Annotated in this window: 48 protein-coding genes and 1 tRNA gene (1 of these 49 running past the window's edge); 26 read left to right on the top strand and 23 right to left on the bottom strand. The window is 35.1% G+C overall.

Annotated features, from left to right (window positions below; translation table 11 throughout):
* From FFS26_RS06920 to FFS26_RS06900, 5 genes are all read left to right on the top strand, one after another.
* Nucleotides 1–1,992, top strand: the 3' portion of a protein-coding gene (locus FFS26_RS06920; RefSeq protein ID WP_228449402.1) for a TonB-dependent receptor. It extends 231 nt beyond the left edge of the window; only the last 1,992 of its 2,223 coding nucleotides appear in the window; its start codon lies beyond the left edge, outside the window; the stop codon is at nucleotides 1,990–1,992.
* 10 nt (nucleotides 1,993–2,002) lie between these two features.
* Complete coding sequence (locus FFS26_RS06915; RefSeq protein ID WP_137904640.1) at nucleotides 2,003–4,294, top strand: glycoside hydrolase family 3 protein; 2,292 nt, start codon at nucleotides 2,003–2,005, stop codon at nucleotides 4,292–4,294.
* A gap of 220 nt (nucleotides 4,295–4,514) precedes the next feature.
* Nucleotides 4,515–5,681, top strand: coding sequence for an esterase (locus FFS26_RS06910; RefSeq protein WP_171006255.1), 1,167 nt, complete (start codon nucleotides 4,515–4,517; stop codon nucleotides 5,679–5,681).
* Between the two features lie 11 nt (nucleotides 5,682–5,692).
* Nucleotides 5,693–6,571, top strand: a complete 879-nt coding sequence (locus FFS26_RS06905; protein ID WP_137904639.1) for an alpha/beta hydrolase — start codon at nucleotides 5,693–5,695, stop codon at nucleotides 6,569–6,571.
* Between the two features lie 132 nt (nucleotides 6,572–6,703).
* Nucleotides 6,704–9,166, top strand: coding sequence for a glycoside hydrolase family 3 N-terminal domain-containing protein (locus tag FFS26_RS06900; RefSeq protein ID WP_137904638.1), 2,463 nt, complete (start codon nucleotides 6,704–6,706; stop codon nucleotides 9,164–9,166).
* Nucleotides 9,167–9,823: 657 nt separating this feature from the next.
* On the opposite strand, the gene FFS26_RS06895 is transcribed toward FFS26_RS06900, so the two are convergent.
* The 7 genes from FFS26_RS06895 to FFS26_RS06865 form a co-directional block, all read right to left on the bottom strand.
* Nucleotides 9,824–10,156: a helix-turn-helix domain-containing protein gene (locus FFS26_RS06895; RefSeq protein WP_137904637.1), complete on the bottom strand. Its 333-nt coding sequence runs from the start codon at nucleotides 10,154–10,156 to the stop codon at nucleotides 9,824–9,826.
* Between the two features lie 37 nt (nucleotides 10,157–10,193).
* The gene (locus FFS26_RS06890) at nucleotides 10,194–10,967 is read right to left on the bottom strand and encodes a hypothetical protein (RefSeq protein WP_137904636.1); all 774 of its coding nucleotides are present in this window, start codon (nucleotides 10,965–10,967) and stop codon (nucleotides 10,194–10,196) included.
* A gap of 16 nt (nucleotides 10,968–10,983) precedes the next feature.
* Nucleotides 10,984–11,832, bottom strand: coding sequence for a hypothetical protein (locus FFS26_RS06885; protein ID WP_137904635.1), 849 nt, complete (start codon nucleotides 11,830–11,832; stop codon nucleotides 10,984–10,986).
* Nucleotides 11,833–11,849: 17 nt separating this feature from the next.
* Nucleotides 11,850–12,602 (bottom strand): hypothetical protein, encoded by a 753-nt coding sequence (locus FFS26_RS06880; protein ID WP_137904634.1) that lies wholly within the window; start codon nucleotides 12,600–12,602, stop codon nucleotides 11,850–11,852.
* A 462-nt stretch (nucleotides 12,603–13,064) separates the two neighbouring features.
* Nucleotides 13,065–14,576, bottom strand: a complete 1,512-nt coding sequence (locus FFS26_RS06875; protein WP_137904633.1) for a helix-turn-helix transcriptional regulator — start codon at nucleotides 14,574–14,576, stop codon at nucleotides 13,065–13,067.
* Between the two features lie 57 nt (nucleotides 14,577–14,633).
* Nucleotides 14,634–16,133, bottom strand: a complete 1,500-nt coding sequence (locus FFS26_RS06870; protein ID WP_137904632.1) for a tetratricopeptide repeat protein — start codon at nucleotides 16,131–16,133, stop codon at nucleotides 14,634–14,636.
* Between the two features lie 247 nt (nucleotides 16,134–16,380).
* The gene (locus FFS26_RS06865) at nucleotides 16,381–16,818 is read right to left on the bottom strand and encodes a transposase (protein ID WP_137904631.1); all 438 of its coding nucleotides are present in this window, start codon (nucleotides 16,816–16,818) and stop codon (nucleotides 16,381–16,383) included.
* A 373-nt stretch (nucleotides 16,819–17,191) separates the two neighbouring features.
* Here FFS26_RS06865 and FFS26_RS06860 point away from each other — a divergent pair, with 373 nt between their 5' ends.
* Together FFS26_RS06860 and FFS26_RS06855 are read left to right on the top strand one after the other, a co-directional pair.
* On the top strand, nucleotides 17,192–17,818 hold the full coding sequence (locus FFS26_RS06860) for a LysE family translocator (RefSeq protein ID WP_137904630.1): 627 nt from the start codon (nucleotides 17,192–17,194) through the stop codon (nucleotides 17,816–17,818).
* Nucleotides 17,819–17,942: 124 nt separating this feature from the next.
* Entirely contained in the window at nucleotides 17,943–19,085 is a 1,143-nt protein-coding gene (locus FFS26_RS06855; RefSeq protein ID WP_137904629.1) for a glycosyltransferase, read from the top strand.
* A gap of 470 nt (nucleotides 19,086–19,555) precedes the next feature.
* On the opposite strand, the gene FFS26_RS06850 is transcribed toward FFS26_RS06855, so the two are convergent.
* The 3 genes from FFS26_RS06850 to FFS26_RS06840 all read right to left on the bottom strand — a co-directional run bounded on the left by FFS26_RS06850 (nucleotide 19,556) and on the right by FFS26_RS06840 (nucleotide 22,852).
* Nucleotides 19,556–20,602 carry a serine hydrolase domain-containing protein gene (locus FFS26_RS06850; RefSeq protein ID WP_137904628.1) on the bottom strand — a complete coding sequence of 349 codons (1,047 nt, stop codon included), beginning with the start codon at nucleotides 20,600–20,602 and terminating at the stop codon, nucleotides 19,556–19,558.
* Nucleotides 20,603–20,633: 31 nt separating this feature from the next.
* On the bottom strand, nucleotides 20,634–21,569 hold the full coding sequence (locus FFS26_RS06845; RefSeq protein ID WP_137904627.1) for an alpha/beta fold hydrolase: 936 nt from the start codon (nucleotides 21,567–21,569) through the stop codon (nucleotides 20,634–20,636).
* Between the two features lie 158 nt (nucleotides 21,570–21,727).
* On the bottom strand, nucleotides 21,728–22,852 hold the full coding sequence (locus tag FFS26_RS06840; protein WP_137904626.1) for a helix-turn-helix domain-containing protein: 1,125 nt from the start codon (nucleotides 22,850–22,852) through the stop codon (nucleotides 21,728–21,730).
* Between the two features lie 569 nt (nucleotides 22,853–23,421).
* Between FFS26_RS06840 and FFS26_RS06835 the strand changes: the two genes are divergently transcribed.
* The 9 genes from FFS26_RS06835 to FFS26_RS06795 all read left to right on the top strand — a co-directional run bounded on the left by FFS26_RS06835 (nucleotide 23,422) and on the right by FFS26_RS06795 (nucleotide 31,737).
* Nucleotides 23,422–24,465: an SDR family oxidoreductase gene (locus FFS26_RS06835; protein ID WP_137904625.1), complete on the top strand. Its 1,044-nt coding sequence runs from the start codon at nucleotides 23,422–23,424 to the stop codon at nucleotides 24,463–24,465.
* Between the two features lie 86 nt (nucleotides 24,466–24,551).
* Nucleotides 24,552–25,355, top strand: a complete 804-nt coding sequence (locus FFS26_RS06830; protein ID WP_137904624.1) for a helix-turn-helix domain-containing protein — start codon at nucleotides 24,552–24,554, stop codon at nucleotides 25,353–25,355.
* Between the two features lie 267 nt (nucleotides 25,356–25,622).
* Complete coding sequence (locus FFS26_RS06825; RefSeq protein ID WP_137904623.1) at nucleotides 25,623–26,453, top strand: helix-turn-helix domain-containing protein; 831 nt, start codon at nucleotides 25,623–25,625, stop codon at nucleotides 26,451–26,453.
* Nucleotides 26,454–26,474: 21 nt separating this feature from the next.
* On the top strand, nucleotides 26,475–27,368 hold the full coding sequence (locus FFS26_RS06820; RefSeq protein WP_137904622.1) for a helix-turn-helix domain-containing protein: 894 nt from the start codon (nucleotides 26,475–26,477) through the stop codon (nucleotides 27,366–27,368).
* A gap of 246 nt (nucleotides 27,369–27,614) precedes the next feature.
* On the top strand, nucleotides 27,615–28,214 hold the full coding sequence (locus tag FFS26_RS06815) for a hypothetical protein (RefSeq protein ID WP_228449401.1): 600 nt from the start codon (nucleotides 27,615–27,617) through the stop codon (nucleotides 28,212–28,214).
* Nucleotides 28,215–28,304: 90 nt separating this feature from the next.
* Nucleotides 28,305–29,336, top strand: a complete 1,032-nt coding sequence (gene mgrA / locus FFS26_RS06810; RefSeq protein WP_089690502.1) for an L-glyceraldehyde 3-phosphate reductase — start codon at nucleotides 28,305–28,307, stop codon at nucleotides 29,334–29,336.
* 272 nt (nucleotides 29,337–29,608) lie between these two features.
* Entirely contained in the window at nucleotides 29,609–30,490 is an 882-nt protein-coding gene (locus FFS26_RS06805; protein ID WP_137904621.1) for an NAD-dependent epimerase/dehydratase family protein, read from the top strand.
* Nucleotides 30,491–30,611: 121 nt separating this feature from the next.
* Nucleotides 30,612–30,755: a twin-arginine translocation signal domain-containing protein gene (locus tag FFS26_RS06800; RefSeq protein ID WP_137904620.1), complete on the top strand. Its 144-nt coding sequence runs from the start codon at nucleotides 30,612–30,614 to the stop codon at nucleotides 30,753–30,755.
* A 19-nt stretch (nucleotides 30,756–30,774) separates the two neighbouring features.
* A complete protein-coding gene (locus FFS26_RS06795) occupies nucleotides 30,775–31,737 on the top strand; it encodes an aldo/keto reductase (RefSeq protein ID WP_137904619.1) in 963 nt (320 codons plus the stop codon).
* A gap of 990 nt (nucleotides 31,738–32,727) precedes the next feature.
* Here FFS26_RS06795 and FFS26_RS06790 read toward each other — a convergent pair.
* The 5 genes from FFS26_RS06790 to FFS26_RS06770 all read right to left on the bottom strand — a co-directional run bounded on the left by FFS26_RS06790 (nucleotide 32,728) and on the right by FFS26_RS06770 (nucleotide 34,760).
* Entirely contained in the window at nucleotides 32,728–32,991 is a 264-nt protein-coding gene (locus FFS26_RS06790; protein WP_137904618.1) for a heme oxygenase, read from the bottom strand.
* A 43-nt stretch (nucleotides 32,992–33,034) separates the two neighbouring features.
* A complete protein-coding gene (locus tag FFS26_RS06785) occupies nucleotides 33,035–33,832 on the bottom strand; it encodes a hypothetical protein (protein WP_137904617.1) in 798 nt (265 codons plus the stop codon).
* A gap of 7 nt (nucleotides 33,833–33,839) precedes the next feature.
* Nucleotides 33,840–34,070 carry a hypothetical protein gene (locus FFS26_RS06780; protein ID WP_076550606.1) on the bottom strand — a complete coding sequence of 77 codons (231 nt, stop codon included), beginning with the start codon at nucleotides 34,068–34,070 and terminating at the stop codon, nucleotides 33,840–33,842.
* A complete protein-coding gene (locus FFS26_RS06775) occupies nucleotides 34,063–34,401 on the bottom strand; it encodes a cupin domain-containing protein (RefSeq protein WP_171006254.1) in 339 nt (112 codons plus the stop codon). The genes FFS26_RS06780 and FFS26_RS06775 overlap by 8 nt, the downstream gene beginning before the upstream one ends.
* A 140-nt stretch (nucleotides 34,402–34,541) precedes the next feature.
* Nucleotides 34,542–34,760 carry a hypothetical protein gene (locus tag FFS26_RS06770; protein WP_047430084.1) on the bottom strand — a complete coding sequence of 73 codons (219 nt, stop codon included), beginning with the start codon at nucleotides 34,758–34,760 and terminating at the stop codon, nucleotides 34,542–34,544.
* A 466-nt stretch (nucleotides 34,761–35,226) separates the two neighbouring features.
* Here FFS26_RS06770 and FFS26_RS06765 point away from each other — a divergent pair, with 466 nt between their 5' ends.
* Together FFS26_RS06765 and FFS26_RS06760 are read left to right on the top strand one after the other, a co-directional pair.
* Nucleotides 35,227–36,324 (top strand): calcium:proton antiporter, encoded by a 1,098-nt coding sequence (locus tag FFS26_RS06765; protein ID WP_047430088.1) that lies wholly within the window; start codon nucleotides 35,227–35,229, stop codon nucleotides 36,322–36,324.
* Nucleotides 36,325–36,869: 545 nt separating this feature from the next.
* On the top strand, nucleotides 36,870–37,109 hold the full coding sequence (locus FFS26_RS06760; protein ID WP_047430091.1) for a hypothetical protein: 240 nt from the start codon (nucleotides 36,870–36,872) through the stop codon (nucleotides 37,107–37,109).
* A gap of 1,047 nt (nucleotides 37,110–38,156) precedes the next feature.
* Here FFS26_RS06760 and FFS26_RS06755 read toward each other — a convergent pair.
* The 3 genes from FFS26_RS06755 to FFS26_RS22890 are packed head-to-tail and all read right to left on the bottom strand — an operon-like array spanning nucleotide 38,157 to nucleotide 41,629.
* Nucleotides 38,157–40,424 (bottom strand): glycosyltransferase, encoded by a 2,268-nt coding sequence (locus FFS26_RS06755; protein WP_137904615.1) that lies wholly within the window; start codon nucleotides 40,422–40,424, stop codon nucleotides 38,157–38,159.
* A 44-nt stretch (nucleotides 40,425–40,468) separates the two neighbouring features.
* Complete coding sequence (locus FFS26_RS06750; protein ID WP_047430094.1) at nucleotides 40,469–41,497, bottom strand: pesticidal protein Cry7Aa; 1,029 nt, start codon at nucleotides 41,495–41,497, stop codon at nucleotides 40,469–40,471.
* Nucleotides 41,498–41,629: a hypothetical protein gene (locus FFS26_RS22890; protein ID WP_262484585.1), complete on the bottom strand. Its 132-nt coding sequence runs from the start codon at nucleotides 41,627–41,629 to the stop codon at nucleotides 41,498–41,500.
* A gap of 166 nt (nucleotides 41,630–41,795) precedes the next feature.
* Between FFS26_RS22890 and FFS26_RS06745 the strand changes: the two genes are divergently transcribed.
* The 3 genes from FFS26_RS06745 to FFS26_RS06735 all read left to right on the top strand — a co-directional run bounded on the left by FFS26_RS06745 (nucleotide 41,796) and on the right by FFS26_RS06735 (nucleotide 43,673).
* Nucleotides 41,796–42,356 (top strand): helix-turn-helix domain-containing protein, encoded by a 561-nt coding sequence (locus FFS26_RS06745; protein ID WP_225718514.1) that lies wholly within the window; start codon nucleotides 41,796–41,798, stop codon nucleotides 42,354–42,356.
* 500 nt (nucleotides 42,357–42,856) lie between these two features.
* The gene (locus FFS26_RS06740) at nucleotides 42,857–43,126 is read left to right on the top strand and encodes a hypothetical protein (protein ID WP_052187039.1); all 270 of its coding nucleotides are present in this window, start codon (nucleotides 42,857–42,859) and stop codon (nucleotides 43,124–43,126) included.
* A 52-nt stretch (nucleotides 43,127–43,178) separates the two neighbouring features.
* Complete coding sequence (locus tag FFS26_RS06735) at nucleotides 43,179–43,673, top strand: CinA family protein (RefSeq protein WP_047387970.1); 495 nt, start codon at nucleotides 43,179–43,181, stop codon at nucleotides 43,671–43,673.
* Nucleotides 43,674–43,915: 242 nt separating this feature from the next.
* On the opposite strand, the gene FFS26_RS06730 is transcribed toward FFS26_RS06735, so the two are convergent.
* Nucleotides 43,916–43,989 (bottom strand) — tRNA-Arg (locus FFS26_RS06730).
* 59 nt (nucleotides 43,990–44,048) lie between these two features.
* Here FFS26_RS06730 and FFS26_RS06725 point away from each other — a divergent pair.
* The 3 genes from FFS26_RS06725 to FFS26_RS06715 are packed head-to-tail and all read left to right on the top strand — an operon-like array spanning nucleotide 44,049 to nucleotide 47,827.
* A complete protein-coding gene (locus FFS26_RS06725) occupies nucleotides 44,049–45,095 on the top strand; it encodes an ABC transporter substrate-binding protein (protein WP_171006253.1) in 1,047 nt (348 codons plus the stop codon).
* Nucleotides 45,096–45,138: 43 nt separating this feature from the next.
* A complete protein-coding gene (mtgA, locus tag FFS26_RS06720; protein ID WP_110010517.1) occupies nucleotides 45,139–45,783 on the top strand; it encodes a monofunctional biosynthetic peptidoglycan transglycosylase in 645 nt (214 codons plus the stop codon).
* A gap of 13 nt (nucleotides 45,784–45,796) precedes the next feature.
* Nucleotides 45,797–47,827 carry a recombinase gene (locus FFS26_RS06715; RefSeq protein ID WP_137904614.1) on the top strand — a complete coding sequence of 677 codons (2,031 nt, stop codon included), beginning with the start codon at nucleotides 45,797–45,799 and terminating at the stop codon, nucleotides 47,825–47,827.
* Nucleotides 47,828–48,117: 290 nt separating this feature from the next.
* Here FFS26_RS06715 and FFS26_RS06710 read toward each other — a convergent pair whose 3' ends face one another.
* The 4 genes from FFS26_RS06710 to FFS26_RS06695 form a co-directional block, all read right to left on the bottom strand.
* Nucleotides 48,118–48,411 (bottom strand): hypothetical protein, encoded by a 294-nt coding sequence (locus FFS26_RS06710; RefSeq protein WP_137904613.1) that lies wholly within the window; start codon nucleotides 48,409–48,411, stop codon nucleotides 48,118–48,120.
* A gap of 116 nt (nucleotides 48,412–48,527) precedes the next feature.
* Nucleotides 48,528–48,791 carry a four helix bundle protein gene (locus FFS26_RS06705; RefSeq protein WP_228449400.1) on the bottom strand — a complete coding sequence of 88 codons (264 nt, stop codon included), beginning with the start codon at nucleotides 48,789–48,791 and terminating at the stop codon, nucleotides 48,528–48,530.
* Between the two features lie 137 nt (nucleotides 48,792–48,928).
* A complete protein-coding gene (gene recF / locus FFS26_RS06700) occupies nucleotides 48,929–50,008 on the bottom strand; it encodes a DNA replication/repair protein RecF (RefSeq protein ID WP_110010520.1) in 1,080 nt (359 codons plus the stop codon).
* Nucleotides 50,009–50,011: 3 nt separating this feature from the next.
* A complete protein-coding gene (locus FFS26_RS06695) occupies nucleotides 50,012–50,767 on the bottom strand; it encodes a hypothetical protein (protein ID WP_137904612.1) in 756 nt (251 codons plus the stop codon).
* 18 nt (nucleotides 50,768–50,785) lie between these two features.
* Between FFS26_RS06695 and FFS26_RS06690 the strand changes: the two genes are divergently transcribed.
* A complete protein-coding gene (locus tag FFS26_RS06690) occupies nucleotides 50,786–56,710 on the top strand; it encodes an alpha-2-macroglobulin family protein (protein ID WP_137904611.1) in 5,925 nt (1,974 codons plus the stop codon).
* 146 nt (nucleotides 56,711–56,856) lie between these two features.
* On the top strand, nucleotides 56,857–57,345 hold the full coding sequence (eco, locus tag FFS26_RS06685; RefSeq protein WP_137904610.1) for a serine protease inhibitor ecotin: 489 nt from the start codon (nucleotides 56,857–56,859) through the stop codon (nucleotides 57,343–57,345).
* Nucleotides 57,346–57,671 lie beyond the last annotated feature (326 nt).

Here is a 57,671-nt window from a genome sequence, read left to right as displayed (position 1 = left end):
CCGGTTGTTTATTTTTTCTGGCCCGAGCTCCCCAACAAAACATGGAGACAAAGTGTTGGGCTGGAAAGAACAGGGCTCTTAAAAATGGATCAGTTAGCCAATACAATGGGTGATCTTGGTTTTGCTGTCAATTCATATGCACAGACAGGAACTAAAGACCTTAAAATCAAAGGCAAATTTACCACAAGCAATTTTGGCTGGTTACAGGCCGATGCCAATGTTTCGGGTCCTGTTTCCAAAGATGGCTGGACCTATACTGCAGGTGCATTTTTGAATTATGATCCCAGTACCTTTAAATTAGGTTTTGCAAGAAATGTTGATGAAACAAAAATTTTCAGAGCAGGAGTAACTAAGTATTTTAACAATAATAAAGGACAGATTACCGCACTTTACAAATATGCAGACTCATATAATGTGGGTAATTATGCCGTATTCCAATATGGGGAAAACGGTAAAGTGACGGAGCTGAACGATTTCAGAATAGGTAGAGACTCTTACGTGGTTAATGACGGGAAGATAAAGATGAAAGATATCCTGTCCGGTAAAGAGTACTGGGCCTCCATGAACGGAAATGACAACAGGTCGAAATCCCATAATATCGACGTCTTTGGTAATTATCTTCTTGATAATGGCTGGAACTTTAAATTTTCAGCCCGGGCGCATTTTGCCAAAGTGAAAATTTCCACTATTATTCCTTTGAGTATCTTCCAGACAAATGCAGCAGGTGGTTATACCCTGGCATCCAATGGACAGCCTTACTCCGGAGCTGTTGGTACCCAGCTGGCTATGCACACGCCAGAAACGCCGGTAACAAGTCTTTCAGGACGTTTTTCATTAAACAAACAGCTGGGAGCTCATAATCTGACCATAGGGCTTTTGGAACAGTACTATAAGGTGGACGATTTCACATCCAACCGTTCGTTCTTCTTTCAAACTGTGGGCGCACAGCCTCAAAGGCTGATTGGACCAGCTACAGATCGTGACGGATTCTACAACTACAATGTGGGCGGCGAATTCCACAGCGGTACAGAAAACAAAATCTCACTATATGCAACTGATGAATGGAAAGTGTCTGATAACTTTAACCTTAGTTACGGCCTGCATTTAAGGCATCATATGGTTGATGGCACGTTCTCTTTGACTCCGAGAACACCGGGCTTTACTTTTGGGCCAAATGATTTTAAAAATATCAGCGAAAATTGGTTCCATATAGCCGGAAGCCTTAATGCTACCTATAATATTACCAAAAACTTCGGAGTTTTAGCTAACTTCTTATACACCGAAGAAAACAGAAGATTGGAAAGTTATTCTCAGGCTTTTGAACCCAATACCAATAAAATTAAAAGCCCATTGGGAGCGTTCGGGGTTTTCTGGAATACCAACTGGATTCAACTGATCTCTCAGGCTACCTATCTGAAGAAAAATAACAACCTTAACAGATATAATCTGGTAAATCCTGCAAATAGTTCACAGGCGCAAACCACAACTGTTTATTACGATATTCAGACGCTGGGCTGGACTACGGATTTTGTTTTAAAACCATTCAAAGGATTCAATTTACATTATCTGGTTACTTTCCAGAATCCTGTGTATAAGAAATTTAATTTCAATGCTTTCGGGAAGGATTATGATTATAACGATAACAATGTCTTGGGGGTTGCTAAAGTTTTAATGGAAATCGACCCAAGCTATTCTATTGACAAATGGAGGTTTTGGGCGAGTTTCAGGTATTTCTCAAAACAATATGCGAATCTTACCAATGCATTATACTTTGCGCCAAGATGGGAAACTTTCGGGGGAGTAAGCTATACTGTTAACAAAAACATCAACGTAGGTGCAACAGTGATTAACTTCCTGAACCAAAGAGGAGCGAGTGGAACTATCAATGGTGCTGAATTGATTACAGATGCAAGTCCATATTACGGAAAACTATTGACAGGAACGTACATTATGCCATTGACAGGCCAATTATCGGTAAACTTTAATTTCTAAAATATAAACAATGAAAAGAACGGTTTTAAATATTGCAGCATTATTTTTAGGAGTAACAGCATTTTCACAGAATATTCAGATGGTCACGAATTCCAAAGGTCCTGTTTTAGGGTACTCCGAAAACTCAGGGGTTAAAATTCTGACAGTTGGTGGAAATAAATTCAAAGATTTAAACAAAAACGGAAAGCTTGATAAATACGAAGACTGGAGACTTCCCGTTGACGAAAGAGCGAAGGATTTAGCTTCAAAAATGACGGTCGGACAGATTGCAGGGTTAATGCTGTACAGTGGCCATCAATCTGTTCCTGCACCTGCAGACGGTTTCCGGGCAGGTAAATACAATGGAATGCTGTATAAAGAAAGCGGGGCAAAAGCCTCGGATTTAACAGACCAGCAAAAGAAATTTTTAAAAGATGATAACCTTCGTCATGTTTTGGTAACAACTGTTGAGTCTCCTGAAATTGCAGCCCAATGGAGCAACAATATCCAGGCTTATATTGAAGGATTGGGATTAGGAATTCCAGCCAACAACAGTACAGATCCCAGGCATTCTGCAACCGTAACTGCGGAATTTAATGAAGGAGCAGGCGGACAGATTTCACTTTGGCCGGATGGGCTGGCAATGGGGGCAACGTTTGACCCGGAATTGGTTAGAAAGTTTGGAAATATTGCTGCTCAGGAATACAGAGCATTGGGAATTTCAACTGCTTTGTCGCCTCAAATTGACCTGGGAACAGAGCCGCGTTGGTATAGAATTGCTTATGTCTTCTCTGAAAGTCCGGAACTGACAGCAGATTTAGGAAGAGGTTATATTGACGGTTTCCAGACCACCACCGGAAGCAAAAACGGCTGGGGTAATAAAAGTGTAAATGCCATGGTAAAGCACTGGCCGGGAGGCGGACCTGAAGAAGGCGGCCGCGACGGGCACTGGGCGATGGGAAAATTCGCAGTTTATCCGGGAAATAACTTCCAAAACCACGTAAAACCTTTTACCGAAGGAGCATTCAAATTAAACGGAGGAACAAAAGAAGCTTCCGCAGTAATGCCTTATTATACGATCAGCTTTAATCAGGATACGAAAAACGGAGAAAATGTCGGAAACGGCTACAGTAAATATCTGATCACAGATTTACTTCGTGGAAAATACAAATACGATGGTGTGGTGTGTACCGACTGGCTGATTACCGCTGATGAACCCAAAACCCCGGGAGGATTTGCAGGAAAACCCTGGGGTGCTGAGAAATTATCTATTGCTGAACGTCATTATAAAGTGCTGGAAGCCGGCGTTGACCAATTTGGAGGGAATAATGATAAAGGGCCTGTTTTGGAAGCATATCAGATGGGAGTGAAAGAACATGGTGAAAAAGCCTATCGTGCAAAATTTGAGCAGTCTGCAGTTCGTTTGTTAAGAAATTTCTTCAGAACAGGATTGTTTGAAAATCCTTACGTCAACATTGAAGAAACCAAAAAAATAGTTGGTAATCCTGAGTTTATGAAAGCAGGGTACGAGGCTCAGGTAAAATCCATCGTAATGTTAAAAAATAAATCCAATATTCTTCCTATCAAAGAAAGAAAAACGGTTTATATTCCGAAGAGATATTCTCCGGCAACATTTAACTGGTGGGGAATTTACACGGCTCCTTCTCTGGATTATCCTGTTGACATCAAAAAAATCAAAAAACATTATAACGTAACGGAAGATCCTGCTAAAGCTGATTTCGCATTGGTTTTTGTGAAAAGTCCGCACAGTGAAGAAGGCGGTTACAGCGATATTGATGCTGCAGAAGGCGGAAACGGATACCTTCCGATTTCTCTTCAATACAAAACCTATACAGCAACCGAAGCCCGTGAGAAAAGTATTGCAGCAGGTGATCCGGTTGTTGCCCCGAATGTACACGACAGAACATTCAGAAATAAAACTTCAACCGCTGCCAACTTTACAGATCTGTTGACGATTGAAAATACATACAAGGCAATGAACGGAAAACCTGTGATTGTTTCTGTAACGGCTTCAAAACCGATGGTCTTCAACGAATTTGAAAAGCATGCCGATGCGATTCTGATGAACTTCAATGTCTCCAATCAGGCCGTTGTGGATATCGTAACCGGAAAATATGAGCCTTCAGGGCTGCTTCCTCTTCAGATGCCTGCCAATATGGCGACTGTTGAAAAGCAAAAAGAAGATGTTCCTTACGATATGGAAACTCATAAAGATTCCGAAGGCCACCACTACGATTTCGGATATGGAATGAACTGGTCTGGTGTGATTAAAGATGCCAGAACAGAGAAATATAAAAAGTAATTGATGATTCCGGGTCTGTATTGTGCAGGCTCAGAATTTTTTTTTTGAATTAAAACCTTTTTAACTTTTAACCACAAAAGGCACAAAAGTTTTTCAGCACTTTAGTTATTTTAAGTTCAATGCTAATTTTTTTTAAGGTCACTTAAGTTTTAAAAATCTTTGATTTCCAATTTTGTGGCCTTTTAGAATTGCACCTTTTGTGGTCAAATAAAAATTTAATATGAAAATCAAATTCACAATCTATTCATTAATGCTCGGTTCATTAATGTTTGCCCAGGAAAGCCTTGATTTCAGTGGAAAGAAAGAAATAATTTCACCGGAAATCAAAGGTAAAAGCGTAACATTCCGCCTTCGTGCACCAGAGGCGAAAACAGTAAAACTTCAGGGAAACTGGATACCGGGAAAAGGCTGGGAGCCGGGAACAGTAGAATTAAAAAAAGATGCAGATGGAATATGGTCTTTCTCTGAAAATGATCTGGCCCCTGATATTTATACCTATTCCTTTATTGTTGATGGGGTAAAAGCCAACGACCCGAACAATTCTTATCAGGTTCGTGATGTTTCATCGGTGATGAGTATGATATTGATTGATGGAAAACAATCTGAAAATTACAAAGTTCAGGATGTACCGCACGGAACAGTTTCCAAAAGATGGTACCAATCAAACGGATTGAAAGAAGACAGAAGGTTAACGGTTTACACTCCTCCGGGGTATGAAAATTCGAAAGAAAAATTTCCTGTTTTGTACCTGCTACACGGAATGGGTGGAGATGAAGAAGCGTGGATGACTTTGGGAAGAGCGTCACAGATTCTGGATAATCTGATTGCTCAGGGAAAAGCAAAACCTATGATTGTTGTGATGCCAAACGGCCATACCAGCAATTCAGCAGCGCCGGGCGAATCTTCCAAAGGTTTTTATAAAATTGATATGAAAACACCGGATATCTTCAGCGGCGATATGGAAACCTACTTCAAGGAAATCATGGAGTTTACCGAGCATAATTACCGCGTGAAATCAGATGCCGGAAACAGAGCAATCGCCGGACTTTCAATGGGCGGCTTCCATTCGTTGTATATTTCTGCCAACCAGCCTAAAACGTTTGATTATATAGGATTATTTTCTCCGGCGATTCTTCCGCCTGACGAAAAGAAAAGTCCGGTTTATCAGAATTTAGATCAAAAACTGAAAGCCCAGCAAACCAATTCGTACAAATTGTATTGGATTGCCATCGGAAAAACAGATTTTCTCTACAAAAACGTGACGGAATATCGTGAAAAGCTCAAAAAGATGAACTTCAAATACCAATATGTAGAATCCGAAGGCGGTCATATGTGGAGCAATTGGAGAACCTATCTGAATGATTTTCTTCCTCAGTTATTTAAATAAACAAATTGAAAATGAAAAGAATATTCATCACTGCACTATTTACAGCAGGAATATACAATGCATACGCCCAGAAATCTATTCCTTTATATCAGGGAAAGGCACCGGGAACAGAAAACTGGAAGCAGAAAGAAGCACAGCAATTCAACGGGTTGTTCAAAACGGAAGTTGTTTTCAATGTGTCCCAGCCTTCCATATTGATTTTTGAGGCAGATAAAACCAAGGCCAACGGAACAGTTGTTGTTATTGCTCCCGGCGGTGGTTTTCAAAGCTTATCGATCAACCGGGAAGGAATTGATATGGCAAAAAAACTCGCAGAAAACGGAATCACAGCTGTTGTTCTGAAATACAGGCTGCTTGAAACGAAGTCCAATGATCCTGCCAAAGAAATGATGGAAAATATCAAAGACAGAAATGCCTTTGATACAAAAACAGCACCTGTCAAAGTAATGGCGGGAGAGGATATCAAAACAGCGATTACCTATATAAGAACCCATGCCAAAGAATTGAATATCAATCCTGAAAGATTGGGCGTGATCGGATTTTCTGCCGGCGCCAGTGTAATTTTAGAGAGTGTCCTGCATAGTAAAGATGCTTCAACGCTGCCAAACTTTGCCGCATCCATTTATGGCGGGCCAAGCCAGGAAATTCTAAATACCGAAGTTCCTAAAGCTGTTCTTCCAATGTTTATCTGTGCCGCAAGTGATGATCAACTGAAACTGGCACCAAAATCAGTTGTATTGTATCACAAATGGCTGGAAGCAGGTCAGCCCGCTGAGCTCCATATCTATGAAAAAGGAGGCCATGGCTTTGGTATGGGAAAACAGAATTTACCCGTCGACAAATGGTCTGATGTATATCTTGACTGGCTGAGATTCCATAACTTTTTGTAGTTATTTAATCAATTTAATACTTTTTATATAGTTTCTTTCATGGCATTTTCTGTCCCACGGCAGAATATGCCGTGTTTTTTAGAATAGCATATTTTAAGCTTATGCTCTGTTTAATAAAAACTAAATCTAAATATGAATAAGAATAAATCAACACTGATCGGACTTTTTTCCGGGAACAAATATTCGGTATTGTTTTTGGCTTTAATGGGGGTGTCACCCCTTACAAAGGCTCAAAATAATCCAACAATTACCGTTGGCGGAAAAACATTCAAAGACCTCAATAAAAATGGTAAACTGGACGTCTGGGAAGATACAAGACTTTCTGTTGATCAAAGAATTGATGCTATCATCAGCCAAATGACCAATAAAGAGAAGGTTGATCTGCTGATTGGAACAGGAATGCCCGGAATTGAAGTCTTAACCGGACCTGTCGGAGATTCAAAGCAGGGACTTGTTCCCGGAGCTGCAGGCGGAACAGCTAATCTGGACAGATTCGGAATTCCGGCTACTGTTGTTGCGGATGGGCCTGCAGGCTTAAGAATTGCACCAACGAGGGAAAAAGATTCTAAAACATACTATGCAACGGCATTTCCTGTAGGAACCGCTTTAGCTTCAACCTGGAACAAAACGCTATTGGAAGAAGTAGGAAAAGCAATGGGGAATGAAGTGAAAGAATACGGCGTTGATGTTTTGCTGGCGCCTGCCTTGAATATTCAAAGAAATCCGTTAAATGGAAGGAACTTTGAGTATTATTCTGAGGACCCTGTCATTTCCGGAAAGACTGCTGCGGCAATTGTCAATGGAGTCCAGTCCCAGGGAGTGGGAACTTCTGTCAAACATTTTGCTGCCAATAATGAGGAGACCAATCGTTTAACAATCAATGCACATGTATCTGAAAGAGCATTGAGAGAATTATATCTGAGGAATTTTGAAATCACCGTGAAAGAATCTCAGCCCTGGACTCTAATGTCATCTTATAACAAAGTGAATGGGGTGTATACTTCAGATTCAAGAGATTTACTGACCCAGGTTTTAAGAAAAGAATGGGGATTTAAGGGCATCGTAATGACTGATTGGTTTGGTGGCTTTCCTGGATTTGAATCTATCAGAACAGGCGGGATTTCTGATGTTGTCAAGCAGATGAATGCAGGAAATGACCTTTTGATGCCTGGAATTCCGGCACAGAAGAAGGCATTGCTGGAAGCTTTGGATTCAGGTAGATTATCAAAGGAAGTAGCAGATCTCAACGTGAAAAGAATTTTGGAATATATATTCAGAACACCAACATTTGCACATTATAAATACAGCGATAAACCAGATCTGAAGGCACATGCTGAAGTAACCAGAAGCGCTGCTGCGGAAGGAATGGTTTTGCTTAAAAATGCAGATAATACCTTACCATTTGGCGATAAACAGAAAGAAGTTTCTTTATTCGGGGTAACCTCTTATGCCTGGATTACAGGAGGTACAGGAAGCGGCAGTGTCAACAACAGACATACGGTTTCTCTTTTGGAAGGCCTGAATACTGCAGGGTACAAATTGGATAAGGAGCTGGTAGAATTGTATAAACCCCACGCTGAAAAAGAGGCGGAGGCAGAAAAAGAAAGAAGAAAAGCCCGGGGAATTTTAGCATTGCCGGAACGACTTTCTGAAATTAAAATGGATGATGCTTTCATTACTAAAAAAGCCGAAACTTCTGAAATTGCTTTTGTAACACTAGGAAGGAACTCCGGGGAAGGAGGAGACAGAGTAGTGGAAAATGATTTTAATCTGGCAGCGGAAGAAATAGAAATGCTTGATAAAATTTCCAAAGCTTTCCATGCAAAAGGAAAAAAGGTTGTGGTCATACTGAATATCGGTGGTGTTATTGAGACCGCTTCGTGGAAGGACAAAGTGGATGCTGTTTTATTGGCCTGGCAGCCTGGCCAGGAAGGAGGACATTCTGTGGCAGATGTAATTTCCGGAAAAGTAAATCCTTCCGGAAAACTGACAATGACTTTCCCTGTAAATTATTCAGACCACGCATCAGCAAAGAACTTTCCGGGAGAACCATCGGATAATCCCGCAGATGTAACTTATAAAGAGGGTATTTACGTAGGTTACCGTTATTTTAATACTTTTGGGATAACACCTTCGTTTGAATTCGGGTATGGAAAGTCATATACGGATTTCGAGTATTCAAATATTAAAACAAATTCTAAGACTTTTAATGATCATTTAGAAGTAAGTGTCACTATTAAAAACAAAGGAAAAGTATCAGGAAAAGAAGTCGTTGAACTGTATCTTTCTGCGCCTGGAAAGACAATTGATAAACCAAGATCTGAATTAAAAGCCTATGCTAAGACAAAAGAGTTAAATCCTGGGGAATCACAGACTGTTATTTTAACTTTAAACAAGAAAGATTTAGCTTCGTTTGAAACGGATAAATCCGCCTGGGTAGCTGAAGCTGGTAGGTACAAAATTCTGGTAGGAGCTTCCTCGTCGGATATCAGACAGAAGGCAGAAATTGATGTAACGAAAGAATTGTTAATTGAAAAGGTAGAACATATTCTCCCTGCCGATAAGCAATTTAAAGATCTAAAGTTTCAACAATAATGGAAATAAAATGAGGTATTCCTTAGTTAAAACTGAAATTTGCCAAGTATAAAACAGGCAATCCCGGATTTTCCACAGCCGGGCGAAGAGGTACAAAATACACATAAAAATGGCGCCAACTGAAAACAGTTGGCGCCATTTGGCTTTTGGTGAACTTGACGAGCGTATCTTCAAACACTTTTATTGATGATTTGGTTCGATTGAGCCAGATTAAACAAGAATTGTAAATCCTGTGTTTATCAAAGTAATTTTTTTTAGTTTTGAAATCGTAAATTTTATTGAAATTTATCATTTAAATATGTGCAGCAAATAATTTTGGATCATTCCTCTATTAAAAGGAATTACTTGTCCTTTTTCGCATGGCAGAAAGATTGTTAAAATAATGGTGACAATGTTAAATTATTTCATTTTTATTGAATTTAATGTAGGAAAGGGTAGATAGCTGAATTTAACATTAACAAATTCCTTACTTTACACAAGGTTAGAAGCTTAAAGTGAAACCGCTATAGAATATCTTTACAGGAGTTTTGTTGTTTAAAATTGGTTACAGAGATTTAAATATCACAATATAAAAGTGGTCCAATTAAAAATAGCCTTCCAGTATTTGAAAGGCTATAAAAAACACATGTTACGCATGGATGATGCGTGATGAAAAAATTATTCGAGTTCTATAGTTAAGTCAAGCTTTTTCCATTTTGCAATAGTATTCCGGCTAAGATTATATTTTAGTGCAATTTGAGTATTGTTAAGATGATGTTTTTTTTGATAATCTAATATTTGTTGTATCGATTGTTTATCATAATAACGATGTCTTTGGTTAAATTTTTTAACTTCCAAACTACTAAGTTCTCCGAAAATAATATTGTTAAGGGTAATAACATCCATTCCAGTTAAACTTTCCTTACTTAGGATTGTTTCACAATCTTTAGCTTTTAACGGGTGATGATCTTTAAGCAGATCTTCAAATATTTTCTTATAATTCAGACTCATTAATCAATCATTTTAAAATTCATGGATATTTCATGATTTACAATATTCTTTCCAGGCTCACATTACTTTCAGGAGTCCCCCCGAAAGTAAAACCTGCAATAGACAGACCTGTTGTATCAAATGAAACCCTGAAATTTACAGTATCATTTACATCAAGGAAGAGAACAGTATCCGCTGCTGCCAAATAGGTTCCCCCTCCAATGAAAGCCGTGTTAGCAGACATATAGGCCTTTTGTTGCGAATTGACTACAATTGCTATATTGGTCTTAACCCCAAAAAAACCCAAATTGGCTCCATTATATTGTAAATTAAAATTAACTCTGTATAATCCCTTTTGCCTTATTCTGAAAGTATCTGCAGATTGAAGGATAGATAAGTAATCTGCAAATTCAATTGGAGAAGTACTGGATGGAATTGATAAAGACAGATTACCAGAGGTACAAAATATACTGAGACATCCTGCGGAGGCGGTTTCAATTCTTGCACGGCTCCAGTTAGCTGATTTAGCCTGGGGAATAAAAGCCTGTTTCCATGTACTGCCATCATAAACTTTTGATACCGTTGCATTTTTATCATACATAAGCATTCCTTCCATTGAAAGGTCATCGTCATATCCATCTACCTGAGTTGCATTGTACTTAGGAAGTGTGGTATTATTACTCGCTGCGGGCTGTATCAATACCTTCTGACCTGTTGTATTTTGTAGTTCTAGTTGAGTGTAGGGAGTTTGTAAAGTACTTCCACCCATAATTACCTGTGCTTTTAAAAATGTACATCCTAGCATACAGGTTAATAATATATAATTTTTCATCGTTTTTTTTATTATGTTATTTAAGTCTCTGTATATTCACAAAAGTATCAGCATGATTGGTAGAGCTACTGTAGCCTCCAATAAGTGTAGTTGAGGATATAGCAGCTACTAACCTGATTCTTGAATTGGCAGGTAAAGTAACTGTAGAAGATACACTTGCACTTTTATTACCTGTTTGCCCAACATCAATAAAGGCTCCTCCATTCTGAAGAGTTTGTTTGAAGGCTAAGGTAGTCCAAGTTGTTCCGTTATCATAACTCACATCCAGGTTGATCCAATAAGATATATTTCCGGTAGTTCCTAGGCTGGCCCCACTAAAACCTACTACACCAGATATATAATATAAACCCGCATTAGGAATGGTAAGATAATTTGTTCCTACAGGAAGATTAAGATTATTAACAAGTAGTTGAGCTCTGTTATCAATTCCGGATAATGGGATAGTTTGTTTATTGTTGAATCCTAATAATATCTGGGCTATATCGCAAGAGCCTAATAGACACGACCAGGTTACAGAAGAACTCGATTGCTTTCTGGTTTCGAAAGGATTGAAAAATCCTCCTAATTGCAATGCAGGTATCCATGTTGTTCCATCATATTTGTAATATTGCTTATCTGTTTTATTATATAAAATAGAACCTTCGAGAGCGGGAAGGTCATTAAACCGATCTTCTACGGAGATGTTAAACAAAGGGAAAGAAAGAATGTCAGTAGCCTTGGTGAAAATTACTCCCTTTGCCGGATCTTTTAAGTCTAATAAGGCGTTAGGATTGGGACTTCCTGGGATTTTGGATAATAAAATCTGAGCTGACACTGTAATCCCTAATAGAGTAATTCCAAAAAAGCTAAATATTTTTGTTTTCATTTTTTATGTTTTAAAAATTAAAGCACCACTTTTTCAAAAATGATCTCTGGATTATTATTAAAAAAAGCTGTTACTGTAGTAGGAAATAATATAATCGCGGATTGCATAAAGGCATTTAAACGGATCTTATCTCCAACATTAAGCCTGGTAACAATTGATCCATTAAATACTGGTGTATATCCTAATCTGGCATTGTCTGATGTAAAGGATTGATAATCAATTGTACTGAAAGTTCCGGGGGCTGATGCAGAAGCTTTTTGTATTTTTATCTGAATTTCATTTACATTACTGTTAATATTCGGTGTAGGGCCGTTAAAGGTTGCATTGGACCTGTAAGTAATTCTATATACTCCTGCTTCGTTGGCTGTTATCTCATTGTTGGCAAGAGACAAGTTAATTAAACTGCCGGTAAAGTCCGAAGAACCATTGCTAAACAAAGGAATTGTTCCTTCTATACTACAGCCTCCTAATGCATTACAAGTTATAGAAGTATTATTTGACATCGAAAAATGAGCTAAATATTGAGGCTTTGTTTCCACTACATAGTCGTAGGTACTACGCCAACGTGTTCCGTCATGCTCATATATGGATGCATTGCTTTTACTATATACCAGTGCTCCCTTAAAGGTATCGTCACCAACTGGATTGGCCGCATTGCTTATTTGAGACACTGACGGCAGTAGAACAGCCTTAGCCGGAATTGTCGATTTTACATCCAGAATTGCATTGGGATGAGGGTCATGATCGCCGGGGGTGGTCGAGATAGCCACCTGGGCATACCCTTTTATTACCACCAGACAAAATAAAATGTAATGTTTTTTTTTCATCGCGTAATTTTTACATTGTTATTATATAATTAACCAGTCTGTTTGCCTTTCATAAAGCAATAACTATCATTTACATATAAAATGTTATTGAAAGTACACGCATTGAATTGTTAACTTTCTTGTTTGATCTGGGAAAAAAGGATATGAGGATATATCCTTTCTTCCAAATCAACATAATAACATTTGTGTTAATAGAATCGAAAAATAATTTACCTTCTAACTAAAGAATTTAAATTTTAGAGAGATGAAAATGATAAATATCGTAGCAACTATTTAATTGATCACCTGATTCTTATGCAAAGGTATAGCAGAGTTTGTTTTTCAGTTTTATGAAAGGGATGGTATGAGCTATTGATATCTGTCATTTGTATAGATAGTAGTAAAAATAAAGGTGAAAAGTAATTTTTATTTGAGATTTAACATCCAGATGTACATATTTTCATCTTTACTTATATTCAGTTTTTTTCTGAGTCTGTATTTTTTACTGATGACAGAATTGGGGCTGATATTTTTATAATCTGCTATAATTTTATTATCCAGATTTAATCTGATTAATGCACAATATTCCAGGTCGGAATAAGTAAGGTGGGAATTGATTTGTAATAACTGCTTGTTAAATGTTGGGAATGCCTCAGAGAATTTAAGATGAAAGGATTGATCCTTATTTTGAACAAGTAATTTGAGTTCCGTTAGATTTTCAATGCTGATATCTTTTTTATTTTGGGAAGAATATTGTTTAATATTCGTTTCTGTGTTAGTAAGCGGATAGGGCTTTCTAGGGTATTTTTTCTTTTTTATGTAAAAAATATATAGTAAAGCAATAATGGAAATGGAAAGAATAAGAATGACGATTAATAATTTATTGGTATTTGTTTGATTATCAGTGTTTTTAGAACTTTCCGGCCTGGAGATAATATTATTTAACACTTTTTTTTCAAGAATTAATATACTGTCGCTTATCTTTTGAGCTTTTTCAGAATAAATAGCCTGTTTTTTATAATCCTTGAGACCTAAATAAGACCTAGCTTTCCCTGAGTAAATATCTTTTAGTGCCAGCGGATATATTTTGTACTTTTTTGCAAGGTGATCTGATTTTTCAAAATTGTTCAGAGCTTTTGTGAAGTTTCCTTTTTCATTTTCTATATTTCCTTTTAGTGTGTAATAATGTATAAAATCTGAGGAATCTTTTTGTACCTCCATTTCTTTTGCAAATTGTATAAGATATCTTTCTGTATTTTTAATATCTCTTTTAGAAAAATATTTATAGCTCAAATCCATTGCAAATGAAGCTAAGTAATTTTTTCTAAGATAAAAATTGTGATTTATTTTTTTCGATTCATCGTAACCCATGTGAAGATATATTAATGCAGAATCACTTTGTCCATTTTGCCCTTCTTTCATTATATTTCTTGACATGGTTCTATATACTGCCGCTTTTAAAACAGGATTTTCTATACTATTTATTTTTCCAATTTGGCTCAATGCTTCCTTAAGTAATTTACGGGATCGTTTAGTATATCCTAATTCTGAATAAATCATTCCTTCAGCAGTATTAAGTCTTGCAAGATTATATTCATCATGATTTTTTTCTGCTAAAACCCTGCCTTCAGAAATAATTTTAAGAGCCATTTCATAATTCTGTTCATTCATATAGATTTCCGTCATTTTCGAAATGGCATCCAAAATTCCCTTTGAGTACATAATCTTTTTTGATTGTATATATACTGTATAGGACAAATCTAGTAGCTGTTTGGAACCTAAATCAGCATATGCATCCTTTCGTTTTAAAACTGCTATTAAACTATCAATTTCTTTTTTAGATATGGAATGATTTTGAGAATAGCAATAATGGCTACCTATAAAAAGCAAGATGAATATAATCAATGTAGTTTTCGCTTTTATAGCATTATCTTTCATGGTAATAAATATTGGGAGCTTATTGGTATCAAACATTTTCAAACAGGATAGTGATATTTACAAGGTATTAAGCATCCAAGTATACATGTTTTCGTCAGTGCTGATATTCAGTTTCTTTCTAATTCGGTATTTTTTGCTGATAACTGAATTTATAGTAACTTTTTTATAACGGGCAATTTCTTTGGTGTCAAATTTTAATTTGATTAAAGCACAATATTCCAGATCAGAATGAGTGAGCTGAGGATTAATATTTATAAGTTTTTGGTTGAAAGAGGGAAACACTTCAGAAAACTTAAGTAAAAAAGCTTTGTCATCGTTCTTGGCCAGTTGAATAAGTGTTCTGAGAGATTCAATTTCTGTTTCAGACTTTTCATTTTGCAGTGGCGAGAAGGGTTTGAGCTGCAATTCTGAAGAATTTACCTCTGGAGATACTTTTGTCGATCTGTGATCATGAGGAATCTTGTAGCGAAAGATATAAAATATTAATCCAGCCAAAACTATAAATGTACAAGCTATAAGATAATTGTAATTTTTATTTTCCTTATCAATAAAAGGATCATCACCTTCATTAATATCAATTGCAATGTTTAAAAGCTTCTGATCAGCTATTGTAATGCTATCTGTGATTTTTTTTGCTTTAGCACTGTATATTGCCTGATTTTTATAATCATTAAGCCCTAAATAAGATTGTGCTTTTCCAGAGTAGATATCTCTTAATGAAAGGGTGTATATTCTATATTTTTGATTAAGTCCCAATGCTTTGTCAAAGCATTCCAGAGCTTGCAAATAATCTTTCTTTTTGTTCTCTATATTTCCTTTAAGGATATAATAGTGAATAAAATCAGATTGGTCTTTTTCCTTGAACATTACTTTGTGAAATTCATTAAGATGCATTTCTGATTTAAGAAAATCATTTCTCCTATAATATTCTTCGGCTAGATCTGTGGCAAAAATGCCCATGAAAAAAAATTTATAAGGGTTTTTATTATCTAATTTTTTTATATCCTCTTGTCCTTTATATAAATAGATCAACGCTGAGTCTTTTACACCAACTGAGCTTCTTTGAAAGTTTTGCGCTTTTGTTCTATTAATCAAGGCTTTAAGTAAATAGGTCTCTTTTAAAGGTATTTGATGAACAAGACGTAATGCATTATCAAGTGCTTTGTCGGATTTTTTAATGTATCCCAATTCAGAATAAACAGCAGCTTCCTGTATAAAACATATTGCTAGTGAATAATTGTCCTCATACTCTTTAGCCAGACTTTTACCTTGTAGAATTTTTTCAAGTGCTGCTTTATAGTTTTGTTCATTCAGGTACACTTCAGACATTTTCAGATCTGCCTGGATCATTCCTTTACCGTAATCAATCTCTTTAGATTGATAATAAATTTCAGTACAGATTCGTAAGACTTCCTTGCTCCCCTTGGTGGCATATATGCCTTTATCCTGAACGACCATAATCATACTATCTATAGCTTTTTGTTTTTTTATATTGTTCTGTGAATAACAAGAATTATAGAAGAAAGTTAAAATTATCAATAAAAATTTAATTTTCACAAGTAGAATTTTTATATGGTTGATAAAATGTTAATAATAAAGGCAAATTCATTCATTTGGTTTATTGATTAAATTTACTAATTTATTTAGTATTATTCACTGAGTACTATATGCAAATTTGTATCTGAATGGATACGGATAAATAACTAAATTTCTGAAAAGATCTTGCAACATTTTCTACATGCTACCCCAAATAATCAGTAAAATGAGGTAGTAATTCTATGAGCAATTTAAATTTATGCTGTTACTAATTGACCCCGTTTTTGTATTTAATAATCCATTTATATAAAGTAGTTTTCGGAATTTTGTATTCATTTATTACTTCCTTTTTACTTTTCTTACCTGAATCGATCTGGTTCAGAACAAATGAAATAATTTCTTGAGTGTACAATTTTTTTCTGAATTGAGGAAGTGTAGATTCTGCATTCACAGTTGTATTTTTGACTTTGGCAGGTGGAGCATACAATATGAGGTAATGGGAGTATATTCTGAAAAAATCATACTCAAGTAAAATGCTAAATCTCAAAATAAGATCGCTTTCTATTGATTTTTGGGATAATATTCTTGTCAGCTCTTTATCTGTACATTTCATAAATTTACAGATTCTACTGCTATCTATTTTATATTCTTTTATTCTTTGGGTGATCAGATCTCCCATATGAATATTCTTAATGTCATGAACCATCCTTTAAGTATTAATTGGCTTGCAAAATTAGAATGCTTATTGAAGATTTTGAATAAAATAACATGGCTGTATCTGTCGAAATCTGTCATTTTTATTGAAATCCGGCGGTTCTAATTCAGTTGGCTAATTCGGATTCATTTGCCCTCCTCGTCGTTATACGAATTACACCTTTAATTTAATTATCAAATGTTGGTGTTCATGGAAAGTGACAGATATTGACAGTCTTTGACTAGATGTTTTATTTTCGGTAATTAATAACTTTGACTTTCTATTTTCGAACAGATAACAAGGGTTGTCTTTATCTAAATTCCAAATTTTAATTATTGAATTTTATCAATTCAGGATTTACAAAAACATAGTAATAAATAAAAAAATGGAAATACAATTGTTAGTGTCTTTTCTTTGCGCATCAGTATTATTATCTCTAATGCCCGGGCCGGATAATATATTTGTTTTAACCGAAAGTATTACAAAAGGGAAAAATAATGGGATAGCCATTTCGTTTGGGATGTCTTTGGGAGTCTTAGTTCACACTACGGCGGCGGCTACCGGGCTATCAATTATTATTCAAAAGTCAGCAATGGCATTTAGCATTATTAAATTTATAGGGGCTGCTTATTTGTTTTATTTGGCTTTTCTTTCTTTTAAAGAAAAAAAAGGAACGATCGATCTTGTGAAAAAGGAAGATAAGAAAGAAGAGATGTTTTATCTTATCAAGAAAGGCTTTTTAATGAATGCTTTAAATCCTAAAGTTGCGTTGTTTTTTATTGCCTTTTTACCTCAGTTTATTACTAAAGCTGGATTCAATATTACAATACAAATGTTCATCTTAGGAGCCATTTTTGCAGTGCAAGTTTTTTTTGTTTTTTATATAATTTCTCTATTGTCAAGCAGGCTGACGAAATATGTTAAAAAACCTAAGTTTTGGAATATAACAAAATGGAGTAAAGTGGGAGTACTTTCAGGTTTAGGTTTATTCTTATTATTTTCAAAAAAGTAATAGAAGCATTTATAAGAATACAATGATTGAAACAAGTATCAAAGCGATATTTTAAGTTTACTAAATAGTATAATGGTTTTCCGAAGGCTTTTATCGAAAAGTTCCCTTTATTAAATTATAATTGATGAATAAAAAGAAAATTCTATTCCGGTTACGCTCTATGGAAATGGGGGGTGTACAAAAAGTATTGTTAGAACTATTAAATAGACTGGATAAAAATACATTTGATATTTCACTATTACTAAATATCCATCAGGGTGATCTAAAATATGAAATCCCGTCTCATGTAAAGCTATTTTACTTAACAAAAGGAAGAGAAGAACTACCAAACAATAAAATTTTATTGTTTCTACATTTGATATATAGAAGGCTGGTATTAAAGAGTTATTATTTCTTCCCGGACTTATTAAAAAAAAAGCTTGATGATGTTCCCGACATTGAAATTGCGTTCATGCACTCTAATTTGCGTGATCTTGTTAATAGTCCCTTTAAAAAATCAAAAAAAATAAATTGGTTCCATTCAGATATTCGTTTTTTTGGCTCTAAAACAATTATAAATCAAACTATAGAGTTTATGAAGCGGTGCGATATTACGGTATTTGTATCTCGTGCTACCCATCGTAATGTTGAGCTGTATACTAACAATATGATCTCTAATGGAATTTGTATACATAATATTCTGGATCATCAATCAATCAGGGTAAAGTCAAAAGAGCTAATTTCTGATAATCATGTAATAAAGGATAAGAAAAATGTTTTTATATCTACTGGTAGATTGGTTTTCGCAAAAGGCTATGATATTTTACTGGAAGCTCATAGCGAGCTTATTCGAGAGGGGTTCCCTCATTATATTTTTATTATAGGGCAAGGTCCGGATTACCAAAAATTAAAACAAAAAATATCTTCAGAAAAAATGGAAGATACTTTTATTCTGATCGGACAAAAAGAAAACCCATACCCTTACATAGTTGCTGCCGATTACTATATCCAACCGTCTCGTTATGAAGCATATCCTTTGGCTATAGGAGAGGCTCTTGCTCTTAATAAACCAATTATCAGCACGGATGTAGGAGGAATAAAAGAAATGCTTACCCATAATGTGACGGGTTTGATCGTAAATTTTTCAAAAGAAAATTTAAAACAAGCAATGAAATCTTTTATTGAGCAAAAAGACTTAGTGAACTATATTAAGAAGAATCAAACTAATTTTGACTTCGATCAGCATAATCGGTTGATTGATGAGGGAATACAAAAGATTTTATCTTAAAGAATTTCTTTTATCCCATAGATTTAAAATGTTATTTTGAAACACATCAACATTAAGCTTGTTCCTGTCAATATTCCTGATTATAGTGACCTCCATATGAACTATATCCCTTGGAGCGTCTTTACTGTATATTTTATAATCAAGTTTTTACGTCCTTAACTACAGGATTACAAAACTCATTTTTACCAGATAATTTTTTGGACCAAGTTTAGTATTTAAGTAATAAACAAGATAATTGTCAATAATCATTTCTTAAATTTTGTATTTTGATTATGTTTTATTACCTAAGAATAATTTATTCACATTAATAAACATGGCGCCAACTGAAAACAGTTGGCGCCATTTGGCTTTTGGTGAACTTAACAGGACTCTATCAAAACCATTTATTAGCAGATATAGATAATGTTTCGAAGGTGTTAATTGATATTTTATAAATTAGAACTTAGCTCTAAAATCCACCGTTTTAAAAGTTATTTATTAATTATGTCGTCATACAAGTTATCAACTACTTTTTCTAAAATTTTTCCTGTTTCATTAAAGCTGGTGTTTGTCAATATAGATATTCCTATATTTTGTTTAGGATAAATCACAAACCAATTCTGCATTCCGTAGATACCGCCGTGATGTCTGTAAATTAATTGATTATCATTTTCTATGATGTACCAGTGATAACCTTCCCAAAAATCAGAACCTTCTTTATATAATTTTTTATGAGATTCGTTTACAATAAGATTTGATTGGTCAAGTTGCAATTTCATATATTTTACTAAATCGGTAGTTGTAGAGTGCAATCCTGAAATTCCACCCCATAAAGTTCTGTTGAAGTTGGGCATTAACTCGTTTTTATCGTTATAACCTTTTACCAATCTTTTTCTGTCATTTTCATTGAGTGTAAATTTGGTTTGGTTCATTTTATTGGGCTTTAAAATAAATTCAATAACCAATTCCTCAAAAGATTTTTGATACACTTTTTCAAGAATATATGCGGTTAACTCTGGAGCTGTGTTGGAATAAGAATAGACTTCTCCGGGCTTCGTTTCAATTTTGATGAGTGTCAATCCTCCAAAAAAAGCCTTTTTATTTTCACTTTTTAGAGGCATATTAGGAAAACCACTTGTATGCGTGATAAGATGTTTGATTGTTATAGGTTCTCCTTTAAATTCTAAATTGGGATAAGGCTCATCAAGATAGATTCTAATATCATCATCTAAGTTTATTTTTTTATCAAGTACTGCTTTTGCAGCTACATAACCTGTAAAAGTTTTAGTTACAGAAGCTAATTCATAAAGTGTAGAATCGTTTGGTCTATTTCCTTTTCCAATAGTCAATTCTCCAAAATGTTTTATGGTGGATTTCCCATTTTTAAGCACTGCAATAGAAACAGAATGAAATCTTTTGTCCTCCAATAACTGAAGAGCATTTTTTTTAATCGCATTTTCAACATTTTGTTTATTGATTTTCTGTACACTTTTACACCCAATTAAGGCAAAAAATAAAATAGTGGCTAAGTATTTCATTGTAATAATTTATAGCTTAATGAGAAATATATTAATCAAATGTTTTAATAATTGTATTCTGAAACTTTTCAGCTTCATCTTTATGAATTTGATGCCCAGAGTTTTCAAATAGGAATAAATCTTTCTTTGGTGCTTTCACTTGTTTATAATATTCTTCTGTAATGGAAGTTAATGTTTGAATATCATTTTTACCAACTAAGAAATAAACCGGACAATTGACTTTCTTTAATGTTTTTGGTAAATCAATTTTCATAACTTCATTCCACGCAGGAGACCAGGTTTTTGACCATTGAAGAAAGTCTTTTTTGAAATCATCAGAGGTTACATATTGCTTTCCATCTTTGTAAAAAAGCCATTTTCTTAAATAAAACATTTCTTCATCATTGGTAAAAGGAAAATGTACTTTTTCCAATTCTTTCATGGCAACAGGATTATCTTTAAAATGAGCTTTCAATGTTTTAAGTAGTTCTTTTTCGCTCGCTAATTGACTGATTACAGGATTTACAGCAAAATAACCATGTAATAATTCCGGATGATTTCTAACAATGTAAAATCCTAAAGCATTTCCCCAAGAACTGCCTAACAGATAAAGCTTTTTCTGATTCAGTTTCTTGAGTAAGAAATTAATAACCTCATAAGTATCCTTTCCCATAAGTTCTACTGACGGCTGAACAGGCGAAGGATTTAAGGCTAAAGTTTTTCCCGCATCTCTTTGGTCCCATTGAACTATGGTAAATTTATTTTTTAAAATGTTGGTGAAAGAATCTGCATTTTTCATCATTGAGCTTCCCGGGCCGCCCGATAAAAAAAGAAGGATCGGTTTATTGGCATCATCAGTTTTAATTTCTATGACTTGTTTTATTCCGCCAATTTCGGTGGTTAAAATGGTGTCTATTTTTATTGGATTTGATTGTGCTAAACAAAATACAGATAATAGAGTTAAAATAAAAAGGCTTATTTTTTTCATAGTTTCTAAGTTTTAATTTGACTTTAGATTTTCTGATACAAATATGCTGTAGAAAGTTTTGAGATAAGTCCATATAAAAAAGTCGAACTCATTTTATTGATTAAAATGAGTCCGATTATCTACAACTTGGAGTTCGAATATTTGCAATTGTTTAATAATCAATTGTTTCTGAATTCTATTGGCGTTTGATTCGTATATTTTTTAAAAGAGGTATGGAAAGAAGATTTTGAATTAAAACCTACTTCATATAAAATTTCTAAAACTGTTAACTCTTTTTTTGTAGGGTCTTTTAGAATGGTCATTGCTTTTTTTATGCGGTATTCATTCACAAAATCAAAAAAGTGCTGATTGATGTGATGATTAATCAATACAGATAAATCACGAACAGGAATTTCTACCTGATTTGCCAACTCCTGAATCGTTAATGATGGTTCTAAAAAGGGTTCTTTTTCAACCATGAAATTTCTAAGTTGTTCGATTTGAAAACTTTTTGTTTCGTCGGTTTTATTTTCAGTTTCTAGCGTTTCAGTAAAATCTTTTGTTGGTTGTAATGTAGAATCAATTCTGCGAAAAAGCTCAGGATAATTTAATGCTTTCAATATAAACCAACAGGCAGTCAATAAAAATACTGTTCCAGCAACAATATTCAACCAGATAAATAAATCCCTATCCTGCGTGTATCTTACGATGTTTTTTACAATTATACATAAGTGGATAAATAGGAAAATCATTGTAAGCTGAGATAACCATTTGTATAGTAAAGTGTTTGGATTGGTATAATTTTCAAGATAAATCTTCTTATATTTTTTGAGTATCATAAATATCCCAACGATATAAGAAAAATACTGCAGTTCTGCAATTGCCTGATAAAAATACATTTCAGGAGAGTGCCACATATCTTTAAAGAACGATTCTTTAGCATCACCTTCCGCAAGATAAAGTCTTGGAACTAAAATTAAATTGACAACAATGAACGGAATAAGATGCAGTAAATGCTTTCTTTTTAAGGTAAAATCAGAATAACAAACAGCATTAACGTACAGATAGAAAAGAGGTATTACCAATAAGTAAGCAGATATTTTGAAACCCTTCAGATTGTAACTATCTGTAAAAAGGTGCATAAAAAGTCCGCTGATATCAATGGCATTAATGATAAGGAACGCTGCAAACAACTTGTTTTCTAGTTTTTTTTCTGTTTTTACCGTTAATAAAAATACAGCAAGAAGCAACGATATAAAAACGGCAATCGCAGCAATAACTTCCAGAAAATTGAGTTTGTCCATTTATTCTTTTTTACAAAAATAAGATATAAGTGATGAAGAAAAATGGTACATTGTAAATAAAGAAAAAATGGCGCCAACTATCTTCAGTTGGTGCCATTGGGCTTTTGTGTGACCAAGACGAGCGTATCTTCAAACACTTTTATCGATGATTTGATTCGCTTGAGTCCATTAAACAAGAACTGAAAAGTTCATTTTATGTAGTAATTTATTATAAATTACTTTTTATTATATTGTACTGAGACGAGTTCAATCGGTTTATCCGCTATATCACTTATTTTAATACCTGATTTAATATTGCTGCCCATAAACTAATATAAAAATACTTAGGCTATTATTTTCATCCTTTTTATTCATTAAACAATTGAAATAAACAAATTTTAAAGTGTAAAAAAGTATTGACGAACAAATCCTGTAAAATCAATTATTTTACAGGATTTGTTCGTCAATAGGAAGAGAGTGAAAGCAATTGATGATATTAACTTGGACTTTCTGGCACAATAAACTTGGACTTTCCAACAAAACATGCCATTGTTTTTTCAGGCGATCTTTGCGGTATAAATTCAAAGAAAATGAAAGATTTAAATGGTAAAACAGCAGTCCTTGTAACGGGCGGCTCCGGTTTCATCGCTGTTCATTGTATCATAAAATTACTTGAACAAGGGTATAAGGTCAGAACAACACTTCGTTCTCTTAACAGACAGGATGAGGTGAAAGATATGCTGAGAAAAGGAGGGATAGACGCATTTGAAGACCTCTCCTTTATGGAGGCTGACCTATCAAAAGATAATAATTGGGATAAGGCTGTGCAGGGGTGCACCTATGTTCTGCATATAGCATCCCCAACCCCCATTGTTAATTATAAACACGAAGACGAAATGATCGTGCCTGCAAAAGAGGGTGTGCTAAGGGTTTTGAGAGCTGCGAGGGCAGCCCGTGTTAAGAGAGTAGTTCTCACATCTGCTTACGGAGCAGTAGGGATGGGAAATATAAATCGTACAACACCTTATACTGAAAAAGACTGGTCAAATCTTAAGGCCAATCTTCATCCTTATCAAAAATCAAAAACAATTGCAGAAAAAACGGCGTGGGAGTTTATCAGTAATGAGGGAGCCGGTCTTGAGCTTTCAACGGTTAATCCTGTGGCCGTAATGGGGCCGGTTCTCGGTACAGATTATTCCCATTCCAATCAGGTAGTGAAGAAGATGCTGGAAGGAGAGATCGGAGCATGTCCAAAAGTATACTGCTGCCATGTGGATGTACGTGATGTTGCTGATCTCCATCTCCTTGCTATGACACATCCGAATGCCAATGGTGAGAGATTTCTGGCTACCACCGGTAATGCTTTGTCAATGCTGGATGTTGCTAACATATTAAAAAAAAATCTAGGGGAGACGGCAGCGAAGGTTCCTACCAGAGAGCTGCCCAATTGGATCGTCAGAACAGCCGCGATATTCAATCCATCATTACGCATGCTGGCTACGCTGCTGGGTAAATATGCAGAAACGAGTGGGGATAAAGCGAAGCAGTTACTAAAGTGGTCACCCCGCTCTAGTGAAGAAGCAGTAATGGCTACAGCAAATTCAATGTTAGAGCTAGGTCTGATAAAAAAATAAGAAATAATAAATTCCAGCTGGCATGCATGTTGAAAATCTTATTTTTACGCAGCGACTGGTAAAGCAATAATTATTACATTTATCACATGAAAGAATCAAGTATTGCTTCCTGTTATATGAGTCCTTCTCCCGGTACGGAGCAGTTTATCCCAGACCATTGCTTTATGTATCTGGTCTCGGGCTCAATGCTTGTTTATGATGGACATAAGGAATATCAAATCCATTCCGGAGATTACGGCATAGGCAGAAGAAATCACCTTGCTAAATACATCAAACAGCCGGAGGATAAGCCTTTCAAAAAGATATTCATTTTGTTCGGGCAGGATTTTCTAAAGAATTTTAAGGATTTGTACGGGTTTACTGCTGAAGAAACAAAAGCAGCAGGTGCTATCATTCCATTGGCTAAAGATAAGCTGGTTAAAAATTTTATGGATTCGATAATTCCTTATTTTAATGAAGATGGAATAATGGAAGAACAGTTCTTGGATGTTAAGCGGACCGAACTGCTGCTCGTGCTTCTGAAGGTAAGTCCAGAACTTGCCAATGTCTTTTTCGATTTTGCGAGTCCCGAAAAAATAAACCTTGAGGAGTTTATGAACCGCAATTACACGTTCAATGTGAGTATAGAACGGTTTGCCTATCTGACAGGAAGAAGCCTGTCTGCTTTCAAACGTGACTTTGAAAAAATATTCCATGCCACTCCAAGGCATTGGCTTGTACAAAAACGACTGGAAGAAGCATATTATCTTATCGATAAAAAAGGCAAAAAGCCTTCTGAGATTTATCTAGATCTTGGTTTTGAGAATTTTTCCCATTTCTCCTTTGCATTTAAAAAAATGTTTGGACATCCGCCAACTCATTTGACCGGAAAGCCAAAGAGCAGCCGCTGACCTTTTGAAAACATTAATTTGGACTTTTTACAACAATACGATAAGGGTTTTTTTCAGAAATTTGTATAAGAAACAATGGGTAAAGATTCAGAAGGAGATAGGTTTTTAACCTGATGAATTTCAGATGTTTAAAAGGCGTGGTAATAATTCCGGAGACCTTATTTTCCGGATTGTGGCAATCTATAGAAACATTTTAATGAAATGGGTAAAGTGTACTCATTGGAAGTAAATTTTCAGCAGTAGAGACGAATTAAAATTTGAGATGAAATGAAAATTACAGATTTGACTAACTGTCCGGTAGAACCAATGATCTCCCCCGAGCATTTTTTAATGGATCATACATTTCTGTTTCTGCTCAAGGGATCAATGAGAGGCTTTGATGGAAAAACAAATGTTTTGCTCAGGAACGGCGAGTGCTGTATGGTTGTCAGAAATCAGCTGCAGCGTCACAGCAAGATTCCCGTTAATGGAGAGTTTAAAAAAATTATTATGCCCTTCAGCCAGGAATTTCTCAAAGAATTTAGTGAAAAATATAAATATGATGCCGGCTTTAAAAATAAAAACCGGTCAGCATTTATTTGTCTGCCTAAAAAAGGACTGCTGGAAAATTATTTACAATCACTGATTCCTTATTACAGGGGAAAGAGTGAAATTGAAAGTAAATATCTGCGCATTAAGAGTGAGGAGCTACTTCTCGTACTTCTGGAGGTAAAGCCTGAATTAGCGATGATACTTTTCGATTTTGGTGATCCGGAAAAAATAGATCTCCTGACTTTTATGCAGAAGAATTACAAGTTCAATGTCTCTTTAGAATACCTTGCATTTCTTTCGGGCAGAAGTCTTTCAACATTTAAAAGGGATTTTAAGCTGCTGTATAACCAGACACCTTCTCGCTGGCTCGTTCAACGACGCCTTGAAGAAGCTCATTTTCTGCTGGAAAACAAAAGAAGAAGACCGGGTGCTCTGTATCTTGAGCTGGGATTTGAAAATTTTTCACATTTTACCCAGTGTTTTAAAAAAAAGTATGGTTATACACCTTCCTCGCTGGCAGAATCAGGAAGAATAGTCTTCAATGAAACAGAAGAACCCAAAAGTTAAGTTGAAATAGCAGAATTAACGATGAAAAAGACAGAAAAACTAGAAGAATTCAGCCAAAGATCTACCAAAAAGGTACAAGATATGGTTGGTGAGCCCAAAATAGAACATTTCGGTATCTTTACAAGAGATAACTGCCCCTTAACTTCTGCTTATGGCCGTAGAAATTTTTACAAGGTAGCGCTTGTGCTTGATCCCGGTAAACTATTTTATGCAAACCGATGGGTAGATATTGATAGACCTGCACTGCAATTTTCAAACCCGATGATTCCCTATGCGTGGGAAAATGAGGTTGAGGATCGCAAAGGGTGGTTTTGTCTGTTCAATGAGGAATTTCTGTATCAGGGAGAGCGAAGCGGAACACTAAAACAAAATCCCTTCTTTAAGGCCGGAGGTTTGCCTGTTTTCTTTCTGGATAGCAAAGAAGAATTGCTCATAACCGGCATATTTCAGAATATGTTGGAAGAATTTAATTCAGATTATGCTTATAAATATGATGTACTGCGCAATTACCTGCATATTTTAATGCATCAGGCTATTAAACTCAAGCCTTCAGAAGATTACAGACAGTATGGTAATTCTGCTTCACGCATGACTTCTCTTTTTCTGGAGCTCCTTGACAGGCAGTTTCCCATTGATCCGGATATTGGTTTGGTTTTAAGATCAGCACAGGATTATGCCGAAAATCTTTCTGTTCATGTGAATTCCTTGAACCGGGCCCTGAAAGATATCACCGGAAAGACCACTTCGGAATATATTAATCATAGGATTATACAGGAAGCTATTTATCTACTGAAACACAATCAATTCAATATTTCTGAAATCGCTTACATGCTGGGATTCCAGGAACCGAATAATTTTACCAGCTATTTTAAAAAACATACCGGTACATCACCCAGTTCTGTGAGAAGCTCTTAATACAAAGTTTTAAAGAATTGGTTTGATATTCATAGATATTTGTTTGAAGCCAATAGGAGATCTGTTTTTTCATGTTCATAAATTTGTATGGGCACAATATAAATTTCGACGGAACCGCTGGGTTAGTTATAAAAAATAAGACAAATGGCAAGATCAGTGAATTATAGAAAGATAAATACTATGGATACTTTATTGAAAACAATATTAATGCTATTAAGCATGATATCTTTAAAAAGCAATGCGCAAATGATGAATCAGAATAAGCTGGAGAAACAGTATACCAATAAAGATTTTTACAAGAACGGCATCTTTCAGAAAGATGTGGCGAAACAGGCTGTTAAAGAAGTTATTTTAAGCCATGGTGAGTCCTATGCTGATAAAATCGACAAGAAGATATGGATAAGTGACTTTGGATTAGGCGACTTTGAGCACGTAGGACTGGCAAGTGTTACCTGGTTCAATGATCCCCTATATGACTATTTTGCGATGACTATGTACTTATTGCCCAATCAGATGATCCCTGAGCATATTCATCGGGCTATAATGGAAGCACCTAAGAAACCGGCAAAATATGAAAGCTGGAAAGTAATCAGAGGCTGGATATACAATTTTTCTGAAGTTGGTGATCCTACACCAGATCCTCCTTTGATTCCCGCTTCATTTGGATCGGTTAAAAGTAAGAATTTTTCCATTATAAAGGCAGGAGAAACCTCGGCGCTGAAGAAAGTGGAAACCTGGCATTTTATGATGGCAGGCCCTCAGGGGGCAATTGTTGATGAATACGGTGTTCACCATGACCGTAGAGGCTGGTTCAGCTCTAATCCTAAAGCGCACCCAACTAAATAAACTGGTCTTAATTTTTTAATCTGAGACTGCAAGCTGCCTATTTATACCTTTAAACAGGCAAATTAAAAAATAATAGTAAAATTGAATAATATGAAATGGATTCCAAAAGATAATCGCTACGAAAAAATGCTGTATAACCGCACCGGTAATAGTGGACTTTTACTGCCAGCCATATCAATGGGGCTGTGGCATAACTTTGGTGATGATACCCCTCATAAAAATAAAGTTGATATCTGTACGACAGCATTTGATCTGGGTATAACGCATTTTGATCTTGCCAATAATTACGGGCCAAAGCCGGGAAGTGCCGAGATCGCATTTGGGAAAATACTAAAGGAAGAGTTCTCAGGACTGCGGGATGAACTCATTATTTCTTCTAAGGCAGGATATTATATGTGGCCAGGTCCATATGGTGAATGGGGCAGTAAAAAATATATTATCGCCAGCTGCGATCAGTCTCTTAAAAGAATGGGAGTTGATTATGTTGATATTTTTTATTCTCACCGTTACGATCCCAATACACCATTGGAAGAAACCATGATGGCACTGGATCAGCTGGTTCGTTCCGGAAAAGCACTTTATGTAGGTATTTCATCTTACAATTCTCAGCGTACGAAGGAGGCTTATGAAATTCTCAAAGCTTTGGGTACACCATTCATTATCCATCAGCCCAGCTATTCCATGCTGAATCGTTGGATCGAGAAGGACGGATTATTAGAAACTCTGGACGATTTAAAATTAGGATCCATCGTATTTTCGCCTTTAGCGCAGGGAATGCTGACCAATAAATATCTGAACGATATTCCGGAGGACAGCAGAGCTTCTCAGGGCAAATCTTTGCAGCAGGGATTTCTGACTGAAGAGAATCTCCAAAATATCAGGGAGCTGAATGCAATCGCTATGAAACGTGGTCAGACCTTAGCTCAGATGGCTATTGCCTGGACATTAAAACAAGGAAGGGTTACTTCCGCACTGATCGGAGCAAGCAAACCACAACAGGTTATTGATTGTGTTGGTGCTTTGGATAATCTTGAATTTACGATGGATGAGTTAAAACAAATCGATCTTTTTGCCAAAGACGGAGGCATAAATCTATGGCAGCAGTCTTCGGAAAATGCATAAAAGCAATTAACTGTCGACAAAAGTGTAACCCCCGAGGGTGTTCAAAATAGATAAAAGGAATCATTAAGATTCCTTTTTTTGTTTAAGTACTGCACAAAATCTTATCACTTTCAGTGGTGTTTTAACTTTTTGGTAAAGCTGAACAGTACCCGTTCAGCCTCAAATAAAATTTCCTGTACCCTTACCTGTTTGATATTCATAGATTTCTGTTTGATGTGAATATAGAACATGCATGGCAGTCAATCTAACTTTGTAGTATAAATTTTAAGAATATGAAATACAAAGATTTAGATCGGAAAATTGTATCTGAAACAAGAAAGTTCCTGATGCTGTTTTTCGTGATTTGCATCGGAAATTTTTCCTTTTCCCAATCAGCTTCTCAATCAAAGAGTCCTGGTGAGAAGAAATTAAAAGTTCTTGTTACCGGCCATCTGGGCTATGTTGGAAGTGCTTTTGTTAAGGCCTTTGGAAACAAGTATGATATTGTGGGCTATGATCTTCTTGAAGGCGATGATATTCTGGATTATGATCAACTGAAGAGAAGAATGAAGGGGGTAGATGTGGTTGTTCATGAAGCAGCAATACCTGCTCCTGTTCCGGGTAAAAATTTCAATGATTATTTCAGAACCAATGTGGAAGGTACGGCTAATGTTGCCCGGGCGGCTTATGAAAGCGGAGTTAAAAGGCTAATATACGCCAGTTCCACTACTATTTACGGGATAGAAGGAGGAATTCCGTTTTCCTATCCCATTAGTGAAGGACAATCATTTGTTTCTCAGTATTTGAAAGCTGATGATCTGCATACACGTGATATCGACTTATCCTATCATATGAGTAAAGTTATGGCTGAACAGATCATAGCGTGGTACGGACTGAACAAAAAAATGGAAACCATTGCTTTACGCTACGGGCCGATTGATAAAGTCAATATGGGAACACACGTAAGTTTGGAGAATGTTGTGCAGGCAACGGATCTGGCTGTCAGCAGTAAAGATAAGTTTTGGTATGAGGCTTTTAGTATCGTTGATGGTGATGTTGACTTTATTGATATTTCAAAGGCGAGAAAAATGCTTCTATACGATCCAAAACCGGCCCAATATAACAGGGAACAGATTATTGCACCTTTTCAGGATCGTTTAAAACTTGGCCATTAAGAATGAAACTATAAGTTTTTATTGTGGAATTATTGATATGCAGCAAAGGATATCATGATCATTTAAAATTACCACTAATCCTAATAGATCTTACCATAAAATATAAATATAAAACATAACAATGACTTCAAGACGTGAATTTTTAAAGAAAACAGGGCAAGGTGTGATACTTGCCGGAGCAGCTGCAATGCTGCCGGGCATCGCAACGGCAGAGGGACTATTAACACACACACGCGGACCTTTCGGGCTACAATCCAAAATTTAAGCTGCAGCACACATTCGGGATGGGAGGAGTGCCCTTTGGAAACGAATTTGAAATGATTCCCGAACGTCAGGCTTACGAAACGTTGGAAGCAGCATGGAATACTGGCGTAAGATATTATGATGTAGCTCCGTTTTACGGATTAGGGCTTGCTGAACGCAGGTACGGTATGTTTTTACACAATCAGAACAGAGCAGATTATGTAATCAGTACAAAGGTCGGAAGACTACTGAAAGCTTCTAAACATATTGACGACCGCACATTATATCCTATGAGTCATTCACCTAATAATGTAACATATGACTATTCCGGGCCAGCAGTCAGAAGATCTATTGAAGACAGTTTACAGCGTCTTGGAATCGACAGTATAGATATTGTTTATGTTCACGACGTTGCTCCGGACAATAAATGGTTGAACGGTCAATGGCTTGAACATTTTGAAGTCGCAACAAAAGGGGCTTTTCCTGAATTGGAGAAAATGAAAGAAGAAGGATTGATAAAAGCTTGGGGAGTTGGTGTAAATACACCGGATCCTATACTGAAGGTCATGCAGGTTGCACAGCCGGATATTATATTACTGGCATCCCAATACTCTCTTATCGACCATAAAAATGCATTGAATACTATATTTCCTGCGGTACGTAAAAATAATATTAGTCTTGTAATGGGAACAAATCTTAATGCCGGGTTTTTATCAGGAAGCAACCGTTATAATTACGGTGGAGGAGTAATTCCTCCTGAATATCTTAAAAAAAGAGAAGAACTTAGAGCTGTTGCAAAAGCACATCATGTAGACCTTAGAACTGCAGCGCTTCAGTTTGCTTCTTTTCCGGATGTTGCAGCAGCTATTATTCCGGGGGTGAAAAGTCCAAACCAGATCCGGGAAGATTACGAGTCTATGCATGTTAAGATTCCTGCGGCATTTTGGGAAGAACTGAAAAATAAAAAATTAATAGAAGCCAATGCGCCGACGAGCAAGGGATAATGTATTTTAATAAATCAATGAAAAATAAAAATAATGGGACTAAAAGCATAGGATTGATCGGTAAAATTTATTTTACTAAAAACTTATGTTTCCTGCGGTGAGGATTGGAGTTTAAGAATACAGATTTAAAATAATTGATCATGTTAAACTGTTTTCATGGTTGATGTTGGACCTAATTATATTGTTCTCTAAATTGAAGTAATGTCAATCCTACCTTGTTTTTTAAAAGAATACAACTTAGAGTGGAAAAAACAGAGCATATTAAGACTCCTCCGTTGAATAATTTGGCTTTAGTGCTTCATGAACTTAGATTATTTGAAAATAATTAAAAAATAGCGCCAATAACTCTCACTTTTCAGGAGATCTCGTATGTTTTGCAAGGTCTTATTATTGCCATGAAAGAACTTGACAAATATGAAAAAGGATTGGACAGAATCTTTGCAGACCGACTTGAAATCATTTCTAAAAAGATTGAAATACAATTGAAATGAAAAGTTATATATCTACCCATTCAAATAATGTTCAACTTTCTTTTCGTCTTAAGAGTATTTATTTTGTGTATAAATGATTATTTATCAGGACTCTAAAATCATTCTATTGATCTTTTCTTCATTAAAAATATGTTGATGGTTTAAAGGGGACAGTACCTTATGAACTAGCCTTTTTTAAGAAGATAGCATCTACTCAAAACTTACTAGACTTTAGACATCTTTTCTATTTTACCTGTTAACAATTTATATACAGTAATACTTATAGAAATCCTTATCGTTTAATAAAGTCTTCATTGTCTATCATAACTATGTAATGGTTAAAAAATAATAAAAAGTTATTTCCGTAAAATTTTTTGAGCTCTAAGGGGCTCAAAATTTTCCAGAATAACTTTTTAACTTACACAGTTAGTGAGACACTACCAAAGAAATAATAGTAATGATGGTATATTGGATTAATCCCATTTAATTCCTTATCTGAATAAGGTTTGATTAGTAATTGTCAAATAACATCATAACCATTCACTCCCAAAATAAAGTAATGTTCAATTATTCTTTGAGCTTTCTTGCACATCGATAAAAGATCATTTCCTGATGTGTTGTCGAAACTAAAGTCATCATGGGTTTTCACAATATATTCAGTTACTATTTCAATATTCATTAAATCAATTTCTGTTACATCGGTTTTCAGCCTATTTTCTTCTTTGAAGAAAGGAATTTTACGGAAAATAGAATCGTTAAACCGAAAGAGATGTATTGTTTTCATTGTAAACTATTTAATAGGATGTAAAATTTAGGTTGAGGCTTTGTCAAGAAAGCTTATCTTTTATTTTTCTGTAGATCCTTTTTTTAGTTAAGGTACGTTCTGATGGTAATGGGTACAAGCCGCCTGAAAGGATATACAATAAGCTGCCCCAAAAATTATTTTTCCTACATAATTCATGACTGTAGTTAGTTAATATTTTTATGTATTCGTGTTCATATTCCTTTGCTTCCTGTAATGTGTAATTTTCTGGAATATCTTTAATAATATCCATAACATTTTGGTTAAAGGTTTTAGGTGAATATTTTTCTATAAAGTCTAATTCAAGCCTGCACATCCCGATAAGTGGAGTAAGTAAAGAAAAAATTTCATCATAAAAATTATAAATATTTACCTTCCAAGATAATCTTTCTTCTTCCGGTAAAATCTGAATAGTCAACAGAATAAGTTTTTTATGGATTACTTCCATTTCATCTGTGTAGAGTTTGTTTTGCTGCCAGAATATGAGTGAATTGATTTTATTTTTTTTAATAATATTTCCCAGTATATATTCAAACTGGATTCTAATATTCTTTATGTTCTCACTCAGGTCTTCTAAAACAGACTGCCACATGTTATGCTGGCTTAAACTGCAATATGTGCTAAATATCAATCTTGATTTGTTAATAAGCTGCTGTAATTCTTTTAACATTCTAAGAATTTCTTTAGCGTCTCTTTCTAAGGTGATGTTGGTATTTCGCAGATAGAACAGAGAGGTAAACTGGGAATAATAGGCTCTTCTTGAAATATTTTTTTTATTTCTGAGTCCCGATTTGCTCTTTGGATGCTTGATTAACTTTTTCATTAGAATTTTATTGTAGATCATTTTTCTTCATAGTTCCTTTTTCAAAGGATTTTTGTTGTATGATAAGGGAAACAAGATATTGTCTTAAATCTTTTATCGTAATATTTTTTTCTTTCTCAGAAAAAAATAATGGAGTTTCATCTAGAAGTTCATACAGTTCAGGAAATTCTTTTTGGATTTCAACTGTTTTTTTAAATATCTTTTTCGTTAAAATAGATATAGTGTTTAGATTATTCATAGCCGCTTTTTATTATTGTTACTATCATCTTAAAGCGTTTATTTCCTTTTATTGAATGACGTTTATGGGCAGGAACGATAATGCATTCACCTTCTTCCATAAAGTAAGAAGCTCCGTCTATAATGATTTCAGCTTTACCTTCAATGATCTGTGCAACAGTATCGAAAGTAGATATCTTTTCAGATAACCCTTCTTTGTCATCAAAAGATAAAACACTGATATTACCGGTCAGTTTTTCAAGTATATTTTTACTGACTACAGAATTTGGAATGTAATCTACAATCTGGCTTGTAATATATACTTTCGATTTTTCAAGTTCTCTATGATTCATCACTGTGGGTTTAAACATAAAAAGAGCACATGGTATTGTAAATAAAAGGGACAGAACTGTCTAATATTCCATCCCTTTTTCCAGTGAAAGCGTTTGATAAATATATCTTTTCATTGGCTTTAACTGTCCTTGAAAACAATTTATGAAAGATTGATTTCTTTGATAATATTGAGAACTTCTTCACGGTTTTTTCTTAATCTGTTTCCGATTCTTTCCAGCATTTCCTTTTCTTTACCTTCTTCAAGCTTCAGGTCGTGGTCCGTTAATGTTGAAAATTTTTCTTTCAATTGTTTTGATTGCACATCCCAGTCTCCTGGAATTTTGAAAGATTGGTTGCCTTTGTTGTGGTTTGTGTCCATAAGGTAGGTTTTAGTGTAACTTCATTGCTACAATACAAAGTTGGGTATTTATTAATCTATTGTATTACAGATTGTTTCTTTTATGTTGCACATATCACACTTTTACAAAATTCCAGCTTATTTTGAACATCTGAAATGTGGTTGATCATAAAAGCAGTATTTGATGACTCCTTATAAAGTAATGGAGGTGGTTAAGTCTAGGAAATGATTACAAACTTAAAATACTGCTCGATAATTCCAAATAAGTGATTGATTATTTGTATCTTGCTGAATAATTGCATTGAGCTGACAATCTGGACTCAAAGAACCAGTGTATTCACTTCTTTTCTTTCATTATTTAATACTTCCGGCATACCTCTCTGTTCCGCTTCAAATCATTTATAAAACTGTTTTTGAAAAAGGAGAGTATAAATCTGCTGATTCTTTCCAAAAGAGAATTCAATGGTAAAAAATTATTAATGTTTTTATGTATATAAAAAAATATTTAAGGATGTGGACATTTTTGATTCCTATCCTGGCATGGTTCTCTTATGTTGGAAATTCTGTTTTTTCTTCAGGGTATTACTCTGTGATTCTTACTTTATTTTTAATAGGAAGTGTTTTAGCTGCGGTGTACCATTCCGAAGTTATTGCGCATCGTTTGGGGGAACCATTTGGAACTTTGCTTTTGGCATTTGCTATTACGGTCATAGAAGTAGGGCTTATTATTTCCATTATGATGGGAGCAAAAGGGTTGGAAACCATTACTCTTGCCAGAGATACGGTTTTTGCTGCAGTGATGATAATCCTTACGGGAATCATTGGAAGCTGTATTGTGATAGGATCCTTGCGATATAGAGAACAGAGCTTTACCTTACAGGGAGTAAGTACGGCACTGATTACACTGACCTCTGTTATTATTTTTGTGCTTATTCTGCCCAATTATACGGTAAGTCACCTCGGAGGCGAATACACGTCCCTCCAACTGCTTTTTATCGCCTTGATTTCTTTAGGGCTTTATCTTGGATTTACCATGATCCAAACTTTTAGACATCGAAGCTTTTTCATTTCTCCACAAAACAAATTATCCGAGAATCTGCCTGTAGAAAGCAATAATAAAATAATTTCCACAAAACAATTGTATATCAATTGTATATTGTTAATTTTATCCCTGGGAATAGTCGTTTTGCTGGCAAAACTTCTTTCAAAGGATGTTGAACATATAGTTGTTTCTGTGGGTGCCCCCAAATCTCTTGTAGGTATCATTATTGCTGGTATTGTTCTGCTTCCGGAAGGTCTGGCTGCATTCAGAGCTGCAAAAAGTGATCAGATTCAAACTTCATTAAATCTGGCTTTTGGTTCAGCTTTAGCGAGTATCGGACTAAGTATTCCTGCGATTGCCATTATATCTGTAATAACCGGTATAAGAATGACATTGGGGATAGATATCAAATCAACAATACTTTTAGGGCTATCTCTTTTTATTATTACTGTTTCACTGGCAACAGGCAGAACTAATATCATGCAGGGAATTGTATTGATCGCTATTTTTTTAATTTATCTTTTTATTACAATTGTACCATAAACCTATTTAAGTTATGCATTATATAGCTTGATATATAGTGAAACGGCCATCTTTAGTTTATATGATATGATGGTTGATATAGAATATATTTCATCATGAATCCAAAAAAACGTTTGAAGGCTCATGAAAAGAACTTTTTTCCTTACCAAACCGACCTTTCTTATAATTTCTCACTATCGGAAATCATTAAAACGGAGAGAAAGCTAAAATTTCGATTATAACAGAATAAATGGAAAATATAAATCAAAGATGAGATACTTATACCTATAAAATCATGGAAATCCATAAACATGATCTTGGAAATTAAAAGTTATTACTTATTAGGAATTATTGCAGTAAACCATATTTTGTTTTATGACTGTGCAACAAGTAATGAGTACAAATCATATGATTATAAAGATGTTGCCCAAATATTGAAATTTCAAATAAAAACTAATGAGATAACACAGAAATTGGTTCACAACTTGGGTTAAGTCAATACTTTAAAAGTTTGAAAAGTACTCTGAACAGAAAAAAGATTTTACAAATAAAAATTATTTATCGATATGACTAGTAAAAAATATTACTTCCACGATAAAAGTCAGAATATTATATCAGAAGATCAATTAATTGGAGAAAATATAGATGCTATAGAATGTTTTCTAACTGATTATCAGCTAGAAAAGCTACATACAATAGAGCGTGTTTATATTTTGGAAAAAACATTTTTAGGAATTTTTAAGACAAGATTGTATTTATATCTTAGTGAAGATACAATATATAATTACGCTATTCAGAAAACATAACATTACTATACTTTATTATTCCTCCGATCATAGCTTAATGTTAGAATTCAAATTTGTTTGGAATATTGATGCTTTGTCTTATTTCGTTTTGATGGTTTCTGAAAGCTATATAGTATTTGTTACTCTTACTAAAACGATAACATCTTTAAAGGAGTGGTCAACGGCACTATGATGATGAAAATTAGAATTTTCACTTTCGGCTTCGCATAGCAATTACAATTTCCCATACAAAAGTCATTACATTTTGCAAAATCGAAAACTGTGTAAATAAAAAATCCCTGCTATTATGAGTAGATTTCTGTAGAGGTATAATTACACTCATATCCTGGAAACACTATATAGTAAATTTTACAGTCCGATTTAATATCCTACAGATATTAACCTTTCTAATGCTTAGGAGGAGAGTATATAACAAAACCCTCCTTTTTAGGGGAGAGTCAATTGTACTAATGAGAATGTACAACTATTATGAGCAGTAAATGTATATCTAAATAAATTACATTAATATGCTGCAAGTCATGTGATTCTATTTATTATTGTCGTATATGGAGTAGAAATAATACATTTATTTTTAACGCTCTTAGGGTATTTTTTAAGCATAACTTTTTAATGCGTCAATTCTGTGATAATATTTAATTTTCTTTGCAAGAAAGTTATAAATTTATTTTGACTGTAAATTCCAGTTTTCAGGAATTTGAAAGGTTTGTCACCTTTATGATGATTTGTGTTCATGACGTGGAATTTAATATAACTTAATTGCTGCAGTACAAGGTGGTGTTTTTATAACCTATGTATTACAGCTTGTTTTTTATATTGCAGTTATCACACATTGTTAGTATCCGGAGTCTTTTTCTTACTGAGAGAGTGATGTTTTATAAAAGGGAAAAAATCTGTGATTATGCCCATAATTGTATAAATTTGGAGCTGGAAAAAGAAGAAATCTTAAAGATCATAAACCTAAGGTCTTATTACAGAGTTGCAGATAAATGACTGATATCAGAGTTTTGATCATAGGGTTGGCTGCTGGTTGAAAAACAAGTAAACTAATTATTTAGTAAAACAGAGCCTTGCCATGAGATAGCTGACTGTTGATTCCGCTCCCTGATTGAGATTGACATTTTTCTCTTCAAGCCCATCATAACATCCACCTGTTGCAGGGTTATAAATAATCTGATGTAAATAATTTTTTCCTAAAAACCAACTAAAAGCACTCCTCATCATCTGCAAATATTTTTCATCCTTAAAAACCTTGTAGAATGTAGATAATGCAAGTATGGTGTAAGCAACATCTATGGGCTGTTCCCCGCCAATTGATTCAGGACTTTTAACCGTTTCTTTCTGTAGCCATCCTTTATTGGAGATTACTTTGATGCCGCCCTTACTAAATATTTTAGAAAGCAAAAACTTGAATGATTCATCGGCAACCTGTTTATACAGTTCATCCTTGGTGGTAATCCACGCACACAATAAAGCTTCAGGGAGTACACCGTTTCCGTAAGTGAGATAGTTTTCAAACCAATGCCAGTCTTTATGTTTTTCATGCTGATACATTTTCACCAGACGATTGGCGAGTTTTTTCAATAATGGAATATTGTTTTCAGAGTTTTGATAATGCAATCCCTTGATGATAAAAGCCATTGCCCGGGTAGAATGGATATTCTCAATAGATGAAATACTTTTTTCAATGATTGATTCTGTTTCATCAGAAAACTGCTGCGGTAAAATAGCTTTTATAGATAGAAGATTGCCCAGTGCCCAGATAGCCCTTCCATTGGAATCTTCAAGATTTGTTTCATAATTCTGCTGAGCAAATTCCTTGTTTTGATTCACATAGTTAAGAAAACTACCATCCGGTTGTTGACAAAACTTAATAAATTTTAGATAAGTGGAGATTAAGTCTAGGTCAGATTCATCTCTGCTCAGCTCATAATGTCTGCAGGCTACAATCATAGCCCGGGCATTATCGTCCAAAGTATACCCGGAATTGATATCAGGTTTGTTGATTTTAGAAAACTGGATCATCCCAAAATCCGTTGTCATATTTTTGACATGGCTTAGATTAATGTTGGGGAATGTATAATGTAATGTCATTTTATCTTTGCTGTATTGTTGAAATAATAGGGCGTGCGAAATAGAAGAATTTTCCCAGGCTGTGGGAGCCATTTTTTCCAGACTATTTGACCGTAATTTTTCCTGTACAGTTTCATTTTTTAGTAATGTATTTACGGCAACAGAAAGCTGCTTCGGAGCTTCAAAATCAATAATGATTCCAAGGTCTTCATTCAGTACTTCCAAAGCATGGGGAATAGGCGTGGAAATAATGGGACATCCGCAGCTGATGGCATACGAAAAAGTACCGCTTACTGCCTGATTTCTGTCTTTTGAAGTGAAAAGATAGACATTGGTAAGCTGAAGATAATCCAACAACTTATCTAGAGGCAGGTACTGATTGATAAAATAAGTATGATTTTCCAGATGGAGCCTCTTAACAGTATCCTTCAAAAAATCACGATATTTCTCACCTTCATACTTAATGATGCCAGGATGCGTTTTTCCAATAATCAGAAACATTACATCCGGGTTTTTGGAAATGATTTCAGGCAGAGCTTCTAAGGTGGTTTCAATATTTTTCCCCGAACCCAGTAAACCAAAGGTTGAAAGAACTTTTTTATCTTTAAATCCGTATTTCGCTTTCAGTGAAGTTTTATCGATAAATGGCAGTAAATGGGTGCCGTGGGGTATCACTTTAATTTTATCAGGTGGTATATCATAATCATTGTTCAGTATATCCGCAGAAATACTGGTCATTACAATAATAGATTTTACAAAACTGCTGATTTCTTTTACCTTTTCTTTTAATTCCCGATCCGGTTTTGGTAGAACGGTGTGAAAAGTAATGATGATATCTTTTTCTGTATTTTGAAGAAAAAGCAGTAATCCGTTGGGGGTTTCGTTGAAAAATCCAAATTCATGCTGAAGCATAACCAGTTGAATATTGTTATTCTTATTGATTTTAACAGCCAGCTCCAGATAAGATACGGCATCGGATGTATTTAAGCGATATTCTGGATCATCTTCATATTGATAATGCTCATCCTCAGTTTCCATTGGGCAGATACTGATGCTAAATGATTCTCTGAATTTTAATTTAAGGGATTGTACCAAGTCCTGACAGTATGTTGCAATACCGCATACCTTGGGAGGAAAAGTGCTTATAAAGATAATTTCAGGTATATGATAAATTGTGTTTTTATTACTTTGTAAAGGTTGTCTTTTTGTCTTTTCCTCCACGTCTGATTTTATATTTTTATTCATATTGATATTTATTTTAAACCTGACATTCTGTATAGAATAGTCAATTATGATGTGTACTGTAGTAATTCCTTCAGTAATTCAGGGATGCTTAAAGAAGCAATAGCTATTCTTTTGTCTGCAGCGCCATAGTAAATATGGAGTGTATGTCCTTCTACGATGGCTCCGGTAGGGAAGCAGACATTGTTCACTTCTCCCTTCTGTTCCCATTCTTCATCGGGCTTGAAAAGAGGATAGGGAAGTCTTGAAATTTCTTTTTCAGGAGTATCAAGGTCTAGTAAAGCAGCACATGCGCTGTAAACATATCCTTCAATGGTATCATGTACACCATGGTAGATTAAAAGCCATCCATGTTCAGTTTCTATAGGGGGGCATCCACCGCCAATATAGCTTACTTCATGCTCATATTTGGGAGATAATACAATATGTTCTTTAAAATGAAGGAAGTAGTCTTTCCAGAAATCAGGATTCAGATCTTCAATCTTTTCTATCCTTACAATTTGGATATCAGGCCTTATGCGATGTAGAAAATAAAGCTTACCATTAATTCTTCTTGGAAAAAATATCACATTTTTATCCCAAAGGAAGACCTCTTTATCCTTTATATGAGTATGCGGGAGTTTGTTGAAACGTCTGTACTTTTCTCCTATTTCACCTTGAGATTCTGCTAAAAGCTTAAACTTTTTGTATGGAATTTTTGGCACAATGATTCCTAGCTTTTGCCATGATATTAGATCCTTAGATACGGCAAGTGCACCCAATGCATTAACCCCGTCATAACTGGTATAAGTAAGGTAAAATAAGTGATCGATTTTGACAATTCTTGGATCTTCAACACCATGTTTTTCGTATTCAAATTCAGGGATAATAACCGGATTGCTGAGCCGTATTTCAGGAGTCTTATAATCCGATAATATACAGTATCCGATACTCGAGAAGTTATTCCTGGCAAGAGCCCTGTATAATAAATGTATTTTTCCGTTATCCTGAATGACTGCAGGATTTAGAACTCCTTCACTCTCAAAGTCTAATGTTGTTTTTCTGAGTATAATTCCATCTTTTTTCAAGGATACCATTTAGTTGCCGGTATTTCGGGCTTCTTGTTCCCTTTCTCTTCGTTTACTCATTTTATCCTCCCGTTTCTCTTTTGCAGATTTTGCGGGTGGAGTTTTATCTGATTTCTTTTTTCCGTCTTTTTCTTTTGACATTGTGAAATATTTTTTTGTTACCTGTAAATTTCAATCATTAAAAAAGGAAAGCTTTGCAATTGTCTTTTAATTTGTTGTATAAATCATAGATATTTCCGATTTAATAGACTAACTTTGGATAAATGACTGTTAATGAAATAATTGACGGATGTAAACAGTAAGGGAGATGAAGTTGTATGTAAAATATATGGTAAGTTTGCGCTGCAAAATGGTTGTCCATCAGGAACTGGAAAGATTGGGCATTAAAAATGCTGTCGTTGATTTAGGGACAGTAGAATTATTGGATGATATTAGCTCAGAACAAAGACAGATACTTAAAGAAAATTTGCTTAAAACAGGACTTGAAGTATTAGATGATAAAAAAAGTATCCTGATAGAGAAAATAAAGAATGTAGTGATAGAAATGATTCATTATTCAGATGAATTCCCAAAAGAAAATTTCTCAGACTATGTAAGTGAAAAATTAGGATATGATTATACTTATCTTGCCAATACCTTTTCTGAGGTAAAAGGAATGACACTTCAACATTTTATCATTATTAATAAAGTAGAAAAGGTAAAAGAACTACTGTTATATGATGAACTTAATCTTACAGAAATCTCTTATAAACTCAATTACAGCAGCGTGGCCCACCTCTCCAATCAGTTTAAAAAAATTACAGGACTTTCCCCTTCATTTTATAAACAGCTGAAACAAAGACGTCTTGGAAATCTGGAAGACTTATAATGTGTGATATATGTAAAATTATACCGGATATATATAGCTTGGTATAACACTTAAACGGCCATCTTTGTAGTATAATAATCAGGAATTCACAAAATCCATAAAGCTTATATCACTATAAATAGTGCAATTTTAGATAGGAAATAGAGTGAACAGTTGAAAATATTTATCAAACAACAGGCTGTTCTCCCGTATTTGAAACCATTGTAGTAGTCAAGAAAGATGTGAAAAAGCGAATATACGACATAGTAGGCTTAAGGATTCTCAATTTTGACAATGAGCATATTAAATCCCGATAAAATAGTAGATATGTTTTCGAAAGGGTTTAATTAATCAAGGACGGAGACCCATGGTTTCTGTCGTTTTCGTCCATATTATAGGAATTGATAGATATATAAAAATTTTCATCAACTGAGTCCATAAAACTGTTTGAACATTTATGAGTAAACAACATGTTTAAATACAAAACAGACTTTCTTATTATCACTTTAACATCAGAAGTCATGAAAACAATACACCTTTTTCAGTTTAAGAATTCCATTACCCGGAAACTTCCTTTTTTTAAGGAAGAATGTAGATTAGATAATTTAAATGATTTAATGGCCTATGATCTGATGAACACCGAAAAAGTGACTGAGTTCATTATTGAAGTTCATGATGATTTTATTTTTGAAGATATGACCAGAGAAGATCTTTTGTCAATGTGTAGAAATGCCAGAGAAATGATTGAGCATTATTTTGTTACAACCATGAATGATTATGACGTGATCTGAATATCGATTTCAGCAGCATACAAGTTTTTTTGATCAACATAAATAATAGCCCATGAAATTTCAGCAAAGTTTACTTGATTATATCAGTACTTCACTCATTACAATGAATGAAACGGTTTCTATAGCAGAAAGCGTAACCTCGGGATTAATACAGCTGGCTTTTTCCCAAATGGCTAATGCAAAACTGTTTTACAAAGGAGGAATAACGACTTTTACATTACCTGAAAAAGTTCAATTTTTAGATATAAATCAAATCGAAGTTAAGGAAAATGGTTTTGAAACCCAAAAAATGGCTGATACAATGGCTGTAAAGGTCGCTGAATCATTTGGAACAGATTGGGGAATTGCTTCTACTGGATATGCTGCATCTGTAAGAAATTCGGGATTTAAAGTGTATTCATTCTGTTCATTCAGTTACAAAGGAGAGATTGTACTTTCAAAACGCATAGAGCTTCATGATAAGACCCAGGCACTGGATGCACAGTTGTATTATACCGAATTTATTTTAGGGTGTTATAAAAGTGCATTGAATCAAATATTAATTTAACTTACCATTTACCATCAGTTTAAAAGTATAGATTTTTAATTTTTCGCTTTTATTTATGTAAATCTCTACGAGTTTCCAACTCTGTAAAATTCTTTGTCAACCCTTTATTTGATTTTATGCTTAAAAATTATTAGATTCTAAATTTTTTGAATAATTTATATCCAACATTTACAAATTTATTCATTCTTATGCAAAATAAAAATGGCGCTAACTGTCTTTAGTTGGCGCCATTTAGCTGTTTGTGACCTCGACAGGATTCAAACCTGTAACCTTCTGAGCCGTAATCAGATGCGCTATTCAGTTGCGCCACGAGGCCTTTTGTTATCTTGTTGTTTAACGGTTGCAAATATACCACTTTTTTCCGTTCTTTGAAACATGAAACAGAAAATTTTACTTTTATTTACGGTCTTCTCGCTAATTGCCTGTAAAAGAGAATCAAAAATTTCGTCCTCAGATTGGACAAATATCTCAAACCGCACCCAATTTAAGGAACATGATGGTATCCTTGAACTAAAATCGGGAAATTTCACTTATAATTTTAAGCAAAATCAAACTCCATTCAAAAAAATAATCCTGCTGAATGCAAGTATGGCCGGATATATTTCGGAGCTTGGAGCGGAAAATTTAATCATAGGAGTTTCCAGTCCGGAGTATATTTATTCAGAAAAAATTCAGAATCTGATTAAAGAAGGAAAAATTCAGAATGTAGGAAGCGAACAAAAGTATGATGTGGAAAAGATCATCTCTATGAAACCGGATGCTATTTTTACCAATCATATTGCAAGTTTTGATAATACCTATGAACTTTTAAAGAATAACGGTATCCAGGTCATATTTCTGGATGAATACATGGAACAAAAACCTTTGGAAAAAACAGCCTATATTAAACTTTTCGGAGAATTTTTAGGAAAAGAGAAAGAGGCTGAAACTAAATATCAGGAAGTAGAGAAAAACTATAACGATCTGAAGCAGCTTGCATCAAAAGCAAAAGAAAAACCTGTTGTACTTGCCAATGAGATGTATGGAGACGTTTGGTATCTTCCGGGAGGAAATACTTCCGTGGCTCATTATATTTCAGATGCCCATGCGAATTATATCATGAAGGATAATAAAGACGAAAAAGCATTGACAATGAGCTTTGAGGAAGTATATGCCAAAGCCGGTGGTGTTCAGTACTGGGTAAATGCAGGAAGCCATGCTTCGAAAAAAGAAATGCTGGGCATGAATCTTTTCTATGGGAAACTGGATGTATTCAATAAAGGGAAAATATATACCATTGCCGGAAAAGAAAAACTGAAAGCCAATGATTTTTTTGAAAGCGGTGTGATAAGGGCAGATCTGATCCTTAAAGATTATATTAAGATCTTCCATCCGGAACTTTTACCGGATTATCAGCTTACTTATATGAAAGAATTGCAGTAACTCGTACTATTTGCTTATTTTTGCCTTTCCTTTTTATCAAGTTATGTGGAAAAAAATTAAACAGCTTATCTTCATCATTCTTGTTCTGAATGTAGTTTTTATCATCTGGGGTAGATTTTTTAATCCTCCCATCACTCTTACCCAGATTGGAGGACTTTTTGAATACGGAAAACTGCACAGGGATTACATTTCCTATGACGAAATGGGAAACAATGTGAAAAAAGCCGTAATTGCCTCAGAAGATCAGAAATTTTTTGTTCATGACGGTTTCGATTATACAGCCATTGAAAAGGCGATGAAATATAATGAGAAAGGCAAAAAAATAAGAGGTGGAAGCACCATTTCCCAGCAGACGGCAAAGAATGTATTTCTCTGGCAGGGCAGAAGCTGGGTTAGAAAAGGGCTGGAAGCCGTTTATACTTTCATTATCGAAAAAGTATGGACTAAAGATATTATTCTTGAAAGATACCTGAATTCCATAGAAATGGGGCAGGGAGTATTTGGAGTGGAAGCTGCGGCACAATATTATTTTGGCAAATCATCCAAAGATTTAAGTGTCTCAGATGCAGCGTGGATTGCTGCTGTACTGCCTAATCCAAAGAAGTATGATCCTAAAAATCCATCCCCGTATCTGAGAAAGAAACATAATTGGATTATGAGACAGATGAGGAATGTGAGTTTGAAATAGTATCTTTGTACTAATGAAATTCTTTAATTCCAGCACAAATTTTGAGGCCGTTCTTAAAAAATATTTTTCTTTTAAGAACGAAACCCTTTCTTTAGAACCTTTTGCGGAGTTTCTGGAGACCATAAAAGAGGCGGACTTCACAGATGTGCTTAATTTCTTCAGAAGCAATCCTGATTTTGCTCAGAACTTTAAATATTACATTCATAATATTTTTAGAGGAAGACCTTTCAACCTTTCCCTTACAGAAGCGAATATTCTTTCAGAAAATGCCTTTTTACCTGAGCTTAAAAAAAGAATACTGAACAAGGTTCTGCCACCCGTTGAAAACGAAAACACGGTTTGGTACATGATCGATAATGTCAGTATGTGGCCGAAAAAGGATTTGAAATATCTCCATAATCTTCCTGAAAACGAGATCAATGAATTTTTACATTTATTAGGAGCATCGGATTTTATTATCCGTCCTAATGTGAAAAAAGAACTTATATTCTCTATGAACATCCTTTCCTGGAGGGTAACCGGAATGGCGATGGAAGTGGAAGTAGTGAGAATGGCACCTCAATACAGAAATTTAGACAATCCCTTTCTGGCTCTACAGAATGAGCTGGAGACATTGGCAGATGATCTTGTAAAAGATCCGGAAGTACAGCTGCATTCAAAAGACAGCAGATATAAGCAGATAAAAATCTACGCAGAACAATGCCAGGAGTTTGTGAATATTGCTTTTAAAAATTCCGCTAAATATGGTATTTCAGGAAAGATTAATCAATCCCTGTTAAAAATCCGTCAGCAGACAGAAAGAATTTATGAGATCGTACAATTACTGGTAATTGATTCCGAAGAAGATGTTCAGATCAAATCAAAACAGCTGATCTTTAATATCCTGAGCTATAAATCCCATAAAAATAACATTTCAGATCTTATCAACGACAGTACAAGGCTGATTTCCCATCTTATTACCAACCATACTGCAGAAGCTGGAACTCACTATATAACTTCTAACCGGAAAGAGTATATGACCATGTTCTACAAGGCCAGCGGCGGTGGAATAATTGTAGGAGCGCTCTGTGTTCTGAAAATGCTGTATGGATATATTCCCGGAAGTGATTTTTCACACGCTTTCCTATACTCCATGAACTATGCAATGGGATTCGTGATGATCTATCTGATGGGTTTTACCCTTGCTACAAAACAGCCGGCCATGACTGCCGCTACGATGACAAAAGTATTATCCGAAGAGGGGAATGCCCAAAGAAATAATACAGAGTTTGCCCATTTGGTATCTAAATTATTCAGAAGTCAGTTCATTGCCTTTGTAGGGAATGTGTTGCTTGCTTTTCCGGTAGCGCTTGCTATTATTTATGGGCTGGATGTCTTTTTCTCACAAAATCTTGCCGTTGAACGTTCTGATAAATTGTTAAAAGACCTCGACCCTTTTAAATCAAAAGCTATCCTGCACGCAAGTATTGCCGGATTCTATCTCTTTATTTCCGGAATTATTTCGGGAAATATCGGGAACAACTCGGTATTTTATCAGATCCCGGAAAGAATTGCCAAAAACCTTTCAGTCAGAAGCTTTTTCGGAAAGAAATTCGCAAAAGGACTTTCAAAATATTATGCTAAAAACTGGCCGGGAATTATTTCCAATTTCTGGTTTGGAGTTTTCCTTGGAGCGACTGCACCTGTCGGAATGTTTTTCGGGCTGGATCTGGATATCAGACACATTACCTTTGCCGCCGGAAATTTCGCATTAGGACTGTACGGAAAAGATTTTTCAGTAGATTCCTATACATTCTGGATATCCTTTTTTACCGTCTTTTTAATCGGATTCTTCAACTTCCTGGTAAGTTTTAGTTTATCCATGTTTTTGGCCTTCAGGTCAAGAAAAATGAACTTTGGGCAGGTAAGTGAAATCTATAAAGAGATTTTCAGATATTTTACAAAACATCCGCTGAAATTCTTCCTGCCATTACGATCCGGATTGGATAAAAAGGCAGATGATCTGATGAGCAGTACTATTTCTAATAAATCAGAAGAACATTAATACAAACAAAAAATGCTACCCTCGGGTAGCATTTTTCTATTGTTATAGCTATTAAAGACAAATAGGAAGTAATGGGCATTTTGTAGGCAAGGTTGTCCAATAAACACATTCGTTTTCATTGGCACAGCTTACGGCACAGCAGATCTCACCGACACCACCTCCTTGTATTGTTCTTAAAGTTTTTCGTGTTAGTTTTTTTGATGCAATTGATTTTTTCATGAGATTAATTTTTTTGTATGATAAATATATCAATAATATTGAATGATATTGTAAAACGATATCAAAAAAAACTATAAAATCTGTAAATCTTTAAATTTATCTGCCCCAAATTTGTCCTGGAACTTTTTAAGATAAAAGCTTTTACGCATTGTAAAGTCATGTTTCAGTAAGGGAGAATCAATTTTAATAATAATACATTCATTTTCAATATTCACACTTCTGATTTCATTGAAAAGACTTTCATCAAGATACTCTTCAAGGAAATCTTTGATGTCAAAAGCAACAAGTTTATGTTCAAAACCATAAATCCTGGCAAAAGATTTTACCAGTTCGGAGGATTGATATTCACGTTTTTTGTTCTTCATAGTTGGGTTTCGGGTTTCGGGATGGGTGATTCGGGGTTTTGGGTTGCGTGGTTTTGGCTTGGGGATTTATTTTTTACTGTAGATTATTTTTATTCCAATTTTCTATGACCCATTTTTTATAAATGTTGATTTTTCCACCTAATGTGGTTAATTGTTTCATCATTACTCGCATGGCTATAAATCAGGAAGCGAATGTAGTCATTCCTATAAGTTGATCTACCATAACCTCCAACAATATTTGTAATGACTGAATCTGAAGATCTTCTTAATTGGCTGCCTAATTCAAACAGTTCATATTTAGGCAGAAGCAGGGAGGCTTTATTGGTTTTTAAAAATAAGTCGAAAGCTATTTTATAAATATCCAGATTTCTATAACTCATATCATTTGTGTTTTAGGATCTTAAGTTAAGACAAAAAACGGTTCGATGATAAAGAATACTAGTCTTTTACTTCATATCTACGTCCACACATATTTACCTGCATTTAATACCTGGTAACTCGCATCCCGAACCTCTTACTAAACTTCAAAAATGATACTTTCTTCATTTATTTTCTTTACCACACTTTCCGTACGCTCTCTGTGAGTATCTGTAATGAAAATCTGTCCGAAACTTTCCTTGTTGACAAGTTCAATCAATTGCGAAACTCTGGTATCATCAAGCTTATCGAAAATATCATCAAGCAACAGGATAGGAGTCTTTTTGGTGAGTTCTTTTACAAGACTCATCTGAGCCAGTTTTAAAGAGATCAGGAACGATTTCTGCTGTCCCTGCGATCCGATTTTCTTGATTAATACATCATCCATTTCAAAAAGAAGATCATCCTTATGGATTCCTTTCGAAGTATATGTGAGCATACGGTCTCTCTCAAGGCTTTCCCTTAAAAGATTGTCAAAAGAATCCTCCAACAGGTGAGATTCGTAAATAACAGATACCGTTTCTTTGCCACCGGAAATAATACGATAGAAATTCTGAACAATTGGATTGAGCTGTTCTACAAATTCTTTTCTTTTCTTAAATATTTTTGTTCCGGATCTGGTGATCGGATCATCATAGATTTCCAGAGAATCTTTGTCCCAGGTTCTGTTTTTTGCAAAATATTTCAGTAACGCATTTCGCTGCTGAATGGTCTTCTGATACTGAATAAGATCAAAAAGATATTCAGAATCCGTCTGAGAGATCATTGCATCCAGAAACTTTCGTCTGCTTTCCCCGGAATCCGAAATAAGATTAGAATCATAAGGCGAGATCATAACACTCGGAAGATAACCGATATGATCAGCAAGCCTGTCGTAGTTTTTATCATTTTTTTTGATGACCTTTTTAGCTTCCTTAGGCTGGGTAATTCTGATAATATCTTCGCTGTCGTCATTCTGAATTTCCGCATCAATGGTAAAAAAGTCTTCCTCTTGCTTAATATTGTTAAGGTCCGTATTTCCTAAAAAGCTTTTTCCTACGGATAAATAATGCAAAGCATCCAGAATATTAGTTTTCCCAACGCCGTTATTACCCACAAAACAGTTGATTTGCGGGGAGAATTCAAATTTTTTCTCAGAGTGGTTTTTGAAATTATAGAGGGAAAGCTTTTTGATAATCATTCGTCAAAAATACTTCATTATTAGTAAAAATAAAAAGGGAAGTGCCGAACAAGTTTCCACCCCGAACGAATAGTAAGCGTCATCTCTTTTATTTTCAGAGAAATAGATAAGAATATAAGTTATGATACTGGCCATAAAAAAAGCAAGCGCATATTCCAAATCAAGATAAAAAACAGAAATGATACTGCTGATGAAAACAAGTCCATAAGCAATGTACTTGGTATTTTGTACCCCAATCAGCATAGGAAATGTTTTTACGGTATCGCTGTTCATATCGCGGATATCAAAAGGAAGAACAAGTGCGGTGATAAAGAAAAAACTGATCAGAAAAATAGGAATACTAAATTCAGGAAGGGTAAGCCAGCAATTAACCAATGCCCATACTAATCCTACGTAAAAAACTTTCAGTAATGGGATTTTCCGGATATAAACATCAAGAAAAAAACTATTGTAAAGCAATCCCAATATGACAATGATAAACCATTTCAGCAGTCTTATTTCATTGTGATTATGAATGATTAACAAAGCACAGACAATTCCTGCTGATGCATTGAGAACAAGTATTTTTAAAAAGTGCCTGGTATATTGGTATTTAGTATACAGATAACCACTGAAATAAGTGATGAAAATAAGTGCAAAGGTAGGGAAACGGAATGTGTTTTGCTCTTTCATGAAAAATACTGCAAAAAGAGTTCCCATAAGAGAGACATAAAGCTGGCTGTCTATAACGGTTTTTTTCAGTATTTTTAAGATGTTCATTTATCAAAATTAATATATATGAAAAGATTTTCCAAGATTTTTCTGCTTTTGCTTGTAATGCTGAGCTTTTCAACGGTATCCGCACAGAAATATTACGATACCCAATGGAAAAAAGTGGCTGAAAATAGTTCAAAAGGAGCTTATAAATCTAATCTTCCCATTATTTTAGACATACAAAAACAAGCCATGAAAGAAAATAATGCCTTCGAGCTGATCCGTTCTCTGAAAGCGGAATTCAGTATTGTAAACCAAACTGTTGACGATGACCAGAATGATGCTGCTTCTCAGTTTTTTAAAAAACTTAAAGAGGCAGAAGGAAAAATAAACGGAGAAGGTAAACTGGTGTACAAAGTTCTGCTGAATGGCTTTTTTATGGATTATTACCAACAGAATTCATGGAAAATAAACGGAAGAACCAACATCAACTCTCAGGATGCTTCGCAGATTGAAACCTGGAGTAAACTTGATTTTAAAAATTACCTGACTAAAAATTTTCAGAAGCTTGATCAGGAAAAACCTGAAATGAGAAAGATCTCGTTGGAAAAGTATAAGAATATCTTTTCAGAGACAGGAGACTTTGCCTATTTTCCGACATTGGCGGATTGGTATGCCGTTAAAAAAATAACGTTTCTATCTGAAAACAACATTTTTACCAAAAATGAGTTGACAGCCAACCGTACAACAATCAATGCAATGTATGATGAACTGATTGAACAGAATACGGGAAATCCAAAGTTGTATTTCATGAAAGAAAAGCTTACGGAAAATTGTAACTTCAACCATTGTAAGGATAAACTTCAGCAGCTTCAGAATCTTTTGAAATCCAATGTAGAGGGAGATTATAAAGTGGTTATTATGGGAGACATCATGGATGAGCTTGTGGGTAAGAAGCCTAAAGAAGCTCTTGCATTAGCTGCACAGGCTAAAAATGAATATCCGAAATCTGTTTTCCTGGAGAATATTAAAAGTAAAGAAGCCCAGATTGTCAATCCTTATCTGACTTTAAAATATGAATCCCAGACCCAGAATAATCTGCCGGTTCATTTTGTTGCGCAGTATAAGAATGTATCAGAATTTGCCCTGAATATTTATGAAGTAAAGGGTGATTTTACATCACTCCTTCAATACGTTCAGAATTCTTATTCCAATACTTTCGGAGATCTGAAAAAGAATCTGGTAAGAAAAGAAACATTCCAGCTTCCAGATCCTAAAGATTATCAGAATCATACCACTTCACTCGAAGTAAAACCTCTTCCATCAGGAATATATGTAGCAGAATTTACGGTGGCAGGAGCAGATATGAAAGATACAGACTCCAGACAGAATTTATATTTTCTGGTTTCCGGAAACAGAATTATTTATCAATCGAAAACAGACAGAAACCCTCTTTCGGATGAATTGAAACTGGTTAATAGTGAGAATGGTAAGCCTTTGGCTAATGAAGGTCTTCGGTTTTATGAATTTGTTTCCAACAAAACTTTAAATAAGATTGAAGGAACAACCAATGCCAACGGAGTATTTAAGCTTCCAGCTACAGACAGCAAAGAATATTACAGAACTTTCCTGATCCAGCAGCCTAAAACCAATGATTTTCAGATCATGCAGGTGTATGGAAACAGAGGATCTGTTGAAGATTACAATCCTAACAAACAAACCCGGTCAACTGCCCAGATCTTTATTGACAGAGGAATCTACCGTCCCGGACAGACTGTTTATTTCAAGGTGGTGAATACCAGAATGAATAAGGAAGTTGAAGCTGTTCTTTCAGGATTGAAACAAAAAATAACGTTATTGAACACCAATAGTGAAGAGGTTTCTTCCCAGGAATTTACCACCAATGAATTTGGTTCTTATCACGGAAGTTTCATCCTTCCAAAAGGAAAACTGAACGGTAATTTTTACCTGAGAATAGAAGGGGAAAGTGCTGGATATAAAAATTTCAGGGTAGAAGAGTATAAAAGACCAAAATTTGAAGTCACCTTTGATCCCGTTAAAGACGAGTACAAATATGGCCAGACGATAGAACTGAAAGGAAAAGCTGTTATGTTTTCCGGTGTTCCGCTGAGTAATACGGCCGTAAACTATGAAATCAAAAAACAGAATATCCGATGGAGATATTTCAGCTGGTATCCGCAGAATGATGATAATGAAAACTCGATTCTGGGCGAAGCAAAAACCAATGAAAAAGGAGAGTTTACGATTCGTTTGGAACTTAAAAAAGATGAAAAGCTGGAAGGAATACAGATTGATAACTATGCCATCAATGCATCTGTTACAGATATCAATGGAGAAACACAGACGGCTGATACCCAATTGAAAGTGGCTTCTGTTTCTCATTACATTCAGGCAGAAAATATCAGCAATATTTTTACAGACGAAAATGTAAAAGTAAAGGTGGAAACCAAAAATTATAACGATCAGAATCTAAAGAAACCTTATCAGGTTAAGTTATCGAAGCTGACTGCTCCGGACAGGATCTTCAGAGATAATTTCAAATCTGATGTTCAGAATCTTCCGAAATATTCAAAAGAAGAATTTATCAGCAAATTTCCACATGATCTTTTTGATAAAAACGATGAGATCAAAAACTGGAAAACCGAAAAAGTATTGATTGAAAGACAGCAGCAGCCATCCGCTGATAATTCTCAGGCAGCAGCCAGTCTTGATTTAGGAAAACTGGAAGCAGGGGATTATCAACTTGAACTTTTCAATATTGAAGGAAAAGATACGATCAAAACTTCACAGTATTTCAGTGTCTGGGATAAAACAGTTTTAAAACCCACTCAGAAAACATTCCTTACGGTTATCGCTCCGAAAGAAGAATTGCCAAGAGGTGAAAAAGCCAAAGTATATGTGTTCTCGGCAATTCCTGATGCACTGGTGAATGTTTTTGTGCAGGATGGATCCGGAAAAACCTTTTCTGAAGTTCATAAGATGAAAAAGGGAATATTAGAATACACGGCTGAGATTCCTAAAGATAAAAGTGTTTCAGATCTGAACCTTCAGTTTCAGCTGGTAGCATTTAATGATGTGAACACACAATCTGTTTCTTTAAAAACAAAAGACACAGAAAAACCTTTGAAAATAGAAACCATTACTTTCAGAGATAAGCTGGAACCTAACGTTAAAGAAAAATGGACGGTAAAAGTAACCGGAAATGATAAAGAAAAGATCAATGCTGAAATATTGGCCAATATGTATGACATGTCTCTGGATCAGTTTGCAGCAAACACATACAGCTGGAGAAAATTATATACTCCATTTGTAATAGTAACTTCTTATGGAATCAGAAATTATCTGGAACAGCAAAGCTATCAAAAGAGATTGAGGTATTTCGAAGATAGATATGTAACTGTTCCTCAGTTTAACTGGTTTGATGGAAATTATTATTCAATTTCAAGGGAAACTATAGTAGGATTTAGCAATCAGGAAGGAGTTGCACTACCCCCATCACCAATTGCTGGTGCCAAATTTAAAACAGCAAGAGCTGCCGTGGCAAAAGAAGCTGTGGTATTGAATGATAGTGCGATTGATCTCCTTGATTCAGGAAGACAATTGACGCAAGAGGAGAGAAAAAGATATACAGACGTTCCTGGCTCTGTTGATGTAGAGAAAGACTTGGATAAAGTAGCTGTACGTCAAAACCTGAATGAAACAGCATTTTTCTATCCGGATCTAAAAACCGATGTAGAAGGTAATGTAAGCTTCGAGTTCACCTCTCCGGAAGCACTGACAAAATGGAAGCTGATGTTCCTTGCCCACACCAAAGATGCAAGAGCTGCTAGCCTGGAAAAAGAAGTGGTAACGCAGAAAGAATTCTCAGTAACGCCAAACTATCCTAGATTCCTGAGAGAAGGAGATGAACTGAATCTACAGTCGAAGTTATCCAATCTTACCGATAAAAAACTCACTGGCTCTGCCGAATTACAGATTCTGGACGCCTTTACCAATGAAAATATTTCTTCAAAATTTGGAGTCACTTCCGGAGTACAAAACTTCAATCTTAATGAAAACGGAAGCAGTGCGTTAACATGGAAATTAAAGGTTCCGGATGATGTTTCTTCTGTTATTTTCAAAGTGGTGGCCAAAGCAGGAGCTTATTCTGACGGAGAACAGCAAGCCATTGCTGTATTGCCTAACAGAATGCTTGTGACGGATGCTGTTCCGGTTTTTGTGAAAGAAGGCGAAACCAAAACATTTGTATTAGATAATCTTAAAAATAATACGTCCACAACGGCTTCCAATGTTTCCAATACGTTGGAACTGACGACGAATCCGATCTGGGAGATCATGTTTGCCCTTCCAGGTCTGAAAAATGATCAGAACAATTCTGCGGATGTTATCTTTAATAAATGGTTTGCGGATGTGCTGGCTTCAGAAATTTTCAAAGCCAATCCGAAAATGAAAACGGTTTTTGAAGAATATCGGAACAAAGGACTATTACAATCAAATCTGGAAAAAAATCAGGAGTTGAAACAGTTGCTGCTTGAAGAAACTCCGTGGGTGCTGGAAAGTAAAAATGAGGGTGAGCAGATGCAGAAATTAGCGTTGCTATTTGATGTCAATACGATGAAAAATTCTATCAATCAGGATTGGGATGATTTCAAAAAACTACAGAATCCTGATGGTGGCTTCTCATGGTATCCCGGCTACCCAAGTTCTTACGGAACGTCATTGTATATCCTTAAAAACTTAGGAAAAATCAATTTCTGGTTAAAAGATAACGTGAAAGACTATCAAAGTGCTGATCAGAAAGTTCTTGTAGCAAAATTGATTCAGTATGTAGACTATGAAGTTGCCAAATATTATGATGTGAAAAAAGACAATGTCTGGAACAACTGGGCGATCGATTATCTTGATACCAGAAACTATTGGGAGCAGCAATATCCTTTAAAAGGAAAAGGTGCTACCCTGAAAACGCTGGTAAAGCAAAAAGCAAAGACAGCTAAGATCACCGATTTTACATTCTTCGGGCTTCACCGTGCGGCATTATTGATGAACGATTATGGTCTGAAAGAGGTGTCAGATAAGTTAATGACTTACCTTAAAGAAACTTCCACAGATACCAAAACACAAGGAGTGTATTGGAAACAAAACCTGAATGATTGGGGATGGTTTGGTTCAAAAGTAGTTAACCATGCCGGAGCACTGGAAGCTTTCAATAAATTAAAAGCTAATGATCAATCTTTTATTGAAGATATGAAGATCTGGCTGGTAACCCAAAAAGAAGTCAACTCATGGGGAAGCTCCAGAGGAACAGCTGAGGTGATCTTTACGATATTGAATTCAGGAAAATCATGGACGGGTACAGAAAGTGATAAAGCAACAATTGTTTGGGGAGGAAAAGAACTGGCTCCTCAGACACAGGCAACTGGTTATGTAAAATCAACCGTTAAACCGGAAGCTATAGATAAAAATTTAGCCACCGTAAAGGTTACAAAACCTGGTCCCGGAATTGTTCAGGGAGGATTGTTCTGGCAGTATTACGAAGATCTTGATAAAATTAAATCTTCTGAAAATTATATTTCTGTAACGAAAGAGCTTTATAAAAAAGTGAAAACGGTAAACGGAGAAGAGCTTCAGAAAATTTCAACAGAAACCCCATTGAAAGTGGGAGATAAAGTAACCTTAAGGATGATTCTGAATACAGACAGAGCCATGGAATTTATTAATATTAAAGATATGCGTGCAGCAGGATTCGAACCTGTAGATGTATTATCCGGATATCAATGGAAAAATAATCTGGGCTACTATCAGTCGACCAAAGATGCTTCTACCAATTTCTATATTCAGTATATGCCGAAAGGGAAATATGTATTTGAATATGATGTAGTAGCCAATGCATCCGGTAAATTCTCCAATGGAATTACCACCATGCAGAATTATTACGCACCACAGATGAATGCTCATACAAAAGGAACTGATGTGGCGATTTCAGAATAATTTATAAAAAACTGCAGTAACAATTACTGCAGTTTTTTTGTTTATAATTTCAACCAAAATAGAATAAAATCGAAAAATCAAACAATTGTTTAATTTGGAATGGTTTTTGGAATTAAGGTAATATCAATTAAAAAAATTATTAAAAGATGAAATTTTCTAAAACTTTAATTACAGGAATGGTATTGATGGCCGGAGTAAATGCTTTTGCACAAAAGAAAGCAGAAAAGTTTGAAAAACTACAGATTGAAATGTTCCCGAAAGCAAAAGAAGGTTATAAACAAGTATATATTCAGCTTCCCGTAGCAAAAAACGAAAACGATTTAAAAGTTGAGCTTTTTGTGGGTGCTGAAAAAATGTTAGACTGTAACAATTATTTCTTAATGGGAGAAATGAAAACTCAGGATCTTCAGGGATGGGGATACAACTATTATGAAGTAGAATCCAAAGGAGAAACAGCAGGAACGTTGATGGCTTGTCTGGATAAAAAACTGACTAAAAAGTTTGTTACCTTAAAGCCTGAAATCGTAAGATACAACAGCAAACTTCCATTGGTATTCTATGTACCGAAAGACATTGAAGTCCGTTACAGAATTTTACGTCCTGATGCTGCCATGAAAAAAGCAGTTCAAAAATAAATCAGCTTATTATAATTATATAGAAAACTCCTCACAGCAATGTGGGGAGTTTTCGTTTGTAATTGAATATTTTTTTATCGCAGATCTGCTGATTAAGCAGATATTCATTCCCCAAATCTATTCATCCAGTCTGTCATTCCGCAGGAATCCTGCCTCCAGATTGAGAATCAGATTAAAAAGACGATCATGATAAAAGATTCAGTTTTAAGTTTTGGCTCCTATGTTTGCAAAAGAATAAATTTACATACAAAGCAAAAGGGGTGAGAGAACAGTTTTGGCTAAATAACTCAGGAAGTATATTGTGCTTTAGAAATGTCCTCACTTCT

This window comes from Chryseobacterium sp. 2VB (genome assembly GCF_005503635.1).
GTDB lineage: Bacteria > Bacteroidota > Bacteroidia > Flavobacteriales > Weeksellaceae > Chryseobacterium > Chryseobacterium cupriresistens.
Note: the sequence above shows the minus strand (reverse complement) of the source record. Positions and strands in the feature narration are given on the sequence as shown.

Bases quoted from the DNA above. Each gene is read 5' to 3' on its own strand.
- FFS26_RS06915 (WP_137904640.1), top strand. From the start codon at position 2,003: ATGAAAAGAACGGTTTTAAATATTGCAGCATTATTTTTAGGAGTAACA.
- FFS26_RS06910 (WP_171006255.1), top strand. From the start codon at position 4,515: ATGAAAATCAAATTCACAATCTATTCATTAATGCTCGGTTCATTAATG.
- FFS26_RS06905 (WP_137904639.1), top strand. From the start codon at position 5,693: ATGAAAAGAATATTCATCACTGCACTATTTACAGCAGGAATATACAAT.
- FFS26_RS06900 (WP_137904638.1), top strand. From the start codon at position 6,704: ATGAATAAGAATAAATCAACACTGATCGGACTTTTTTCCGGGAACAAA.
- FFS26_RS06895 (WP_137904637.1), bottom strand. From the start codon at position 10,156: ATGAGTCTGAATTATAAGAAAATATTTGAAGATCTGCTTAAAGATCAT.
- FFS26_RS06890 (WP_137904636.1), bottom strand. From the start codon at position 10,967: ATGAAAAATTATATATTATTAACCTGTATGCTAGGATGTACATTTTTA.
- FFS26_RS06885 (WP_137904635.1), bottom strand. From the start codon at position 11,832: ATGAAAACAAAAATATTTAGCTTTTTTGGAATTACTCTATTAGGGATT.
- FFS26_RS06875 (WP_137904633.1), bottom strand. From the start codon at position 14,576: ATGAAAGATAATGCTATAAAAGCGAAAACTACATTGATTATATTCATC.
- FFS26_RS06865 (WP_137904631.1), bottom strand. From the start codon at position 16,818: ATGGTTCATGACATTAAGAATATTCATATGGGAGATCTGATCACCCAA.
- FFS26_RS06860 (WP_137904630.1), top strand. From the start codon at position 17,192: ATGGAAATACAATTGTTAGTGTCTTTTCTTTGCGCATCAGTATTATTA.
- FFS26_RS06855 (WP_137904629.1), top strand. From the start codon at position 17,943: ATGAATAAAAAGAAAATTCTATTCCGGTTACGCTCTATGGAAATGGGG.
- FFS26_RS06850 (WP_137904628.1), bottom strand. From the start codon at position 20,602: ATGAAATACTTAGCCACTATTTTATTTTTTGCCTTAATTGGGTGTAAA.
- FFS26_RS06845 (WP_137904627.1), bottom strand. From the start codon at position 21,569: ATGAAAAAAATAAGCCTTTTTATTTTAACTCTATTATCTGTATTTTGT.
- FFS26_RS06840 (WP_137904626.1), bottom strand. From the start codon at position 22,852: ATGGACAAACTCAATTTTCTGGAAGTTATTGCTGCGATTGCCGTTTTT.
- FFS26_RS06835 (WP_137904625.1), top strand. From the start codon at position 23,422: ATGAAAGATTTAAATGGTAAAACAGCAGTCCTTGTAACGGGCGGCTCC.
- FFS26_RS06830 (WP_137904624.1), top strand. From the start codon at position 24,552: ATGAAAGAATCAAGTATTGCTTCCTGTTATATGAGTCCTTCTCCCGGT.
- FFS26_RS06825 (WP_137904623.1), top strand. From the start codon at position 25,623: ATGAAAATTACAGATTTGACTAACTGTCCGGTAGAACCAATGATCTCC.
- FFS26_RS06820 (WP_137904622.1), top strand. From the start codon at position 26,475: ATGAAAAAGACAGAAAAACTAGAAGAATTCAGCCAAAGATCTACCAAA.
- FFS26_RS06815 (WP_228449401.1), top strand. From the start codon at position 27,615: ATGATGAATCAGAATAAGCTGGAGAAACAGTATACCAATAAAGATTTT.
- mgrA (WP_089690502.1), top strand. From the start codon at position 28,305: ATGAAATGGATTCCAAAAGATAATCGCTACGAAAAAATGCTGTATAAC.
- FFS26_RS06805 (WP_137904621.1), top strand. From the start codon at position 29,609: ATGAAATACAAAGATTTAGATCGGAAAATTGTATCTGAAACAAGAAAG.
- FFS26_RS06800 (WP_137904620.1), top strand. From the start codon at position 30,612: ATGACTTCAAGACGTGAATTTTTAAAGAAAACAGGGCAAGGTGTGATA.
- FFS26_RS06795 (WP_137904619.1), top strand. From the start codon at position 30,775: ATGGGAGGAGTGCCCTTTGGAAACGAATTTGAAATGATTCCCGAACGT.
- FFS26_RS06790 (WP_137904618.1), bottom strand. From the start codon at position 32,991: ATGAAAACAATACATCTCTTTCGGTTTAACGATTCTATTTTCCGTAAA.
- FFS26_RS06785 (WP_137904617.1), bottom strand. From the start codon at position 33,832: ATGAAAAAGTTAATCAAGCATCCAAAGAGCAAATCGGGACTCAGAAAT.
- FFS26_RS06780 (WP_076550606.1), bottom strand. From the start codon at position 34,070: ATGAATAATCTAAACACTATATCTATTTTAACGAAAAAGATATTTAAA.
- FFS26_RS06775 (WP_171006254.1), bottom strand. From the start codon at position 34,401: ATGAATCATAGAGAACTTGAAAAATCGAAAGTATATATTACAAGCCAG.
- FFS26_RS06770 (WP_047430084.1), bottom strand. From the start codon at position 34,760: ATGGACACAAACCACAACAAAGGCAACCAATCTTTCAAAATTCCAGGA.
- FFS26_RS06765 (WP_047430088.1), top strand. From the start codon at position 35,227: ATGTATATAAAAAAATATTTAAGGATGTGGACATTTTTGATTCCTATC.
- FFS26_RS06760 (WP_047430091.1), top strand. From the start codon at position 36,870: ATGACTAGTAAAAAATATTACTTCCACGATAAAAGTCAGAATATTATA.
- FFS26_RS06755 (WP_137904615.1), bottom strand. From the start codon at position 40,424: ATGAATAAAAATATAAAATCAGACGTGGAGGAAAAGACAAAAAGACAA.
- FFS26_RS06750 (WP_047430094.1), bottom strand. From the start codon at position 41,497: ATGGTATCCTTGAAAAAAGATGGAATTATACTCAGAAAAACAACATTA.
- FFS26_RS22890 (WP_262484585.1), bottom strand. From the start codon at position 41,629: ATGTCAAAAGAAAAAGACGGAAAAAAGAAATCAGATAAAACTCCACCC.
- FFS26_RS06745 (WP_225718514.1), top strand. From the start codon at position 41,796: ATGAAGTTGTATGTAAAATATATGGTAAGTTTGCGCTGCAAAATGGTT.
- FFS26_RS06740 (WP_052187039.1), top strand. From the start codon at position 42,857: ATGAAAACAATACACCTTTTTCAGTTTAAGAATTCCATTACCCGGAAA.
- FFS26_RS06735 (WP_047387970.1), top strand. From the start codon at position 43,179: ATGAAATTTCAGCAAAGTTTACTTGATTATATCAGTACTTCACTCATT.
- FFS26_RS06725 (WP_171006253.1), top strand. From the start codon at position 44,049: ATGAAACAGAAAATTTTACTTTTATTTACGGTCTTCTCGCTAATTGCC.
- mtgA (WP_110010517.1), top strand. From the start codon at position 45,139: ATGTGGAAAAAAATTAAACAGCTTATCTTCATCATTCTTGTTCTGAAT.
- FFS26_RS06715 (WP_137904614.1), top strand. From the start codon at position 45,797: ATGAAATTCTTTAATTCCAGCACAAATTTTGAGGCCGTTCTTAAAAAA.
- FFS26_RS06710 (WP_137904613.1), bottom strand. From the start codon at position 48,411: ATGAAGAACAAAAAACGTGAATATCAATCCTCCGAACTGGTAAAATCT.
- FFS26_RS06705 (WP_228449400.1), bottom strand. From the start codon at position 48,791: ATGAGTTATAGAAATCTGGATATTTATAAAATAGCTTTCGACTTATTT.
- recF (WP_110010520.1), bottom strand. From the start codon at position 50,008: ATGATTATCAAAAAGCTTTCCCTCTATAATTTCAAAAACCACTCTGAG.
- FFS26_RS06695 (WP_137904612.1), bottom strand. From the start codon at position 50,767: ATGAACATCTTAAAAATACTGAAAAAAACCGTTATAGACAGCCAGCTT.
- FFS26_RS06690 (WP_137904611.1), top strand. From the start codon at position 50,786: ATGAAAAGATTTTCCAAGATTTTTCTGCTTTTGCTTGTAATGCTGAGC.
- eco (WP_137904610.1), top strand. From the start codon at position 56,857: ATGAAATTTTCTAAAACTTTAATTACAGGAATGGTATTGATGGCCGGA.